The 44,472-nt window shown below is 33.9% G+C and carries 35 protein-coding genes (1 of these 35 only partly in view); 25 read left to right on the plus strand and 10 right to left on the minus strand.

Translation table 11 applies throughout. From position 1 onward, the window contains the following. The 7 genes from gdhA to BLV91_RS02030 form a co-directional block, all read left to right on the plus strand. Positions 1-83, plus strand: the end of a protein-coding gene (gene gdhA, locus BLV91_RS02000) for an NADP-specific glutamate dehydrogenase (protein ID WP_091429001.1). The gene continues 1,261 nt to the left of window position 1, outside the view; only the last 83 of its 1,344 coding nucleotides appear in the window; its start codon lies off the left edge, out of view; the stop codon is at positions 81-83. A 124-nt stretch (positions 84-207) separates the two neighbouring features. After that, complete coding sequence (gene porZ / locus BLV91_RS02005) at positions 208-2,496, plus strand: type IX secretion system anionic LPS delivery protein PorZ (protein ID WP_091429002.1); 2,289 nt, start codon at positions 208-210, stop codon at positions 2,494-2,496. Between the two features lie 41 nt (positions 2,497-2,537). Then, complete coding sequence (locus BLV91_RS02010) at positions 2,538-3,551, plus strand: acyltransferase family protein (RefSeq protein WP_091429004.1); 1,014 nt, start codon at positions 2,538-2,540, stop codon at positions 3,549-3,551. A gap of 1 nt (position 3,552) precedes the next feature. Beyond that, on the plus strand, positions 3,553-4,266 hold the full coding sequence (recO, locus tag BLV91_RS02015) for a DNA repair protein RecO (protein ID WP_091429139.1): 714 nt from the start codon (positions 3,553-3,555) through the stop codon (positions 4,264-4,266). 232 nt (positions 4,267-4,498) lie between these two features. After that, positions 4,499-7,957 (plus strand): isoleucine--tRNA ligase, encoded by a 3,459-nt coding sequence (gene ileS / locus BLV91_RS02020; RefSeq protein WP_091429005.1) that lies wholly within the window; start codon positions 4,499-4,501, stop codon positions 7,955-7,957. A 7-nt stretch (positions 7,958-7,964) separates the two neighbouring features. Continuing rightward, complete coding sequence (locus BLV91_RS02025) at positions 7,965-8,345, plus strand: TraR/DksA family transcriptional regulator (RefSeq protein WP_091429007.1); 381 nt, start codon at positions 7,965-7,967, stop codon at positions 8,343-8,345. Positions 8,346-8,433: 88 nt separating this feature from the next. Next, on the plus strand, positions 8,434-9,033 hold the full coding sequence (locus tag BLV91_RS02030) for a lipoprotein signal peptidase (RefSeq protein ID WP_091429011.1): 600 nt from the start codon (positions 8,434-8,436) through the stop codon (positions 9,031-9,033). Positions 9,034-9,090: 57 nt separating this feature from the next. Here the strand turns inward: BLV91_RS02030 and BLV91_RS02035 are convergent, their stop codons facing one another. The 3 genes from BLV91_RS02035 to BLV91_RS02045 form a co-directional block, all read right to left on the minus strand. Further along, a complete protein-coding gene (locus BLV91_RS02035) occupies positions 9,091-9,285 on the minus strand; it encodes a hypothetical protein (RefSeq protein WP_091429014.1) in 195 nt (64 codons plus the stop codon). Positions 9,286-9,312: 27 nt separating this feature from the next. Beyond that, positions 9,313-9,885 (minus strand): 5-formyltetrahydrofolate cyclo-ligase, encoded by a 573-nt coding sequence (locus BLV91_RS02040; RefSeq protein WP_091429016.1) that lies wholly within the window; start codon positions 9,883-9,885, stop codon positions 9,313-9,315. A gap of 160 nt (positions 9,886-10,045) precedes the next feature. Beyond that, the gene (locus BLV91_RS02045) at positions 10,046-11,014 is read right to left on the minus strand and encodes a succinylglutamate desuccinylase/aspartoacylase family protein (protein WP_091429019.1); all 969 of its coding nucleotides are present in this window, start codon (positions 11,012-11,014) and stop codon (positions 10,046-10,048) included. Positions 11,015-11,140: 126 nt separating this feature from the next. Between BLV91_RS02045 and uvrC the strand changes: the two genes are divergently transcribed. The 12 genes from uvrC (at position 11,141) to BLV91_RS02105 (ending at position 31,179) form a co-directional block, all read left to right on the plus strand. Further along, a complete protein-coding gene (gene uvrC / locus BLV91_RS02050; protein WP_091429022.1) occupies positions 11,141-12,940 on the plus strand; it encodes an excinuclease ABC subunit UvrC in 1,800 nt (599 codons plus the stop codon). Between the two features lie 53 nt (positions 12,941-12,993). Then, a complete protein-coding gene (locus BLV91_RS02055) occupies positions 12,994-15,198 on the plus strand; it encodes a patatin-like phospholipase family protein (RefSeq protein WP_245709587.1) in 2,205 nt (734 codons plus the stop codon). 181 nt (positions 15,199-15,379) lie between these two features. Further along, a complete protein-coding gene (locus BLV91_RS02060) occupies positions 15,380-16,537 on the plus strand; it encodes a homogentisate 1,2-dioxygenase (RefSeq protein ID WP_091429024.1) in 1,158 nt (385 codons plus the stop codon). Between the two features lie 153 nt (positions 16,538-16,690). Beyond that, entirely contained in the window at positions 16,691-17,851 is a 1,161-nt protein-coding gene (hppD, locus tag BLV91_RS02065) for a 4-hydroxyphenylpyruvate dioxygenase (RefSeq protein WP_091429026.1), read from the plus strand. Positions 17,852-18,141: 290 nt separating this feature from the next. Further along, positions 18,142-18,912 carry a DUF3108 domain-containing protein gene (locus tag BLV91_RS02070; RefSeq protein ID WP_091429028.1) on the plus strand — a complete coding sequence of 257 codons (771 nt, stop codon included), beginning with the start codon at positions 18,142-18,144 and terminating at the stop codon, positions 18,910-18,912. Beyond that, positions 18,912-19,847: a tryptophan 2,3-dioxygenase family protein gene (locus BLV91_RS02075; RefSeq protein WP_091429030.1), complete on the plus strand. Its 936-nt coding sequence runs from the start codon at positions 18,912-18,914 to the stop codon at positions 19,845-19,847. The genes BLV91_RS02070 and BLV91_RS02075 overlap by 1 nt, the downstream gene beginning before the upstream one ends. Positions 19,848-19,872: 25 nt before the next feature. After that, the gene (locus tag BLV91_RS02080) at positions 19,873-21,105 is read left to right on the plus strand and encodes a M23 family metallopeptidase (protein ID WP_175513931.1); all 1,233 of its coding nucleotides are present in this window, start codon (positions 19,873-19,875) and stop codon (positions 21,103-21,105) included. 217 nt (positions 21,106-21,322) lie between these two features. Beyond that, positions 21,323-22,966, plus strand: coding sequence for a glucose-6-phosphate isomerase (pgi, locus tag BLV91_RS02085; protein ID WP_091429035.1), 1,644 nt, complete (start codon positions 21,323-21,325; stop codon positions 22,964-22,966). 310 nt (positions 22,967-23,276) lie between these two features. Then, positions 23,277-26,585: a TonB-dependent receptor gene (locus tag BLV91_RS02090; RefSeq protein ID WP_091429037.1), complete on the plus strand. Its 3,309-nt coding sequence runs from the start codon at positions 23,277-23,279 to the stop codon at positions 26,583-26,585. 917 nt (positions 26,586-27,502) lie between these two features. Further along, a complete protein-coding gene (locus tag BLV91_RS02095) occupies positions 27,503-30,073 on the plus strand; it encodes a TonB-dependent receptor (protein WP_091429038.1) in 2,571 nt (856 codons plus the stop codon). Positions 30,074-30,174: 101 nt separating this feature from the next. Further along, positions 30,175-30,597 carry a hypothetical protein gene (locus tag BLV91_RS02100; RefSeq protein ID WP_091429041.1) on the plus strand — a complete coding sequence of 141 codons (423 nt, stop codon included), beginning with the start codon at positions 30,175-30,177 and terminating at the stop codon, positions 30,595-30,597. 84 nt (positions 30,598-30,681) lie between these two features. Further along, a complete protein-coding gene (locus tag BLV91_RS02105) occupies positions 30,682-31,179 on the plus strand; it encodes a septal ring lytic transglycosylase RlpA family protein (protein WP_091429044.1) in 498 nt (165 codons plus the stop codon). Positions 31,180-31,182: 3 nt separating this feature from the next. On the opposite strand, the gene BLV91_RS02110 is transcribed toward BLV91_RS02105, so the two are convergent. Further along, a complete protein-coding gene (locus BLV91_RS02110) occupies positions 31,183-31,650 on the minus strand; it encodes a CYTH domain-containing protein (protein ID WP_091429046.1) in 468 nt (155 codons plus the stop codon). Positions 31,651-31,826: 176 nt separating this feature from the next. Here BLV91_RS02110 and dinB point away from each other — a divergent pair, with 176 nt between their 5' ends. After that, the gene (dinB, locus tag BLV91_RS02115; protein ID WP_091429047.1) at positions 31,827-32,909 is read left to right on the plus strand and encodes a DNA polymerase IV; all 1,083 of its coding nucleotides are present in this window, start codon (positions 31,827-31,829) and stop codon (positions 32,907-32,909) included. A 97-nt stretch (positions 32,910-33,006) separates the two neighbouring features. After that, a complete protein-coding gene (locus BLV91_RS02120) occupies positions 33,007-33,525 on the plus strand; it encodes a PAS domain-containing protein (protein WP_091429049.1) in 519 nt (172 codons plus the stop codon). A 54-nt stretch (positions 33,526-33,579) separates the two neighbouring features. Here BLV91_RS02120 and BLV91_RS02125 read toward each other — a convergent pair whose 3' ends face one another. The 6 genes from BLV91_RS02125 to BLV91_RS02150 all read right to left on the minus strand — a co-directional run bounded on the left by BLV91_RS02125 (position 33,580) and on the right by BLV91_RS02150 (position 38,924). After that, the gene (locus BLV91_RS02125) at positions 33,580-34,353 is read right to left on the minus strand and encodes a Bax inhibitor-1/YccA family protein (RefSeq protein ID WP_091429053.1); all 774 of its coding nucleotides are present in this window, start codon (positions 34,351-34,353) and stop codon (positions 33,580-33,582) included. 113 nt (positions 34,354-34,466) lie between these two features. Continuing rightward, positions 34,467-35,897, minus strand: a complete 1,431-nt coding sequence (gene pyk / locus BLV91_RS02130; protein WP_091429054.1) for a pyruvate kinase — start codon at positions 35,895-35,897, stop codon at positions 34,467-34,469. A 5-nt stretch (positions 35,898-35,902) separates the two neighbouring features. Next, complete coding sequence (locus tag BLV91_RS02135; RefSeq protein ID WP_091429056.1) at positions 35,903-36,391, minus strand: IPExxxVDY family protein; 489 nt, start codon at positions 36,389-36,391, stop codon at positions 35,903-35,905. Between the two features lie 113 nt (positions 36,392-36,504). Then, positions 36,505-37,245 (minus strand): ribonuclease III family protein, encoded by a 741-nt coding sequence (locus BLV91_RS02140; RefSeq protein ID WP_091429059.1) that lies wholly within the window; start codon positions 37,243-37,245, stop codon positions 36,505-36,507. Between the two features lie 5 nt (positions 37,246-37,250). Continuing rightward, positions 37,251-38,504: a beta-ketoacyl-ACP synthase II gene (fabF, locus tag BLV91_RS02145; protein ID WP_091429062.1), complete on the minus strand. Its 1,254-nt coding sequence runs from the start codon at positions 38,502-38,504 to the stop codon at positions 37,251-37,253. A gap of 183 nt (positions 38,505-38,687) precedes the next feature. Then, positions 38,688-38,924, minus strand: coding sequence for an acyl carrier protein (locus tag BLV91_RS02150; protein WP_007137004.1), 237 nt, complete (start codon positions 38,922-38,924; stop codon positions 38,688-38,690). Positions 38,925-39,099: 175 nt separating this feature from the next. Between BLV91_RS02150 and purN the strand changes: the two genes are divergently transcribed. The 4 genes from purN to BLV91_RS02170 all read left to right on the plus strand — a co-directional run bounded on the left by purN (position 39,100) and on the right by BLV91_RS02170 (position 43,211). Further along, positions 39,100-39,672, plus strand: a complete 573-nt coding sequence (purN, locus tag BLV91_RS02155) for a phosphoribosylglycinamide formyltransferase (RefSeq protein ID WP_091429064.1) — start codon at positions 39,100-39,102, stop codon at positions 39,670-39,672. After that, positions 39,672-40,160, plus strand: a complete 489-nt coding sequence (gene rnhA / locus BLV91_RS02160) for a ribonuclease HI (protein WP_091429067.1) — start codon at positions 39,672-39,674, stop codon at positions 40,158-40,160. The genes purN and rnhA overlap by 1 nt, the downstream gene beginning before the upstream one ends. A 106-nt stretch (positions 40,161-40,266) precedes the next feature. After that, positions 40,267-41,190: a PfkB family carbohydrate kinase gene (locus tag BLV91_RS02165; RefSeq protein WP_091429069.1), complete on the plus strand. Its 924-nt coding sequence runs from the start codon at positions 40,267-40,269 to the stop codon at positions 41,188-41,190. Between the two features lie 122 nt (positions 41,191-41,312). Next, complete coding sequence (locus tag BLV91_RS02170; RefSeq protein ID WP_091429072.1) at positions 41,313-43,211, plus strand: amidophosphoribosyltransferase; 1,899 nt, start codon at positions 41,313-41,315, stop codon at positions 43,209-43,211. Positions 43,212-44,472 lie beyond the last annotated feature (1,261 nt).

Below are 44,472 nucleotides of genomic sequence, written 5' to 3' on the forward strand. Positions count from 1 at the left end.
GATATGTTGACTACGTAAAAGGTGCAAACATCGCTGGATTTGTAAAAGTAGCTGATGCTATGCTAGCTCAAGGAGTAGTATAAATCTTTTTTAAATACTTAAAAAGCCTTCTGCCGAAGTTTCGGACAGAAGGCTTTTTTTTTGGTCAGAACAAAAATCGGATACTTTTGTTTGTGCTATATTTGTAAACTAATAGTCATAGTTATAATGAAAAAAAGACTTTTAAGTTTATTACTTCTACTAGTCATTCAAATGACTTTTGCCCAAACTAATTTGTCTTGGCAGGGTTATTTTTCATACAATGAAATTAAGGATGTCTCAGTATCAACATCCGGAATTTTTGCAGCGTCAGAAAACGCCTTGTTTTCTGTAAATAAAATCAGCAACCAAATAAAGACGACAAATACAGTAGATGGTCTTTCAGGTCAAACCATAAGCTCACTTTATTATAGCGCTAAGTTTAATAAGTCGGTTGTTGGTTATGAAAATGGATTAATCATTGTTATCAATGAGGCTGACGGAAGTATGTTGAATGTTGTTGATATTATCAACAAACAACTTCCTGCAAACATGAAAAAGATAAATCATTTCATGGAATATGATGGCATTGTATATGTTTCCTGTGATTTTGGTATCGTACAATTCAATTTAGCTACAATGCTATTTGGAGACACTTATTTCATAGGAGATAATGGTGCGGAAATTAGCATTAGACAGACGGCAGTTTACAATGGTTTCATTTATGCAGCAACAATTAATGGGATTCGAAGAGCGGCGATTACAAGCGCAAATTTGAATGACTTTAATCAATGGACGCAAGTGATTGCTGGAAGTTGGGCTAGTATAGAATCTTTTGATACAGAATTAATTGCTATTACCGATTCGGGGAATATACATAGATACAATGCGAATACGAACTCCTTGGTCAGTTTTGTGGTTCTTTCGCAACCAGCTTTGGATATGAGAGCTAATGATACTTATTTGATTATCACAAGTCCAAATAGTGTTTATGTTTACAATAAACAGATGACCTTAGTCCGTCAAATTAATACTAATCAAATTCCGGAAAGTAATCCTTTATTTAGTTGTGCTGCAAGTGTAGCAGGTGTAATATACATTGGAACAAAGGAAAACGGATTGATTGCAACTACAATAGTTGGTGTTTCTGATTTTCAAATAATACTGCCTTCAGGCCCTAGTCGAAATAATATTTTTGCAATCGAAGCTACTTCAAGTTCACTTTGGTCAGTTTATGGAGATTATACAGTTGATTATAATCCGTATCCATTAGATAATTATGGGATTAGCAAGTTTAGTGCAACAGGCTGGTTAAATATTCCCTATGAATCAGTTCTGGAGGCGAAATCTTTGGTGAGAATTATCGTGAATCCTAACAATGAGAATGAAGTTTATGTAGGCTCTTCCTACTCAGGTTTGTTGAAAATAGAAAATGATGTGCCGTCGGTTTTATATAACCAAACAAATAGTGGATTAGACCAGATTTCATTCCTGCCAAATTATTTTAATGATGTGCGAGTTAACGGCGCTGTCTTTGACAAATCAGGAAATTTGTGGGTCAATAATAGTTTGGTTGACAACGGTATAAAAGTTTTAAAAAGAGATGGCTCGTGGCAAGCTTTTTCGACAAAAACAATACTAGCTGATATCGAAAAATCTAGTTTTGGGAGAATGTCAGTCGATAAAAACGGAACAAAATGGATAGCCACGAGTAGGGATGGTATTATCGGTTTTAATGAAAGCAGTAATGTGCTCAAGAAAATTACATTTGGACCTGAAGCTGGGAATCTCCCTATTGCAGATGCAAGAGTAGCCGCGGTAGATAATAGGAATCAACTTTGGATTGGAACCACAAAAGGACTTCGTGTTTTGTCGAATGTGGGTAATTTCCAAACCGAAAACCAATTAACAACAAGTTCCATTATTATATTAGAAGATAACCTTGCTCAAGAATTGTTGTACGAGCAATTTATTACTGATATTGTTGTTGATGGAGCTAATAATAAATGGATTGGTACTGCAGACTCTGGGTTGTTTTTGGTTTCTCCAAACGGACAGGAAACACTATATCATTTTACAATAAACAATTCCCCTTTGCCTAGTAATGTCATCAATGATATTGCCATAAATAGTGCGACAGGAGAGGTTTTTATTGCCACTGACAAAGGCTTAGTTTCTTTTAAGGGCGTTGCTACAGAAGCCAATGAGGATTTAAGTAAAGCTTATGTGTATCCAAATCCAGTTCGACCAGAATATGAAGGAACCGTGAAAATTGCAGGTTTGATAGATAGAGCCAACGTAAAAATCACTGACATTGAAGGGAATTTAGTTTACGAAGCCACTTCCGAAGGAGGAACGCTTGAATGGGATACTTATGCTTTTGGGAAATACAAAGTAGCTTCTGGCGTCTATATGATTTTTATTTCGGCAAATGACGGAGTGGAGACCAAAGTAAAAAAGCTAATGATAATCAGATAATTTTTAGAGCTGTTAAGAATAGCTGCTCAATATTTTTATAAATGAATAACAACAAAAATTGCTTTGATTTTTTAAGGATGTTTTTTGCTATAGATATTCTGTTAGCGCATCTTGGTGAACTTTCTCAAAATAAAAACCTTCATTTTTTATTAGACTATACAAATGCAATAATAGGTATAAAAGGATTTTTTGTTATCAGCGGTTTTTTAGTCGCCAAAAGCTATATCAATACGCCGTCCTTAAGAAAATACTTTGTCAAAAGAGTAAAAAGGATCGTTCCAGCCTACATTTTTGTATTGTTACTTTCAGTTTTGATTTTGGCCTTTTTTGGCAAGTATAGTGTTATAGATTATTTTACAGATATAAACGTTTATAAATATTTAGGGTGGAATTCTGTCTTTTTGAATTTTATGCATCCTTGCCTGCCTGGTATTTTTGAAAACAATCTAATTTGTGCTGTTAATGGGGCGTTATGGACTTTAAAAGTAGAGGAAGGCTTTTATATTGCACTGCCTTTTATTTTTTATTTCATTAAAAAAGTTAAAAAGCCGTTTGTTGTTCTGATAACACTCTATTTCTTATCGCTGCTGTATTGGTTTTTAATGGATGATTATTTTAATATGCCTTTGTTAGCTAAGCAATTGCCGGGCTATTTAGCGTATTTTGTGGTAGGAATATTTTTATATTTGAATTTAAAATTTGTGTTAGACAATAACAAAACCTTGTTACTATTAGCGATTTCAACATTGTTAATCTCAAATTACTTAGACTTAAATTTAAGCGTTTTTTATCCGGCAGTATTTGGGACATTGGTTATAGCTGCGGCTTATAGCTTTCCTTTTCTAAATAATTTGGGGAAGTTTGGTGATTTCACCTACGGGCTATATATTTATCATTTTCCAATCATTCAGCTTTTTAGGCAGTATAATTTATTTGAAAGATACAATCCTTTCCTAATGGCAATTTATGTAATTTTGATAACCTTTTTATTTGCCGCTTTTTCGTGGTTCTATATTGAGAAAAGGTTCTTGGATCGATTCAAAACCCACAATTAAAATGCAAGTCAAAACAAAAGCCATCGTTATTTCGTCAATAAAATTTCAAGAGAAAAGCTTGATTGTGAAATGTTTCACCCAGTCTCATGGGTTGAAATCTTACTTTGTAAGGGACGCTTTCTCAGGTAGAAAATCGAATCAAAAAATCGCGTATTTTCAGCCACTGACAATTCTTGAAATTGAGGCTGTCCATAAGAATAAAGGAACCTTAGAAAACTTCAAAGAAATAAAGATTAGCACACCGTTTCAGACTATTCATTCGGATATTTATAAGAGCACAATTGTAATGTTTGTATCGGAAATTCTACATCATTCAATACATGAGGAGGAAGAAAACGAATCACTTTTTAGCTTTCTAGAAACGGCCTTGTTGTGGTTAGATCATCATGATGAAATAGCTAATTTTCATCTAATTTTATTGCTTGAAACCACAAAATATCTTGGATTTTATCCTGATATTTCCGACATAGAGATGCGTTTTTTCGAAATGACCGAAGGTGTTTTTTCGCCTTTTCACGCCATAAGTTCGCTAACAGAGCATGAAACGAATTTGTTTAGAAAGCTCATCAGTTTAAAATTGGATAATGACCAAAAAATCTTTCATGTCATTGAAAGGCAAATAGTGCTTAAAATTCTGATTGACTACTACAGTTTTCATCTTGACGGTTTCAAAAAGCCAAAATCCCTAGATGTTTTAAAGGAAGTTTTTTCTTGAAAAATGGAGTTTAGTTTCCTGAAAAGGTTAATGAAAACATAAGCGAATACTGATATTTTCAGCTTAATAGATACTTTTATTATTCAGTTCAATAAATGTGCAAATCGAATTATTTGTACTTTTAAATTACTTGAAACGCAGTAGTTAACAAAAATCTACGTCAATTCATGAAATCCGTGTTTAATTATTGAAAATTCCTTACTTTCGCACTTCGATTAAAGAAAAGGATAAAATGAGCACAAAATTTACTGAATACAAAGGACTTGACTTGCCAACTGTGGCGTCAGAAGTACTTGATTTTTGGAAGAAAGAAAATATATTTGAAAAAAGCATAACAACTCGTGAAGGTAATCCACCGTACGTGTTTTTCGAGGGGCCACCTTCGGCAAATGGTTTACCGGGAATTCACCATGTTATGGCACGCGCCATTAAAGATATTTTTTGCAGATATAAAACACAAAAAGGATTCCAAGTTAAGCGTAAAGCAGGTTGGGATACTCATGGTTTACCTGTAGAATTAGGAACAGAGGCAGCGTTAGGGATTACAAAAGAAGACATAGGGAAGGAAATTTCCGTTGAAGACTATAACGAAGCGTGTAAAAAAACCGTGATGCGTTATACGGACGTATGGAATGATTTAACCGAAAAAATGGGATATTGGGTAGATATGGAAGATCCGTATGTGACTTACAAACCTAAATATATGGAAACTGTTTGGTGGCTATTGAAACAAATCTATAATAAAGATTTGATGTATAAAGGTTATACCATTCAACCGTATTCTCCAAAAGCAGGAACAGGATTATCTTCGCATGAAGTGAATCAACCAGGAAGTTACCGCGATGTAACTGACACAACGGTTGTGGCTCAATTCAAAGTTTTGGAATCGTCAAGAGAACTTTTGTGTTCAAAGTTCTATGATTATATCAGTTCAAAAAATCTACAGCATTATAAATTATCAGTTTTAGATCTTGATGAGATTTATTTCTTGGCTTGGACAACAACGCCATGGACTTTGCCATCTAATACAGCTTTGACTGTGGGACCAAAAATTGAGTATGTTTTAGTAAAAACGTTCAATCAATATACATTTTCTCTAACAAATGTTATTTTAGCTAAGAATTTAGTTGGAAAACAATTCGGGAAAGGGTTTTATGAAAGTAAAGACCTTAGTGATTTTGAAAATTACAAAGAAGGGGATAAAAAAATTCCATACCAGATCCTTGCAGAATGCAAAGGAGCTGATTTAGTTGGAATTCGTTATGAACAGTTAATGCCTTTTGCCTTGCCTTATCAAAACCCAGAGAATGCTTTTAGAGTAATTTCGGGAGATTTTGTGACCATTGAGGATGGAACAGGAATTGTACACACTGCACCAACTTTTGGGGCAGATGATGCTAAAGTAGCAAAAGAAGCTTCTCCAGAAGTACCACCTTTATTGGTTTTAGACGAAAATGAAGTTCCAGTTCCATTAGTGGATTTACAAGGAAAATTCACTTCACATATGGGTGAGTATGCTGGGAAATATGTAAAAAACGAATATTATAATGACGGTGAAGCACCGGAACGTTCTATAGATGTTGAAATTGCTATTCAATTAAAAGAAGAAAATAAAGCATTTAAAGTAGAGAAATATGTGCACAGTTATCCACATTGTTGGAGAACAGACAAGCCTATTTTATACTATCCTCTAGATTCCTGGTTCATTAAAATCACGGAAGTTAGAGACAGAATGTTTGAGTTGAATGAAACCATCAACTGGAAACCAAAATCGACAGGAGAAGGACGTTTTGGAAACTGGATAAAAAATGCCAACGATTGGAATTTATCCCGTTCAAGATATTGGGGAATTCCATTGCCAATATGGAGAAATGAAGAAGGAACCGAAGAAATTTTGATAGGTTCGATAGAAGAATTATACAATGAAATCGAAAAGTCGATTCAGGCTGGATTCCAAAAAGAAAATCCTTTTAAAGGTTTTGAAATTGGAAATATGGCTGAAGAAAACTACGATTTAGTTGATTTACATAAAAATGTAGTCGATGCGATTACCTTAGTTTCTGCTTCAGGGAAACCAATGAAAAGGGAAGCTGATTTGATTGATGTTTGGTTTGATTCAGGTTCAATGCCTTATGCACAATGGCATTATCCTTTTGAAAATAAAGACAAAATTGACGAGAATAAAGATTTTCCAGCTGATTTTATTGCTGAAGGAGTAGATCAAACGCGTGGTTGGTTTTATACCCTGCATGCTATAGCCACTTTAGTTTTTGATAAAGTAGCCTATAAAAATGTAGTTTCAAACGGTTTGGTTTTGGATAAAAATGGACAAAAAATGTCCAAGCGTCTAGGAAATGCGGCAGATCCTTTTGACACACTAGGAGAATATGGTCCGGATGCAACAAGATGGTATATGATATCGAATGCCAATCCTTGGGACAATTTGAAATTTGACTTAGAAGGAATTGCTGAGGTGCGTCGTAAGTTCTTTGGGACTTTATACAATACGTATTCGTTCTTTAGTTTGTATGCTAATATCGATGGATTCAAATACGAGGAAGCTGAAATTCCAGTAAACGAAAGACCTGAAATTGACCAATGGATTATTTCAGAATTGAATACTTTGATAAAAGACGTCGATGGTTTCTATGCAGACTATGAGCCTACAAAAGCAGCTCGTGCGATATCTGAATTCGTTCAAGAAAATTTAAGCAACTGGTATGTTCGTTTGTGCAGAAGACGTTTCTGGAAAGGGGAATATGCACAAGATAAAATTGCGGCTTATCAGACCTTATATACCTGTTTATTGACAGTAAGTAAGTTGGGTGCTCCTATCGCTCCGTTCTTTATGGACAAGCTTTACAGAGATTTAACTTTAGCAACACAGTCGGAAAATTATGACAGTGTACATTTGGCAAAGTTTCCGATTTCGGTTGACAACTATGTTAATAAAATGTTAGAGAGCAAAATGCAGAAGGCACAGACCATTTCTTCATTAGTATTATCACTCCGTAAAAAGGAAATGATTAAGGTGCGTCAACCATTACAAAAGGTAATGATTCCAGTACTTGACGAGAATCAAAGGCTTGAAATTGAGGCAGTTTCTGACTTGATTAAGGCTGAGGTAAATGTTAAGGAAATCTTACTTTTAGACGATGCCTCTGGAGTTTTGGTGAAGCAAATAAAGCCTAATTTTAAAGCGCTAGGACCCCGTTTTGGAAAAGACATGGGTCTGGTTTCTAAAGAGATACAGGGTTTTTCTGCAGAAAAAATCAGTCAATTGGAGAGTGCTGGAGCTATAGACGTTATTATTGGTGGAAAAAGCATAACTTTAACATTAGAAGATGTGGAGATTTCATCCCAAGATATAGAAGGATGGTTGGTTGCTAATTCTAACGGAATAACCGTAGCTCTTGATATTGTCATTTCTCCGGAATTGAAAAAAGAAGGTATAGCAAGAGAGTTAGTAAACAGGATTCAAAATATCAGAAAGGATTCGGGATTTGAAGTGACGGATAAAATAAAGGTTCATTTGCAGAAAAATGATACTTTAGAAGAGGCAGTAAAAACAAATGTAGAATATATTAAATCAGAAACATTAACAGAGGAATTGGTTTTTGAAGAAGATATAGAAAATGGCACAGAAATTGAGTTTGACGAAATAAAAACAAAAATAAAAATTACTAAATAATTAGGATATGGTAGATGCACCAACAAGATACTCTGACGCTGATTTGGCAGAGTTCAAAGAGATAATTCTAAATAAAATACATAAAGCGCAAGCTGATTTAGACTTGATAAAGAGCGCCTACATGAATGATTTGAATAACGGTACTGATGATACATCGCCTACATTTAAAGCATTTGAGGAAGGAAGTGAAAGTATGTCTAAAGAAGCGAACTCGCAACTGGCTATTCGCCAGGAAAAATTCATTCGTGATTTGAAGAATGCATTATTCCGTGTTGAGAATAAAACTTATGGTTTGTGTAAAGTAACTGGTAAACTAATTAGTAAAGAAAGATTGAAAATCGTTCCTCATGCTACCATGAGTATTGAAGCAAAAAATCAACAACGATAATATCTTCCGTTATATAAATATTTAACGCTCCATTGGGAGCGTTTTTTTTGATAAAATTATTACTTTTGCGCCACTTAAAATTTTAAAAATGTCATTACGAAAAGCGTATCTACTTATCTTCATTATATTAATAGTTGATCAGGTTTCAAAAATATTTGTAAAAACTAATTTTATATTAGGGGAAGAAGTTGAAGTTTTTAGATGGTTTAAAATCCTTTTTATAGAAAATGAAGGAATGGCCTGGGGTACTGAAATACCAGGTACCTATGGTAAGTTGTTCTTGACTGTTTTTAGATTGGTTGCAGTGGGTGGAATTGGATATTGGTTATGGGATTCTGTGAAAAGAAAACATAGTTCTAATTATTTAATTGTTGCAATAGCATTAATTCTTGCCGGTGCATTTGGAAACATTATTGACTCTGTTTTTTATGGAGTTATTTTTGACGACAGCCATTCGCAATTAGCTACGCTATTTACTGATCAGCCTTACGGCAAATATTTTCACGGTAAGGTTGTTGATATGTTTTACTTTCCGTTTTGGCACGGCACTTTACCAAGTTGGTTACCAATTTGGGGAGGAAAAGATTTTACATTTTTTAATGCCATCTTTAATGTTGCTGATATGGCCATTTCGACTGGAGTAGGAATATTGATCTTTTTTAACAAAAAAGCTTTTCACAAGAGTTAAACTCTGAATTTCGATAAAAAAAAGGACCAATTCAAATTTTTGAATTGGTCCTTTTTTTTATTTATTTTGTCCTGGAGCATACTTTTTAGCACTTTTCCCGCCATATATTTTTTTAGCTTGGCCAGGTGGGAGTTTTTTAGCTTTATATGTTGATTTACTGGTTCCGGTGGTTATGCTACAGTTTGATAATGAAACTGTAAACAGAAGAACTAAAATTGCCATTACAGCTCTTGGGCATTTAATTTTTTTCATGTTTTAAATATATTATTGAATGCAAAATTAAGCTTTTTGAAACTGATAAATAGCGGTAGGACTTACGCAATAATCTAATTGTACATCTGCTTTGTGAGCGTCAGTTATTTTATTTTCTGCTTCAAAAAAGGAGAGTCCAATTTTGATTACGTCTGGTTTACATTCAGAAAGAAATTTATCATAAAACCCTTTGCCATACCCTACACGATGTCCTTGTTTGTCAAAAGCCAAAAGCGGGACAAAAACCACGTCAATTTTATTGGAAGGAACTTCAATTCCGTCAACTGGTTCGGGAATATTGTATTCGTTTTTCTTGATTTTGGTATTATCCGTTAATAGAAAATGAGTCATATTACGTGTTTCAAAATCAGATTTAGATATGATAATTTCTTTATCCTTTCCTGAAAGCAAATGCAAGATCAGTTCCGTGTCTACTTCTTTATGTTCAATAATAGGCAAGAAAATATGGAAATAGGTCTTCTCCCAAATGGGTAAAGTCAATAGTTTATTGGCAATAGCCATACTCATTTCCTCTAATTCATTTTCAGTAAGTTGTGTTCTTAATTCTTTATACTTCGAGCGTAATTCCTTTTTTTGCATAAGTGCTGCCTTTTAAATCAGCTATAAAAGTACTCAAATGATCTACTTCTACAGGGACTATAATCACAATTTTGTACCATTTATTTTGTGGAGTGGTGGGAATAGTTTTTATATCTAAAAATACGGATTCAAATCAGATGAAATACACTGATAGTGGTGGTTACTTTTCTAAAGTTTTAGATATATGGTAAATAGCGTCACCTTGATAAACGATAGGAGAAAGATTTGCATTGATGATATAACCGTCATTTGGTGCCTTTATTTTTCGTTCGAATTTGCCAAAAGGGTCTGTGATGATTGCCAGAATAGTTCCTTTTTTTACAAAGCTACCAATCGTATTTTGATCATGTAATAAGCCAGAGCACTTGGCTCTTATCCAGCCTGACTTTTCAATATAAATTGTTTTTGATGCTTGTTCTTTAACAAGATGCTTTGGGTCCAACATTTCAAGGTGTGCCAAGACTCGCTTTACACCGTCGACACCTGCGTCAGCAATTGATTCGTTGATATCAAGCGATTTTCCGCCTTCAAAAAGCAACATTTTCACATTTAATTTCTGACTCGAATTCCTGAATGATCCTGCGATATTTTTAGAAAACAGGGTGAAAGGTGCATTAAAAACATCAGCTAATTCTTTTAACTCAGGACTGTTTGGAGCAAGTCGGATTTGCGGAGCGTTGAATCGACTGGCACCTCCTGCATGAAAATCGACTGCGTAATCCACTAGCGGCATGATTTCAGTAAGGATATGGTAAGCAAATCTGCTGGCTAATGATCCTTTTTTGCTTCCGGGGAAAACGCGGTTTAAGTCCCTGCCATCAGGAAATTGGCGTGACATATTTATAAAACCAAACATATTGATTATAGGAATGCATATAATAGTTCCTCTTTTTGGCTTGTTGATTTTTTTTGTGATTAGCTGACGTACAATCTCCACTCCATTTATTTCGTCTCCATGGATCCCCGCTGAAAATAGAACCGTAGGGCCATCAATTTTAGAGCGCTGAATAATGATTGGAATTTTAAGTTTCGCCGTGTTGTGTAATTTGGCGATTTCCATATCAATGGTTTTGCTTTGGCCGGGTAAGATAACTTCTCCTAGAATAGTTATGGGTGTTGTGTTTTTCATGGGTAATAAAAAGGCTAAATGTAGAAATTATTATTTGTAATTCGTAAATTTGGGATCAAATTCAAAGTATAAAAATCACCACACATCACTAAATGCAGCTATCTGCTTTTGTGAAATACAGATAAAATGCAAAACCCAACTCTTGAGCTTCAAATACAGACTTTACCAGACGGTCCTGGTGTATATCAATATTATGATAAAGAAGGGAAAATACTTTATGTAGGTAAAGCCAAAAATTTAAAAAAGAGAGTTTCTTCCTATTTCAACAAGATTCATGATACTGCCAAAACTAATGTTCTAGTCAAGAAAATTGTTACCATTAAGCATATCGTGGTGCCTACTGAGACTGATGCACTTTTATTAGAAAACAACTTGATAAAAACGCTACAGCCTCGATACAATGTATTGTTGCGCGATGACAAGAGTTACCCTTGGTTGTGTATTAAGAAAGAACCTTTTTCACGCATTTTTGCCACAAGAAGAATGGTTAAAGATGGCTCAGAGTATTTTGGTCCGTACACTAGTTTCAAGACAGTAAATACTATTTTAGAATTGATAAAAGAGTTGTATCCGCTTCGTACCTGCAATTATGACTTAAGTAAATCAAATATAGAAAGCGGAAAATTTAAAGTTTGTCTCGAATATCATATAGGAAACTGCAAAGGTCCATGTGAGGGTTTTGAAACATTAGAAAATTATCAAAAACAAGTTGACGCTATTCGCGAAATCCTCAAAGGGAATTTTAAAGAAAGCATGAAAGACTTTAAGAAAGTGATGACTGAGCTTGCTCAAAACATGCATTTTGAAGAAGCCCAAAAAATAAAAGAGAAAATTGAAGTGCTTGAGAATTACCAATCACGCTCGACAATCATAAATCCAAAAATCACCAATATTGATGTATTCTCCATCGTTTCTGATGAAAGCGCCGCGTACGTAAACTTCTTGCAAATTTCCCACGGATCGATTATTCGTTCGCATACGATGGAAATTAAGAAAAAGCTGGAAGAAACAGATGAAGAGTTATTAGAGTTAGCAATAATAGAATTGAGAGAAAGATTTCAATTGTTGTCTCGGGAAATTCTTGTTCCGTTTTTGGTAGATTTAGGTGAAAATATAAAAGTTACTGTACCGCAGTTAGGCGACAAGAAGCAAATTTTAGATCTTTCTATTCGTAATGCTAAATTTTACAGGATTGAACAATTGAAACAATTACAAATTGTTGATCCAGACAGGCATACTAAAAGAATTATGGCGCAAATGCAGAAAGATTTGCGATTGCCTTTCGAACCAAGGCATATCGAGTGTTTTGACAACTCAAATATTCAAGGTACAAATCCTGTGGCGGCTTGTGTGGTTTTTAAGGATGGAAAACCAAGTAAGAAAGACTATCGTCATTTTAACATAAAAACAGTTGAAGGTCCAGATGATTTTGCATCTATGACTGAGGTTGTTTATCGCCGGTACAAAAGACTTTTGGATGAAAATCAACCTTTGCCACAATTGATAATTATAGATGGAGGGAAAGGACAATTGTCTGCGGCTCTTAAAAGTATTGATGAATTAGGGCTTAGAGGGAAAATAGCCATCATTGGTATCGCAAAAAGACTGGAGGAGTTGTTTTATCCAGGCGATTCGATTCCGTTATACTTAGACAAGAAGTCAGAAACGCTAAAGGTAATTCAACAATTACGAAATGAAGCGCATCGCTTCGGGATAACGCACCATAGAGATCAAAGAAGTAAAGCAGCGCTAAATTCATCAATAGAATCTATTCCTGGAATAGGCGAAAAAACAATGCTGGCATTAATTAGACACTTCAAAAGTGTAAAAAGAATAAAATTGGCAACAGAAAAAGAAATTTCTGATGTTATAGGATTATCAAAAGCCAAAAAAATTGTCGACTTTTACAATTCCATAAAGGAATGAATTTGAGATAAGTAATGAAAAGTAGCAAGTAATAAAAAACACAAAGGTCCTTTATGAAAAAATATATTCTTCTAATTTTAATATTTTTTAGTTGCATAGCGGTGTTTTCACAACAGCAAAAAAGACCAAAGGTAGGTTTAGTGCTAAGTGGTGGTGGAGCAAAAGGATTTGCACATATAGGAGTTTTAAAAGTGCTGGAAGAAGCGGGTGTAAAGATTGACTACATAGGAGGAACTAGTATGGGTGCTGTTGTAGGTGGGCTTTATGCTGTAGGCTATAATGCTTCTCAAATTGATTCTATTTTTCAGGTTACCAATTTTGATGAATTGATCAATGACTTCATTCCAAGATCCTCAAAGAATTTTTACGAGAAAGGTAACGATGAGTTGTATGCGCTTGTTTTGCCGTTCAACAAATTTAGTATTGGAATACCTGAAGCACTTTCAAAAGGAATGTATAATTTCAATTTATTAAGCAGGATTACAAGGAATGTAAGGCATATAAGAGACTTCAGCAAATTGTCTACTCCATTTTTATGTATTGGTACTGATATTGAATCAGGTAAACAAGTGATCTTAAATAAGGGTAATTTGGCGCAGGCCTTACTTGCCAGTTCAGCATTTCCTTCGTTATTTTCTCCAGTAGAGATTGATGGTAAACTCTTAGTTGATGGTGGAGTTACTAACAACTATCCTATTGATGAGGTGAGAAAGTTAGGGGCGGATATCATTATTGGAGTTGATGTGCAAGATGACTTACGGGATAGAACTACGCTTAATGATGCTACTAAAATACTAGTTCAAATAACCAACCTTCATTCTATAGAAAAAATGAAAAATAATGTCCTTAAAACGGATATTTATATAAAGCCTGACATTACAGATTATGGAGTAATATCATTTGACAAAGGGAAAGAGATTATACAAAAAGGGGAAGAAGCCACATTTGCTGTTTTTGAGAAAATAAAAGAGTTGGGGCGTAATGATTCAATTCAATACAGGAAACCTAAATTAAAAACCCAAACGGACAGTTTACAAATTGATGATATAAATATTACGGAATTAGATAATTTCACAAAAGACTATGTGCTTGGGAAATTGAGATTTAAGCCTGGAACTACAATTAGTTATAAACAGTTGGAAACAGGAATTAACAACATTAATGCGACAAACAATTTTAGCGTAATAAATTATTCATTAGACCCAAAAGGGGAATTGGACGACCTGAATCTTAATTTGAAAGAAAATGCAACCAAGACATATTTGAAATTTGGATTGCATTATGACGGTCTATTTAAAAGTGCTGTATTGCTTAACTTAACTCGTAAAAGGACTTTGTTTAAAAATGATATCGCATCGCTAGACTTTGTGCTGGGGGATAATTTCAGGTATAACTTTGATTACTATATTGAAAATGGATACAATTTAAGTTTTGGTTTTAAATCTTCTTTCAATCAATTTAATAGGAATGTGGCTAGAGATATAAGTAGCTTGGATTTTGAGTCGTTAGGTGTAAACTCGATAAATGTTGATTTTTCAGATGTTACAAATCAGCTTTATTTCCAATCTTTATTTGTGCAGAAATTTTTAATTGGTGGAGGGGTGGAGTATAAAAAATTAAAAATTACTTCAGAAACTTTGGCTAATATGGATCCTATAATAGATAATAGTGACTACCTCAGTGTTTTTGGATATATGAAATACGACTCCTTTGATGATAAATATTTTCCTAAAAAAGGATGGTATGGTTCTGGAGATATTCAGTCCTATTTGGTTTCGTCAGATTATACAAAGGAATTTAATACCTTTTCTATAGTAAAAGGAGATTTTGGAATTGCGGCAACCCTATTTAAAAATGCAACGGTTAAAATTCAAACAGAGGCTGGTTTTTCTTTTGGTAACGAAAGTGTTACATTCTTTAATTTTATTTTAGGTGGATACGGCTACAACCAAATCAACAATTTCAGACATTTTTATGGCTATGATTTTTTGAGTATTGCGGCTAATAGTTATATTAAGTCAACTGTGACAATGGATTATGAGTTTTTAAAAAATAATCATATTAATTTTGCTGCAAATTATGCAAATTTAGGTGACAGAATTTTTGAATCTGTTGATTGGATTTCAATACCTAAATACTCGGGCTATGCTATTGGATATGGTCTTGAAACGGTAGTAGGTCCTATTGAAATTAAACATACTTGGTCACCTGAAACTAAAAAAGGGTATACTTGGTTCAGTGTTGGATTTTCGTTCTAAATTCAAACTTTATCAATAAAAATTCCGATATTTGTTATAATGAAAGCGAAATGGACAGGTTTATTAGAGTATCTACAATTCTTAATCAAGAGAAATCCTGAATAAGGCACTATTTTTTGATTTAGAATGACGAATTGCAAAGCCTTGCCGCTTTATTAGTTACACTTTAAACAAAATAATCATGCCATTATACCATAAATTAGGGGAATTCCCTCAAAAAAGACACACGCAGTTTGTAAAACCAAATGGTGGTTTTTACTACGAACAATTATTTGGTACCGAAGGTTTTCATGGAAATTCTTCCTTATTATATCATGTCCATAGGCCAACTCAGGTAAAAGAAATTAATAAATCATATTCAGTAGAGCCTAAAATAGCTATTGGTAAAAACATAAAATCCTTACTACTTAAAGGATTTGAGTTAAAACCCGCCGATGATTTTCTGGAAAGTCGTAAAGCAATGTTGGTCAATAAAGACTGTACAATTGGGCTTGCAGCACCTAAAAAATCACTAACGGAATATTTCTATAAAAATGCCGATGCTGATGAGATGATTTTCATTCATAAGGGAAAAGGGAAATTGCGTACCATGATGGGAAATATTCCTTTTGAATACGGGGATTACCTAATCATTCCAAGAGGAATTATATACCAAATTCAGTTTGACACCGAAGACAATCGCTTGTTTTACGTCGAGTCTTTCGCTCCCTTTTATACGCCTAAACGCTATAAAAACGAAAGTGGTCAGCACTTAGAGCATTCGCCATTTTGTGAACGCGACTTTATCTTACCAACTGAATTAGAAACTCACGATGAAAAAGGCGACTTTTTAATCAAAATCAAGAAAGAAGGAATGATGCACGAAGTAGTCTATGCTACGCATCCCTTTGACGTTATTGGTTGGGATGGATACAATTTTCCGTACGGATTCAGTATTCATAACTTCGAGCCTATAACTGGTCGCGTTCACCAACCGCCACCAGTGCATCAAACATTCGAAACTTCAAGTTTTGTAGTTTGTTCGTTCGTCCCTAGATTGTACGATTACCACCCAAAAGCAATTCCAGCACCTTACAATCACAGCAACATTGACAGTGATGAGGTCTTGTATTACGTTGATGGAGACTTTATGAGTCGCAACAATATTGAACAAGGTCATATTACTTTGCATCCAAAAGGTATTCCTCACGGTCCGGCGCCAGGAGCTATGGAACGTAGTATTGGTCACACAGCAACAGAAGAATTAGCCGTTATGGTTGATACTTTTCGTCCACTTATGGTAACCGAAGAAGCTATGGGTCTAGATGATGGTCAATATTATAAGTCTTGGGTAGAGTAGTTTAAGGAGCTATTTCCTGCTGTACGCTATATCTTTATGTTTTTAAAGAAAAAACATAAAGGATGCCGCTACCATCAGGGCTAAAAATCAATTTTCAAAAAATCAATTCGGTTGCATCTAATAAACGATTGACCGATTAAACAAATAAACATCATGGCAAAAGAAGTAAAATCAGTAGAATACGGTCTAGAAAAAATATTTGAAGGAGCGCAAGATTTCCTTCCATTATTAGGAACCGATTATGTAGAATTCTACGTAGGAAACGCAAAACAATCAGCACATTATTATAAAACAGCTTTTGGTTATCAATCTTTGGCTTATGCCGGACTAGAAACTGGAGTTAAAGACAGGACGTCTTATGTGTTAAAACAAGATAAGATTCGCATCGTGCTTACAACACCATTAACACAAGATTCTCCAATACACGAGCATTTGAGAAAACATGGTGACGGAGTAAAAGTAGCTGCCTTATGGGTTGAAGATGCTACAAGTGCTTATGAAGAAACAATGAAACGTGGTGCACGTTCTTTTATGGAGCCTACAGTCGAGAAAGACGAGCATGGTGAAGTAGTGCGTTCTGGAATTTACACTTATGGAGAAACGGTACATATATTTGTAGAGCGTAAAAACTACAATGGTGTATTCTTACCAGGATACAAGGAATGGAAGTCTGATTACAACCCAGAACCAACAGGTTTAAAATACATTGACCACATGGTAGGAAATGTAGGTTGGAACGAAATGAATACATGGGTGAAGTTCTATGAAGAAGTAATGGGGTTTGTAAACTTCCTTTCTTTTGATGACAAACAAATTAATACAGAGTATTCTGCCTTGATGAGTAAAGTGATGTCTAATGGTAACGGAAGAATTAAATTCCCTATCAACGAACCAGCCGAAGGAAAGAAAAAATCACAAATCGAAGAATATTTAGATTTCTACGGAGGTCCAGGAATACAGCACATTGCTATTGCTACTGATGATATTATCAAGACGGTAAGTCAGTTAAAAGCAAGAGGTGTTGAATTTTTGTCAGCGCCACCACATACATACTATGAAGCAATTCCGGAACGTTTGGGAGAACACATGGGTATGATGAAAGAAGATATCAATGAAATTGAAAGATTAGCTATAATGGTTGATGCCGATGAAGATGGGTATTTATTGCAAATTTTCACTAAACCAGTACAGGATAGACCAACTTTATTTTTTGAAATTATTCAAAGAATGGGAGCCAAAGGTTTCGGAGCAGGTAATTTTAAAGCATTGTTTGAATCTATAGAGAGAGAGCAAGCATTGCGAGGAACGCTGTAAAAACGTGATTTTTTTACATTATGTGAAAAAATATCCGACGAACAACCTGTTATTTTATCAATGTTGTGTTAAACTTTTTTTTTAGTTTAAATATGTTGATTTGTTGACTACCTTTGCACTCGCAAAATGGAAGGGGTGGTTTCCTTCCGAATTGATATAAATTTCATAATTTATAGTTTTTTGGTTAGTTAATAGCATAAAAACTCAGTCATTATTTGACTGAGTTTTTTTGTTTTAATATATTTGGAACAAAATTTGCAACTCCACTCAATAAATAGATAAAGTTAGTTATGAAAAAGATAATACTACTCTTGTTATTGATAATAACCGTAAGTTTTGATGCTCCTAAAGAAGACGCATATGATGTGGGCGAATGGTTTAAGTTCCGCATCCATTATGGCTTTGTAAATGCGGGTTATGCAACTTTGGAGGTTAAAGACGCTGTAATAAATAATAAAAAAACATTTCATGTTGTCGGGAAAGGCTACACTACAGGAATGTCTCGATTTTTCTTCAAAGTAGATGATTTATATGAAAGCTATATAGATAAGGAAACGGGGAATCCATACCAATTTGTAAGAAAGATTAATGAAGGTGGTTATACAAAAAACCAGCAAGGTTTCTTTAACCAGTCATCCAATAGAGTTACTGTAAAAGATTATAAACATGGGAACGAAAAAACCTTTGTTACTCCTAAAAACACACAAGATATTCTATCAGCCTTTTATTATTTAAGGAATTATCCTAGTATAGATAAAATTAATCCAGGGGAAACAATCGCAATCGACATGTTTTTTGACGATGAAACCACAAAATTTAAGTTAAAGTTCATAGGTCGTGAAGATATTACAACTAAATTTGGCACCGTGTCTTGTATGGTCTTTAAACCGTACGTTCAATCAGGTCGTGTTTTTAAGGAACAAGAGAGTTTAACTGTTTGGATATCAGATGACGATAATAGATTGCCAGTTAGAATAAAAGCCGAATTAGCGGTAGGATCAATAAAAGCGGACTTGGATGCGTTTAAAGGATTGAATAATCCATTTAAAATAAAAAAGTAATGAAAATTAATGAGAATACAGAAGCTATTTTAAATGAAATCGAGCTTAAATATGAAGCTATAAATCAAAAAACCGATACTCATTTAGAAGGTTTGCTTTGGTCAAAACCAATTACATATTGGGATTATATCCAAACAGATGCTTTGTTAAGTTTGCAAACGCAAAGAACAACGCTGCCCGATGAAATGGTTTTTATCATGTATCATCAAGTGAATGAACTCATTTTTAAGATGATTCTGTGGGAGATGCAGCAAATATGTTATTGTGAAGATGTAAAGACAGACTTTTTTACTGAAAGGTTAATGAGAGTGAGTCGATATTTTGATATGTTAACTACTTCTTTTGGAATCATGGAAGAAGGTATGGAGGTAGATCAATACATGAAGTTTAGAAATACTTTGACTCCTGCCAGTGGTTTTCAAAGTGCGCAATATAGATTGATCGAATTTTCTTCAACAGATTTGATTAATTTGATTGATAACCGTTTTAGAGCTAAGATTGACAGAGATACTCCATTCCAACATGCTTTTGAACATTTGTATTGGCAAGCAGCAGGAAAAGACTATAAAACAGGTGAGAAATCATACCTTTTAGAGGAATTTGAACGCAAATATAAAGCTACTTTCCTAGCGCATATGAAGGAATATAATTCCATTAATATTTGGCAAAAATTTAAACAACTTCCTACAGACGATCAGAACAATCCAGAATTAGTAAAGGCAATGCGTCATTTTGACCATACTGTAAATATTACTTGGGTAATGCAGCATTTAAACGTAGCTATTAAGTATATCGATCACAGCGGAAAAGGGGATGGAGAAGCAACAGGTGGAAGTGATTGGAAAAAATACATGCACCCAAGATACCAACGAAGGATATTTTTTCCGGAATTATGGAGTGCTGAGGAATTAGCAAATTGGGGTGTAGAAAATTAAGTTGAATTCAGAAAAATAACACAGTTTGAAGAAGGTATTAATGGTTATCATAGTATTGACAACAATGCTAGCTTGTAATAAATCTAATAATAAACCCAAAAGCACAATAAAGGTCAAACCCAAGAAGGAAATTGCGGAAAATTCTGATTTTGGATTTAATTTTTCTGAATACAATGTAGTTCAGGATACGGTAAAAAGAGGCGATACTTTTGGAACAATTATAGAAGATCAAAATATTGGAGACCGTAAAGTTTATGATATTGTACAAAGTATAAAAGATACCTTTAATGTTAGGATTATTAGACCTAATCGAGCGTATACGATGCTGCGGTCAAAGGATAAAAAAAATAAATTACAGCTTTTTGTCTATCAACCAGATGCTTTAAGTTACTATATTTTTGATTTACGCGATTCAGTAGTTGTTGCTCATAAGAAAACAAGACCTATTACTATAAGAAGAAGAACAATAGGTGGTGTTCTTAAAGGGTCCTTGTCTGAAACTTTAGGGGATGCAGGCGTAGAGGCTGCTCTAGCTAATAGAATTACAAAAATATATGCTTGGTCAATTGACTTTTTTAAACTTAAAAAAGGAGACCGCTTCGGAATCACTTTTACCGAAAGATTCATAAATGATTCAATTTATGACGGTGTAGATAATCTTGAAGCTTCCTTTTTTGAATACAAAGGAAAAATCATCTATGCCTTTCCTTTTGCTCCAAACCCTGCTTCTGAGAAAATTCAATATTACGACGAAGATGGTAAGACATTGAAAAACTTCTTCCTTAAAACTCCAATTAAATTTAGTAGGATTTCGTCGAGATTTACAATGAATCGATATCATCCGGTACAACATAGATGGAAAGCGCACAAAGGAACAGATTATGCGGCACCTAGAGGAACGCCAATTACTACTACCGCTTCAGGTACAGTAGAAAGAACAGGTTATACAGCAGGAAATGGGAACTATGTAAAAGTGAAACACAATGGTACTTATTCTACACAGTATCTGCACATGTCAAAAATCTTAGTTCGACGTGGTCAACATGTTAATCAAGGTGATGTTATAGGTAGAGTGGGTAGTACTGGGTTAGCAACAGGGCCTCATGTTTGTTATCGTTTTTGGAAAAACGGTAAGCAAGTTGATGCATTAAAACTGAATTTACCAAACGGAGAGCCAATGGAAGGTAAAAATAAAGCACGTTTTTTAAAGACAATTGAACCGTTAAAATTTGAACTAGACAGCGTTGGGAATTTATAATTCAATATAAAAATGCGCTAAAGAGATATTTTTAGAAGTTAATATGTGAAGAGGAACAATTATTTAAATTAAATAATTGTTCCTCTTTTTGTTTTGTTGGGAAATGGATATCCTTTTGAATTTTGATTAAATTGTTATAAAAAGTGAAACGCTTTATCAATTAAAACTTAATTCAGTATTTTTGCTAGTATAAAATAAAACTTGAACCCCACTATAAATGGCTTTAAATACTACAAACCCGACGGAAACTCCATCTTGGAAAAAATTACAGAAGCACTTTGACGAAATGCAAAATGCATCAATGTTGGAAATGTTTCAAACGGATGCTGCAAGAACTGAAAAGTTTAACTTGAAATGGAATGACTTTTTAATTGATTATTCAAAGAATATTATTAATAAAGATACGATGGCTCTTTTGCTTGAATTGGCAAATGAAATGGGGCTTGAAAAAGCGATAGCGAATTACTTTGAAGGTGATGTAATTAACCAGACAGAAAATAGAGCGGTACTTCATACTGCATTGAGAGCTAAAGAGTCTGATGTTGTCAAAGTAGATGGTGTTAATGTAGTTCCTGAAATATATGATGTAAGGAGTAAGGTAAAAGCATTTACAGATCAAGTTGTTTCAGGAGAAAGAAAAGGATATGGCGGAAAAGCTTTTACAGATATTGTTAATATTGGTATTGGAGGATCTGATTTAGGACCTGCAATGGTAGTTGAGGCTTTACAATATTATTCAAATCACCTTAATGTTCATTTTGTTTCGAATGTTGATGGTGATCATGTTAATGAAATCATTAAAAAATTAAACCCTGAGACTACTCTTTTTGTAATCGTTTCTAAAACCTTTACAACCCAAGAAACATTAACAAACTCTGAGACCATTAAAAAATGGTTTTTGAAGTCGGCAAGCCAAGAGGATGTAGCAAAGCATTTTGTTGCGGTTTCTACCAATATGCAAAAAGTAACTGAATTTGGAATTAATCCAGAAAATGTTTTCCCAATGTGGGACTGGGTTGGTGGACGATTTTCTTTATGGAGCGCTGTGGGGCTTACTATTAGTCTAGCGGTTGGATTTGATAATTTTGATAATTTGTTAGGCGGTGCAAATGAAATGGATGACCATTTTAAAACGGCCGATTTTGATAAAAACATGCCAGTAGTTTTAGCTTTATTAAGTGTTTGGTATAATAATTTCTTTGGTGCTGAAAGCGAAGCCTTAATCCCCTACACTCAATATTTGCAGAAATTGGCACCTTATTTACAGCAAGGAACAATGGAAAGTAATGGTAAAAGTGTGGGTAGAGATGGGAAGCCAGTAAACTATCAAACCGGAACTATAATTTGGGGAGAACCAGGTACCAATGCACAGCATGCTTTTTTTCAGTTAATTCATCAAGGAACTAAGTTAATTCCTTCTGACTTTATTGGGTATGTTAAGCCATTATATGGTGATGTTGATCACCACGATAAATTGATGTCTAACTTTTTTGCGCAAACGGAAGCTTTAATGCACGGAAAAACTGCAGGCCAAGTTCAGGCGGAATTTGACAAACAAGGACTTGCGGCGGATAAAGCTGAATTTCTTCTTCCTTTCAAGGTTTTTAACGGTAATAAACCGACTAACACTATTCTTATTGAAAAGTTGACGCCAAAGTCGTTAGGTTCTTTGATTGCATTATATGAGCACAAGATTTTCGTACAAGGAGTAATCTGGAATATTTTTAGCTTCGATCAATGGGGAGTAGAGCTTGGGAAACAATTAGCAAATTCTATATTAGAGGAGATAAATACGGAAAAAGTAAAAAATCACGATACTTCAACTGAATTTTTGTTAAAATATTATTTGAAAAATAAATAGAGTTTATTTTTATATTTTTTTTTGTAAAACCCTGATTATTTATATAATCAGGGTTTTTTATTTCAATTCAAGAAGCCGATATGATGTTAATATCAGCTTTTTGCTGACGTTTTTGAGTGTTAAATTCGTAGCGAAAAGTGTATTATTGCAGTATAAAAAACAGTTTTTAACATAATCAATACGAAAATTGTCAAGTAATTCAGTACCTACATTAAAGAATGTTTTTTTAACAATAAGTTAACTTTATAATCTGAAAATTTTATAATTTAGCCGAAATTTTAAATAACTAAATCAATACACAAAAACAAAAATGAAAAAAATTATTCTTATTTTGATTATTTTTTTATCAGCGATTGGTCATGCGCAGGTTACTAGTTCTGCAATGTCTGGTTCTGTTAAATCAAATGCTGGAGATTTGCTTCCAGGGGCCACAGTTGAGGTTGTTCATAAGCCAACTGGGACAAAGTATTTTTCATCTACGGATGGTAATGGTGGGTACGCTGTGCAGGGAATCCGTCCTGGAGGTCCTTATACAGTGAAGGTTACTTATATTGGTTTCAAAACAACGGAGATTACCGAAATTAATGCGCCGTTAGGAAACAATATTACAGTGAACGTTGTTTTAGCAGAAGAATCTAATACTTTAAAAGAAGTAGTGGTTGTTTCTACAAAATCAAATGGAGCTTTCAATAGAGGTAGAACAGGAGCGTCGCAACAATTTTCAAATAGAGAATTAACTGCAATTCCAGTTACTGGTTCAAGATCTATTAACTCAGTTACTAAGTACAATGCTAATGCAGGTTCTGGGGGCTCTTTTGGTGGTCAAGATTCAAGATTGAACAATTTTACAATTGATGGATCTGTGTTTAATAATGGTTTTGGTTTAGGTTCTGATGCACAAGCTGGAGGTAGAACTGGTTCTACTGCAATCTCTCTTGATGCAATCGAGCAATTACAAGTGAATATTGCTCCTTATGACGTACGTCAATCAGGATTTTTAGGATCTGGAATTAATGCAGTTACAAAAAGTGGAACTAATGAAATAGAAGGTTCTGTTTATAATTCATTTAGAAGTAATAAAAAGAGTTTTATAGGAACTAAAGCTGGAGATCAAGTTATAGTACCTGGAAAGTTTGAAGAAAAAATCTGGGGAGCAAGAATTGGAGCTCCAATCATTAAAGATAAATTGTTCTTTTTTGGAAATTTTGAAACAGTAACAAATACAAGCCCTGCTACTACATGGACATCTACAGGTTCTCCTAGTCCAAGCGCGCAAGTATCAGCACCTACTTATACTCAAATGGAAACACTTTCAACTTTCTTGAAAGATAAGTTTGGATATGAAACAGGACCATGGGAAAACTATGATGCTGAAAATGTTTCCAAAAAATTTCTTGCTAGAATTGACTGGAATATTAATAACAACAACCAGCTTACTGCTCGTTATGTTTTCCATGATTCAAATGCAGATAACTTAGTATCAAATTCAACGTCAGCAGGTAATGGAAATAGAAGAACTAGTCCTCTTGCTATGTCATTCCAAAATAGTGGATATGTTGTTTTAGATAATACAAGATCAGTTGTATTGGAATTAAACAGTAAATTGAGTAATTCTTGGCATAACAATTTTGTTGGAGGTTATGATAAGCAAATTGAAGATAGAGCATTGATAGGTGGAGGAGTTTTCCCAACAATAGATATCAAAGAAGGTTCAAATACTTTTATCTCTGCAGGTTTGGATCCTTTTACCAACGGGAATAAACTTTCATATTCAACATTACACTTTACAGATAATTTAACTAAAACTGTAGGGAAACATACTTTATTGGCTGGTGTTAACTTTGAGCATTTTAAATCAAGTAACTTGTTTTTCCCAGCTTCTAATGGAGTTTATATTTTTAATTCATTGTCTGATTTTTACGCTGCAGCAAATCAATCTTCTGCAAATGGTGGAGCTCCTTCAACGACAGCGCTTCCGTTTCGTACGCAATTTAGATATTCTGCCTTACCAAATGCAGAAGAGCCTTTACAAATTTATAAGTCTGATAAACTAGATTTATATGCTCAAGATGAGATTAAATTTAACGATAGATTTAAGGTGACTGTTGGTCTTCGTGCTTCTAGAGTTTCATTTGCAAATACAGCTCTAGAAAATGCAGCTGTAACAGCAATGACCTTTGGAGATGGAGAGAAATTTAACACAGGAGTGATGCCTGATACTCAATATTTATTAGAGCCTAGAGTTGGTTTTAATTTAGATGTTACTGGTGATAACTCTACACTTCTTCGTGGAGGTAGTGGTGTATTTACAGGTAGAGCGCCAGGTGTGTTTTTATCTAATGCTATTGGAAATAACGGAGTGCTTACTGGTTATGTTGACGTGAGTGGAGCTGCATTAGCTTCAGGTGGATATGGTTTTACAGCTAATCCAAATGATTATTTCATTCCTGCTACGCCTACTTTGCCTACTACCTTTGATTTAGCATTGACTGATACTAAATTCAAATTTCCTCAAGTTTGGAAAACAAATATTGCTGTTGATCAAAAGCTTCCTTTCGGTTTTAGGGGTACGCTTGAAGGAATATATCAATCAAATATCAATGCTATTCATTATTACAATGCTAATTTTGATGCTCCAGTTGGAAACTTCAGCGGACCAGATCAAAGACCAATGTATGCTCGTACTGATAATGGTGTTCGTATAAATGATAATGTATCAAATGCAATTGTGCTTACAAATACTAACAAAGGATATTTCTATTCTTCTACAGTTAAATTAGAGTATCCTTACAAGAAAGGTCTTTGGGGGTCTTTCTCTTATACTTATTCAAGTGCTAATGATTTACTTTCAGCTGGTTCTATCGCTTCTGGTTCTTGGACTGGTGCTAGATCTGTTAATGGAAACAATGATTTACCATTATCTTTATCAAGTAACAATACGCCACATAGATTAGTGGGGGTTTTAGGATATAAAATTGAGTATGGTAAAAATCCAGGTGCTGCGACTTCTATTAACTTAGGATATATTGGAGAACAAGCAGGTGCATATTCTTACTCTTACGGAGGAGATATGAATGGAGATAGAATTTCAAATAATGATTTAATCTATGTTCCTAATAATGCAAATGAAATCCGTTTTCAATCTTTATCTGTTACAAACGTAGTGAATGGAGCAAATGTTGTAACGGTTTATACTGAAGCGCAACAACAACAAGCGTATGATGCTTTTATCAATCAAGATTCTTACCTTTCTACTAGAAGAGGTCAATATGTTGAAAGAAATGGTGCTACTTTACCAATGTTAAATAGATTGGATTTATCTGTTACTCAAGACTTCTTTATGAAGATTTCTGGTAAAAAGAATAGTTTTCAGTTTAGAGCTGATATCTTGAACTTTACGAATTTACTGAATAAAGACTGGGGTGTTACGCAAAGAGTTACTAATGTGAATTTGCTAAGCTATAGAACAACTACTGCTAATGTACCGTATTATCAGTTGGCAACACAAACTGATGCAGCTGGAACAAGAGCTTTAATTAAAGATACTTTTCAAAAAAATGCTTCAACATTTGATGTTTGGCAAGCACAATTTACACTTAGATATATTTTTGGGAAATAATACCTGAAGAAAATATTTAAAATTCAGAACCACGCTCTCGAGCGTGGTTTTTTTATATCTATAAATGAGTGAAAATGGCTTTGTATTTATTTAAGATGGTGATTTAGCCTAGTCTTATTTTGCGTTTATTTATGTGGTTTTACAGCTTTAAAAGCAAATTAGTTGTCGTTGCTAATAGTTGGTTTGAAGCTTCCGCTTATTTTGTCTTTTCTTAGATAAAGTAGTTATCGAAAGTATCGATGATGTGGGTTTTGTGTCTAAATAGAAAAGACTTTTTTCTTTTTAGAATTAGCTGATTTAGTTAATGGTTATGCTCTGACGTATAGATTGCTATTGTTTTGTAATGTCATTTTTAAAGCGACAATAATCAAGTAAGATTAATTGAGTTTTGAAGAAATATTTATTCAAAAATTGGACTGACTTTTCTGAATTTAAAGGCAGTAGTTTATTGGGTAATTTTAGAAGAAAGCAGCTAAAACTGGAACTTTGATTTGGAATAAAATAGGCTGTTGTGTAAAGGATAAAAATGTGAGAAGAAATTCGACTGAGTTAAGTTTTTTATAAAGTAGATTGGCCGTTTTTTTGGCTGAAATTTATGTTTTGGATCTATTAAATGCTCATTTTGGTCTTTTTTTGAACTTAATTTCACCTAATTTGGCCTATAAAAATGTTTTAATTTTAACAAAAACGACATTTTTACATATTTTATAGTTCGTTTTTTTAATTGCTATTTGTTGATGAATTGTTAGTATTTTTTAAAAAATAATGAATTATTTTTTGTTTTTTGGGTAAAATTGAAGTTTTTTTGATTTTAATTAAAGAAAACGAGGTGAAAAGATTTTTTATTCTTAACATTGCGTTAACAGTTTTCGGTAAAATTGTCATAATTTTGCCAAAAATAATAAACTAAACAAAAAATGAAGACATTTAAAAATTGGTTGCTCTCTGGATTACTTTTTTTAGTAGTTGGAACTGCATTTTCTCAAGGGAAAATTACAGGAACTATTACTGATGGACAAGGTTCATTACCTGGTGCAAATGTAGCTATTAAAGGTACTAAAATTGGAGCCTCTGCAGATTTTGACGGTAAATTTTCAATTAATTCTACAGTTAGTACTGGAGAATTAGTTCTTTCTTTTATAGGTTTCGAACCTAAAACTATTAAATTTTCAGTTGCACAAGGTGGGACGCAAAATTTAGGGAATATCGTATTGATATCTAATTCTAATGAATTAAGTGAGATTGTTGTTGTTGGTAGAGGAATTATTGATTTAGCAAAAGATAGAAAAACTGCGATTGCTGTTTCTACTATTAAAGCTGAAGAAATTCAAGCTAAAATTGGAGCGTCTGATGTTGTTCAGTCTCTTGTAAATACACCTTCTGTATATGTTGCTGGTCAAGCTGGTGGATATGGGGATTCAAGAATAAGTGTACGTGGTTTTGCTCAAGACAATACTGCTTTCTTATTAAATGGTCAGCCTATTAATGGAATGGAAGACGGAAAAATGTACTGGTCTAACTGGTCAGGAATGGCTGATATTGCAAGTATTATCCAAATTCAAAGAGGATTAGGTTCTTCTAAATTAGCAATATCTTCTGTAGGGGGAACTGTGAATTTTGTAACAAAGGCTACTGATAAAAAACAAGGTGGTTTTGCTTCATTTGGTCAAGCAAATGACAACTATTTTAAATCTACAATTGCTTATAACACTGGAATGAGTAAAAGCGGATGGGGAACAAGTGTATTGTTTTCACATTGGCAAGGTGATGGTTACAATGATGGAACTAAAGGTCAAGGGCAAAACTACTTTATCTCTGTAGGGTATAAAGCAAATGACAGACATAGCTTTAACTTTATTTTGACTGGTGCTCCACAAACACATGATCAAAACTACGGTAAAAGATTAAGTGATTTTGAAAAATATGGTAGAAAATACAACAATAACTGGGGAACTCTAAACGGAGAATATCTTTCAGCAGTTGGAAATTATTACCATAAACCAGTCGCTAATTTAAACTGGGATTTTGATATTAGTGATAAATCAAGTTTGTCTACTGTTCTTTATGCTTCATGGGGAAGAGGTGGAAGTGTAGGTACTGTTGGTTCAATTAAAAGAACAGCTACTGATAATGTTGATTTTGATGCTACTGTAGCAGCAAATCTAGCAAGTACAACAGGAGCTTCAACAGGTGCATTACGTAATTCAGTTAATAACCACGCTTGGTATGGTATGGTAACTAATTTTAAAACTGAATTAACTGAGAATATCGACTTCAATATGGGTCTTGATTTAAGAACCTATACTGGAACTCACTTTAGACAACTTACAAATTTATTAGGTGCTGATTACTACTTAGATAAATACAATGTAAATATTCCTAATAATAAAATATACGAGACTAACACAAATAATCCTTGGGCAGTTTTATCAAATACTGCATCTGTTGAAAACAGATATTCTTGGGATTATGATGAGACGATTAATTATGGTGGTTTCTTTTCTCAAATAGAATATGCTAAAGACAACTTTTCAGCATTTTTTCAAGGAGCAGTTTCAAACCAATCTCACGTAAGATTTGATAGATATGCTTACCTTCCTGCAGATGCAGAATCAGAAAAAGTAAACAATGTAGGATATAACGTTAAGGCTGGTGGTAGCTATAAATTAGGTCAAAACAGTTCATTTTATGTTAATACTGGATATTATTCTCGTCAACCATACCATGATAATATATATTTGAATTTTGGAAATGAAGTAAACCCATTAACTAAAAACGAAAAAGTTATTGGTTTAGAAGCGGGTTATAGCTTTAAATCACAATTTTTAAGCGGTAGTATTAATGCTTACAGAACTTCTTGGAAAGATAGAGTTACTACAAGTTCTAATGAAGTTGATAATGACTTACAATACACAACTAATGAGGGAGTAGAGCAACTTCACTCAGGTTTGGAACTTGATTTTGTTGCTAAACCATTCTCAAGATTAGACATTAGCGGATTTGCTTCTGTTGGAGATTACCATTATGTTGGTGATGCAGTAAAAACTGTAAGAGACTCAGATAGAAATATACTTAGCAGTTCTAGAGTAGATGTTGATGGTGGTAAAGTAGGAGATGCTGCGCAGGTTACTATCGGATTAGGATTTAAATATGAAATAGCGACTCGTTTTTCTATTGATGCTGATTGGAGAAATTATGAAAAATTATATGCAAATGTAGGTTCAGTTAAGAATAATGTGGAATTGCCAAGTTATGATTTAGTTGATACTGGACTTTCATACAAAATGTTAACAGGGAAAGATAAAAACAGATCAGTTGTTTTTAGAGTAAATGTTAACAATTTATTTGACGAAATCTATGTGTCTGAATTGACTACAAATATTGCTGCTAATCCTGGAGATGTAGTTATTAATGGTCTTAATGCTAATAATAAAGGGTATTACGGTTTTGGAAGAACTTGGAATGCATCTATGCGTTTTAACTTCTAAAAATTAATTATAAAGTTTTTAAAAACCCTTCGATTCAACTGAATTGAAGGGTTTTTTTATACCTTTTTTTGTTTATATTTGCTTTAAAAAATAATTACTCTATGTACGAATTGATTAAAAATTTACATTCTGGTTGGGCATATTTAGCTCTTTTGTTATTGGTTGTTGCAGTTATTAACTCAGTTATAGGCTTAGTTGGTAAAAAAGAATTTACTGCCAAAGATAGAAAAATAGCGATTTTAGGATTAATAGGAACACATACTCAGTTGCTGATTGGCTTGATATTGTATTTTGTTTCTCCCCTTGGTTTTTCTTCTCTTGGGCAAATGTCTGATAAAGCACTAAGATTAACTTCAATGGAGCACCCATTGATAAATATAATAGCAATTACTCTTATCACGATTGGTTGGTCAAAACATAAAAAATTGACAACATCTGAATCAAAATTCAAAACTTTTTCCATCTTTTATAGCTTGGGATTAGTGCTTATTTTAAGTAGAATTCCATGGTCAATGTGGTTTTAAAATGCGTAAAAGTCCTAGAAATAGGACTTTTTTTTATCTAGGTATGGTTTTTGTTTAAATAGATTTCTAACTAAAAAGTTAATAATGAGAAAATCAATAACAGCCCTTTGTTTATTTGCCATAGTTGCATTGGTGAGTAGTCAAAGCCAAATTATAAATAATCAGAAAACTCCAATTCAAAAAACAGCAGTACCCAAGGACACTGTCAAAAAGACAAAGGTCATAGTACTTCAGCCAGAAATTAAAAAAGACACAATAGAAGAAAAAATGGGGAAACTTGTTCCCTATAAAAAAGGGGCGCATGCCTCTTATTACGCTGATAAATTCCATGGAAGAAGAACAGCTAGTGGTGCGTTATTTGACATGAATAAATATACTGCCGCACATAAAAAATTCCCTTTCGGAACCAAATTAAGAGTTACCAATGAAGCAAATGGAGAGTCGGTAATTGTCGAAGTTACTGATAGAGGACCATTTGTTAGATCAAGAGATATTGACCTTTCTAAAAGAGCATTTATGGAAATTGCAAAGAACAAAGGTGTGGGAGTAATGACGGTAAGTATTGAGGTGTTTACAAAGTAATTCTTACCATTTTTTGTACGGATTTGTACATAAATTTGAATTAAAGTAGCGTTTGTCATTTGTTACCTCTTGTCCAAGCCAGTTTGGTTGTTCAAAAGTTTCTGTTTCTGATTGAAGCTCTATTTCAGCGATAATTAAGCCTTCATTTTCCCCGTAAAACTCGTCGACTTCATAGGTATGTTTGCCTATTTTTACTTCGTATCTAGTTTTGTCGATTACCCCTTTTTCGCATAATAGCAATAAGCTTTTGGCTTCATCAGCTGGAATTTCTTTTTCCCATTCAAAACGCGACATGCCGGTTTCGTTTGTGATTCCCTTTATGGTCAAGTATCCTTTATCGGCCTTTATGCGTACTCGTACGGTACGTTCTGGGACTGAACTTAAATAGCCTTGGGCAATACGGTTTTGTTTAAACGCTGCTGCTTTGAATGTGTCGTTCTTAACTAAAAATTTTCTTTCTATTTCTATCATTTTGTACCAAATTTATTTTTTGGAGCTTTTTCCAGCTCTCCGCTATATCTTTATGTTTTTAAAGAAAAAACACAAAGGATACCGCTTCTATCTGGGCTAGCTGGGTTTTCCAAATGTATCAAAAATTTTAACTCTAGTACGTCTCATTATATATAAAAGGGGTTTAAATTTGTTGCATGCTTAATAGTCTTGAAAATCGCAAAATCATACACATTGACATGGATGCTTTTTATGCTTCTGTGGAGCAAATGGATAATCCTGCTTTACGCGGGAAGCCCGTTGCAGTAGGCGGTTCAGAAAACAGAGGAGTTGTTGCAGCAGCAAGCTATGAGGCTAGAAAATTTGGAGTTCGTAGTGCTATAAGTGGAGTGATGGCTAAAAAGTACTGTCCGGAGCTTATTTTTGTCAAACCAAGGTTTGATAGATATAAAGAGATTTCAAACAAGATTCAGAAAATTTTTCAGGAGTATACAGATTTGGTAGAGCCACTTTCCCTTGACGAGGCTTATCTCGATGTTACCCATAACAAGAAAGGAAATCCAAGTGCTGGTTTATTGGCAGAAGAAATTAGAACTCGCATTTTTAACGAAGTCGGTTTGACGGCCTCAGCAGGAATTTCAATTAATAAATTTGTTGCTAAAATTGCCAGTGATTACAACAAGCCAAATGGCCAGAAAACAGTTAATCCAGACGAAGTGATTGCTTTTTTGGAGGTGTTGCCCATTCGTAAATTTTATGGAGTGGGGAAGGTTACTACTGAAAAGATGTACCAATTAGGCATTTTTACAGGCTTAGATTTAAAAAGTAAGTCACTAGATTTTTTAGAGAAACATTTTGGAAAATCTGGAAATTTCTACTTTAATGTAGTTCGCGGAATCCATAATAGTGAAGTAAAAGCAGATCGAATTACTAAGTCAGTAGCTGCTGAACATACTTTTGATAGCAATCTTTCCTCTGAAATTTTCATGTTAGAAAAATTAGAATGCATTGCGATTTCACTAGAAAAGCGCTTGAATAAACACAAGGTCGCTGGTAAGACAATTACTTTAAAGATCAAATACAGTGATTTTACCCAGCAAACCCGCAGTAAAACAGTTCCATATTTTATTTCAGATAAAGGCCTCGTTTTAGAAATAGTAAAAGAGCTGTTGTATCAAGAGCGATTGAAAGATTCCGTACGACTATTGGGAATTTCGTTAAGTAACCTAAATACCGAGGAGAAAAAAATCGTCGTTGTGCAATTAAAATTTGATTTTTAATTTGATAGAATCATCGTTCAACAAAGGTTAAACCTATAAAATTCTTTCTTTCATTTGGGAAAAAAAATTACATTTGAATTATCTAATTCAAAAAGAAATGAGCAATCTAAAATGTTATGAAGAAGCTATTGTGAAGTATCACAAGGATTTGCGAATTAAAGCTGTTCCTATTCTTTCCTTAGATTTTCATTATCAATTTGTAGAGGAATTAAAGCATTCGTTTACGGACTTGGATAATCTTAAAGAAATGGCATTAAAAAATAAGTGGCAACGTTCCGTAGATTGGAATATTGATTCACCAATAAAAGAGGAAGTAATAATAGTTACAGATGCCAAGTTGACTATCGTTTTTGCTTCGCAAAATATGATAAAAATGAATGGTTATTCGGCGAAAGAAGTTTTAGGTAATAATCCCAAAATGTTTCAAGGTGAGTTAACTGATAGAATTATTTCTAGTGAGATAAATGCTGCAATTCAGTCCCAACAAGCTTTTGAGAAAACGATTATAAATTATAAAAAGAATGGAGATGTTTACGCTTGTCTAATAAAGGCCTATCCTGTTTTTAATATAAAAGGACAACTCAGTCATTATATTGCTTTTGAGAAAGCAGCATAAAAAAACCTTTCCATTTGGAAAGGTTTTTTTAGTATTTTAAAAGTGGTGTTGCATTTAGTTTTTACTATTCAGTTTTGACAATAAGCGTAAAAACTCAATGTACAACCAAACTAAAGTAATCATTAATCCCATAGCGCCATACCATTCCATATATTTTGGCATTTTTTGCTCAGCTCCTTTTTCTATTCTGTCAAAATCTAAGAATAAATTTAAAGCGGCAATTATAATTACAAATACACTAATTCCTATACTCATCATAGAATTACCGTAGTGAACTGGCTGGAAGCTGGTAAACATAGAAACTACCCATGAAATTAGGTAATAAGTGGCGATGGCAAGTGTAGCTGCAACAACGACTGATTTAAATTGCTCAGTTACTTTAATAATTTTGTATTTATACAATCCTAAGCAAACGATAAAAGTGACAAAAGTTGCTCCAACTGCTTGAATTACTATTCCAGGGTACATCGTTTCGAAAATGGCTGAAATTCCACCTATAAATAGACCTTCAAATAAGGCATATCCTGGAGCTAGATAAGGAGATAAATGTGGCTTAAAAGCAGAAATAACCACTAAAATCAAACCTACAATAGCGCCTCCAATTGCGGGAACTAAAGGGTTCATGCCGTTAAAAGTCATCCACCAAATAACCATGGCAGATGCAGTAAGCAATAAAAACAAAAGTATAGTTTTACTGATCGTACCTGACAAGGTCATTTCTTGGTTATAATCTATAATAGTCGCCTGATGCACTTGCTCTTTTTTAGAAGCAGTTGTAGCAGAAAAAGACTTATTATTTAAAAAAGGATTTTGCGATTTGAAATTCATAGATAATGAAATTTAGATTTTTTCAAAGGTAAATTAAAAATAAATGTAGGACAAAAAAATCCGTCTTGTTTAATTACTAAACAAGACGGATTGTGTTTTTGATCAGTTGTGACCTATTCTATTTCTGAAACTCTCATGGTATTTACCATTCCTTTTTCTTTGATTGGCATAGCTGCTAAGTTGATTAAGAAATCACCTTTTGCTACATATCCTCTTTCTTTAACGATTTCATTTATGTCGGTTACCGTATCATCAGTACTTACTACTTTGTCATAGTAATATGATTTTACTCCCCACAATAAACTTAATTGTGTCATGATTCTTTTATTAGATGTAAAAACTAATATATAAGCTGATGGTCTCCAAGCAGAAATTTGGAAAGCAGTATAACCACTATTAGTTAATGTACAAATCGCTTTTGCGTTAATTGCATTTGCCATTAATGCAGCATGGCGACAAATTGTTTTAGTGATAAAACGTTTTGTTTTTATTTGTGGAGTGTTTTGTGGTACTGTGATCAGTGGAGAATCTTCAACCGCTTTAATGATTTGTGTCATTTTTTCGATTACTTGTACAGGGTAGTTACCTGTAGCTGTTTCACCAGAAAGCATTACTGCATCTGCACCATCCATTACTGAGTTAGCAACATCGTTTACTTCAGCTCTTGTAGGAGTTAAACTAGTAATCATTGTCTCCATCATTTGAGTAGCTACAATCACAGGAATTCGAGCCATTTTGGCTTTACGAATCAATTCTTTTTGAACAAGTGGCACTTCATGTGCAGGAAGTTCAACACCTAGATCACCACGGGCAACCATTAATGCATCACAATAAGCAACAATCTTGTCAATATTCTCTAGTGCTTCAGGCATTTCGATTTTTGCTACAATCGGAATTTTATGTTCTGAATGTTCAGCAATCAAATCTTGTAAGTCTTTTAAATCTTGTGGTGTTTTTACAAAAGAAAGTGCAATCCAGTCTACTTTTTGTTCGATTGCAAAAATAGCATCGGCAATATCCTTTTCTGTCATTGCAGGAAGTGATATTTTTGTATTTGGTAGATTAACTCCTTTTTTAGATTTCAATTCACCACCTTGTATAACTCTGGCAATAACTTCTGTTTTCTTGTCTGTTTCAACAATTTCAAAAATTAGTTTACCATCATCTAATAAAATTCTTTCTCCAGGATTAACATCATTTGGAAAGTTTTTATATTTCATGAATACTTTTTGAGCAGTACCAAGTATATCTTCTGCAGTTGTAAACGTAATTAAGTCTCCGTCATTTACTACTACACCTTCCCCCATAACTCCTACGCGAAGTTTTGGTCCTTGTAAATCTCCAAGTATTGCTGTAGTGTATCCAAATTCGTCATTTAGTCCACGAATAATATTGATTTTTTCTTTAACGTCAGAATAATCTGCATGAGAAAAGTTAACCCTAAACACATTTACTCCAGCATCAATCATATCTTTGATGATCTCTCTAGTACTACATGCAGGTCCAAGTGTGGCTACAATTTTTGTTTTTTTGTTTGGAATCATTTGTATTAAAAAATTAAATTGTTTTTTGATTTTATTTGATTCGTATCTACGGTGTATACTGCAGATATGTTATCAATGGTATTTAATATTGTCTTTATTTTTGACACATCTAAAGCGTCATCGGTATTTTCAATTTTTAAAAAATAATCTGCTTTTTTAAATTCTGGTAGCAAGAAAACTTTTGTTGAAATTTCCATGGCTACATTTGAAAATAAATTTTGGAGCGTGTCTTTGTTGTGTTGGGACACTTCATTTTTATTTTGGATCAAATTCCAAGAAATTGCGTTTTCTAGGTCGTAATAATAAAATCTGGAAAAATTTGTTTCTCCTTCTTTTATATTGATTTGAACTTCCTCCTTACTTTTGCTCAAATTTATTGGCAGTTTTTGATTGATGAAATAAGCCAATCGAAAATCTTCTAATGAAGTATGGATCGCAATAAGATTGTAATCTATTTCGTCAAATTCGCCAAGATCCAATTTGTGAATTGCCATTTCATGATAAAGTAAGGTGTAAATATACCAATTCTATCGAAGTAAAAGAGAAGAAAATGTAATGATTTCGTTAATTTATGAACGAAAACGTTGTAGTTTTCAAGGATTTGACATTATTTCTTGTCCATTTTTTCTTGAAATGCAAAATAAGCACGTTGGGATGCTTTTTCTTCCGCTTTCTTTTTTGAAGTCGCTCTTGCTTTTGCTATTACTTTGCCATCGATGCTCAATTTCACCCCAAATAAGCGTTGACCGTCGATTGCGTTGTCTTCAAAAATGTCGTAATGAAATATCTTTTTTTCTTTCTGGCACCATTCGATAACCAAACTTTTATAGCTGATTACCTTTCCTTCTAAGCGGGAAATGTCAACGTAAGGAATGATGACTCTTTTTTGTATGAATTTTTCACAATAAATATAACTCCTGTCAAGGTAAATTGCACCTATCAAAGATTCGAAAATATTACCGTGAATGTTTTCGCCAAAATGTTGTACAGGAACTTTGCTCTCAATAAATCGGATTAAATTTAGATCTTTTCCTAATTCATTTAAGTGTTCTCTGCTGACAATTTTTGAACGCATTTTCGTTAGATAGCCTTCGTCTCCACGTGGAGCTTCTCGAAAGAGGTATGCCGCAATTACAGAGCTCAACATAGCGTCACCTAGAAACTCTAAGCGTTCATAATTGATAATGGTTCCATCCGGATCAACGCGGCTAGAAGAGCGATGTGTAAATGCTTTTCTGTAATGTTCTAAGTTTTTTGGGGCAAACCCTAAAATTGTTTGGATAGCGTCAAAAAAAATCCCGTCTTCTGGAGAACGGGATTTTGTAAATATTTTTCTTAATCTATTCATTTAAATTAGAATTCTAATTTTTTAACCAAAACACAAGCGTTGTGTCCACCAAAACCAAAAGTATTGCTCATTACCACTTTCATGTCTCTCTTTTGAGCAACATTGAATGTGAAGTTTAATTTTGAATCAATATTTTCGTCATCTGTAAAATGATTGATGGTAGGAGGAACAATTCCGTATTTCATCGATAGAATAGCGGATATAGTTTCAACTGCTCCAGCTGCACCAAGTAAGTGACCGGTCATTGATTTTGTAGAGTTCAAGTTCATGGTATAAGCGTGCTCACCAAAAACATGTTCAATCGCTTTAGATTCCGCTAAATCCCCAAGAGGAGTAGAAGTTCCGTGCATATTGACACCATCAACATCAGTTGGTTTTAAACCTGCGTCTCTCAAACAGTTCAGCATTACGTTTTTTGCACCTAATCCCTCAGGATGAGGAGCCGTTATGTGATAGGCATCAGCTGACATACCGCCACCACCAATTTCACAGTATATTTTAGCACCACGTGCAACTGCATGCTCGTATTCTTCAAGAATTAATGCACCTGCACCTTCACCTAGTACAAACCCATCTCTGTCTTTATCCATTGGTCTTGAAGCTGTTTTTGGATCATCATTTCTTGTTGATAGCGCGTGCATAGCATTAAATCCACCCATACCTGCAATAGTTACCGCAGCTTCTGAGCCTCCGGTTACCATTACATCTGCGTGTCCTAATCGAATGTAATTGAATGCGTCTATGATTGCATTTGTAGAAGAAGCACAAGCCGATACGGTGGCGAAGTTGGGACCTCTAAAGCCATATTTAATAGAAATATGACCACAAGCAATATCTGAAATCATTTTTGGAATAAAGAAAGGATTGAATTTTGGAGTACCATCACCAGCAGAATAATTCAACATTTCTATTTGAAAAGTTTCTAAACCACCAATTCCTGATCCCCAGATAACTCCAGCTCTGTCTTTATCTAGTTTTTCAAAATTGAAACCAGCATCATTGATCGCTTCTTCAGATGAAACCATGGCATATTGTGCATAACGGTCCATTTTTCTAGCTTCTTTTCTGTCCAAGAAATCTTCGGCGTTAAAGTTTTTCAATTCGCAAGCAAATTGAGTTTTGAACTTTGAAGCGTCAAAATAAGTTATTGGAGCAGCTCCACTTACGCCGCTGATAAGAGCGTTCCAATATTCCTGAATATTATTTCCAATAGGAGTAAGAGCACCTAAACCCGTAACAACAACTCGTCTTAATACCATAACTTCTTTATTTTGTTATCTTTAAACAAATAAAACCCATGCTTTCTTTGCCGTATTTTTATTACAAAAGAGCCATGGGTATTACAATAAATATCTCTTTGATTGAATTTCAATCTTGAATTTAGTTTTTTTTAAAAAAATAATAACACCCGCATGCATTGATGCAAGCGGGTGCTTAATTTATTATTTTTTAGCTTCTTCGATGTAAGAAATAGCTTGACCAACAGTAGCAATGTTCTCTGCTTGATCGTCTGGAATTTGAATGTCAAATTCTTTTTCGAATTCCATAATAAGCTCAACAGTGTCTAATGAATCAGCCCCTAAATCATTAGTGAAGCTTGCTTCTGTTACAACTTCGTTTTCGTCAACGCCTAATTTGTCTACGATAATCGCTTTTACTCTTGATGCAATGTCTGACATAATCTTTAATTTTAGAATTTAATTGATGGCAAAAATAAAAAACTTTATTTTAAAACAACGAATAAGTTGATAAATGTGATGTCTAATTTATAAAATAAATTTCAACAAAGACTTCGCAATGTTATTTATTTTAAATTTTTATGCCTTTTTTTGCGTAATATAAATTGGATAAATCATGAAAAAAATAGTCGTTTTTGCTTCCGGATCGGGTACAAATGCTGAAAATATCATAAAGCATTTTGCTTCAAATGAAATGGTAACTGTCGAGGCTGTTTTTACAAACAATCCAAATGCTAAAGTTATTGACCGAGCCAAAAATAATGGCGTGCCAACTGAGATTTTTTCTAAAATAGAATTAAATGAAAGTAAAGTATTACAAAAAATCAACCTAATTCAACCAGATTTAATTGTTCTCGCGGGCTTTTTATTGAAATTTCCTGAAAATATTATTGCCGCCTATCCCAATAAAATAATAAATATTCATCCAGCCTTATTGCCTAAATATGGCGGTAAAGGGATGTATGGTATGAATGTGCATAGAGCAATTGTGGATAATAAGGAAGTAGAAACTGGGATTACCATTCATTATGTAAATGAAGATTATGACGAGGGGGGAATAATATTTCAAAAGAAAGTTACGGTTTTAGGAACAGATACGGCAGAAGTAGTAGCTGAAAAAATACATGATCTAGAGCAAAGGTATTTTCCAGAAGTTGTTGAAAAATTGATAACTGAAAATTCAAAATAGTGAAAAGTTACGACGTACATATATATACAGACGGAGCTGCAAAAGGAAACCCAGGAAAAGGCGGCTATGGCGTAGTTATGGAAACTGTAGTTGATGGTAAGACCTATAAAAAAGAGTTTTACGAAGGATTTCGCCTTACTACTAATAATAGAATGGAATTATTGGCAGTGATTGTAGGCTTAGAGAAACTAAAAAATCCAAATACGAGGGTCTTAGTAGTTTCAGATTCTAAATACGTGGTAGATTCAGTTGAAAAAAAATGGGTTTTGGGATGGGAAAAAAAAGGGTTTGCTGATCGTAAAAACTCTGATTTGTGGAAACGTTTTTTAATTATTTATCGAAAGCATAAAGTGGACTTTAAATGGATAAAAGGGCATAATAATCATGTGCAAAATGAAAGATGTGACGAATTAGCGGTTATGGCTTCTATGCAAAAACAACTTTCTGTTGATGAATTTTATGAAAAAGAGGTTAGTAAGTTGCTGTAAGCGGTTTATTTACGGGCTTAGAAATTGGCAAAACTTTACAATTGCTAGTCTTTGCAATTTTATACTTTATAAACTATCTTTGCACCTTAATTCGAATCTCAAATAAATGAATAAATTATTGATTGTTGGAACAGTTGCTTTCGACGCCATTGAAACTCCTTTTGGCAAAACAGATAAAATTTTAGGTGGTGCTGGAACATACATCGGATTGTCCGCCTCTTTTTTTAATTTACAATCGGCTATAGTTTCTGTAGTTGGAGATGATTTTCCACAAGAACATTTAGATTTGTTGACGGAAAGAAATATAGATATTTCTGGTTTAGAAGTGGTTAAGGGTGGGAAAACGTTCTTTTGGAGCGGCCGATATCATAACGACTTAAATACTAGAGATACCCTTGATACGCAATTGAATGTTTTGGCTGATTTCCAACCAAAAGTTCCTGAAAATTATAAAGACGCTGATGTAGTGATGTTAGGAAACTTACATCCATTAGTACAAAGCAGTGTTATTGACCAAATGACAACTAAGCCAAAATTAATTGTTTTAGATACAATGAATTTTTGGATGGATTGTGCCTTGCCAGAATTGATGGAAGTAATAAAACGTGTTGACGTTATCACTATCAATGATGAAGAAGCGAGACAACTTTCAGGAGAATATTCGTTAGTGAAAGCTGCTGCCAAAATTCAAGCAATGGGACCCGAATATGTTGTAATTAAAAAAGGGGAACATGGTGCGCTTTTATTTCATAATAAGGAAGTGTTTTTTGCACCGGCATTACCATTAGAAGAAGTATTTGATCCAACAGGTGCTGGAGATACTTTTGCAGGTGGATTTGCAGGATTTATTACCCAAAGTGAAAATGTTTCATTTGAAAACATGAAAAATGCCATTATATACGGTTCAAATTTAGCCTCATTCTGTGTGGAGAAATTCGGTACAGAAAGAATGGTTGATTTAGATAAAGAAGAAGTTATGTTAAGATTGAAACAATTCAAATCTTTGACACAATTCGAAATAGCATTGTAATGCCTTGAAACCTCGGAAACGGGGTTTTTTTGATTTATAATTAGTAGGGAGTAAAAAGACCATTCCCTTTTTATTTGTAAGAATTTATTTTTAGAAACAACAACACAACAAATAACTACACAATGAGTGATGCGTTACAACATGAATGTGGGATAGCCTTAGTTAGACTTCTTAAACCGCTTGAATTTTACAAAGAGAAGTACGGAACTGCTTTCTACGGGATACAAAAAATGTATCTCCTTATGGAAAAGCAACACAATCGCGGACAAGATGGTGCTGGGTTTGCAAGTATAAAATTAGACATGGAGCCGGGAGAACGTTATATTAGTAGAGTGCGTTCTAATCACGCTCAACCTATTCAAGATGTTTTTGCGCAAATAAATGATAGAATAAATGAAGAAATGGCTTCTCATCCTGAGTATGCCGATGATGTGCCTCTTCAAAAAGAAAAGCTTCCTTATTTAGGAGAATTGTTTCTAGGACATGTTCGTTACGGTACTTTTGGAAAAAACAGTATCGAAAGCGTTCATCCTTTTTTACGTCAGAACAATTGGATGCACAGAAATTTAATTTTGGCAGGAAATTTCAATATGACTAACGTAAAAGAGCTTTTTCAAAGCTTAGTAGAGTTAGGGCAGCATCCAAAAGAAATGGCAGATACTGTTACCGTGATGGAAAAGATTGGACATTTCCTTGATGATGAAGTAACTGATTTGTATCAAGAATGCAAAAATAATGGTTTGACCAAAAGAGAGGCTTCTCCGGTAATTGCAGAAAAACTGGATGTGGCAAAAATTTTAACACGTGCTTCTAAAAATTTAGATGGAGGTTATGCTATGGCAGGACTTCTAGGTCATGGTGATGCTTTTGTTTTTAGAGACCCAGCAGGGATTCGTCCTGCTTACTTCTATCAAGATGATGAAGTTGTGGTGGTAGCTTCAGAAAGACCAGTGATTCAGACCGTATTTAATGTTCCTTTTGAAAAAGTACAGGAAATTGATCCAGGAAATGCATTGATAATTAAGAAGAACGGAAGCGTTTCAATGCAAGAAATTCTTACCCCAACAGTTAAAAAAGCATGTTCTTTTGAGAGAATTTATTTTTCTAGAGGAAGTGATGCTGAAATATATCAAGAGAGAAAAAATTTAGGAAGATTGATTCTGCCTGCTGTCTTGGGTGCTATTGATGAAGATACTGATAATACTGTTTTTTCATACATTCCTAATACTGCAGAGACCTCTTTCTACGGATTGGTTGAAGCAGCACAAGATTTTTTGAACCAAAGAAAAAACAATTACATTCTTAAAAACAGGAATAAATTAACCAAGGAATCTTTACAGGAACTTCTTGCAGTTAAAATACGAACTGAGAAAGTGGCTATTAAAGATGCTAAGCTTAGAACGTTTATTACTGAAGATAGTAGCCGTGACGATTTAGTAGCGCATGTTTATGATGTTACTTATGGTGTAATAAAACCAACAGATAATTTAGTAATCATTGATGATAGTATCGTAAGAGGGACTACCTTGAAGATGAGTATTATCAAAATGATGGACCGTTTGAATCCAAAAAGGATTGTTGTGGTTTCCTCAGCACCTCAAATACGCTACCCGGACTGTTATGGAATTGACATGGCTAAACTAGAAGGTTTAGTTGCGTTTAAAGCGGCATTAGAATTGTTGAAAGAAAGAAATTTGTATCATATTGTCGATGAAGTTTATGCTAAGTGTAAGACACAGGAAAACTTCAAAGATTCTGAAGTGGTAAATTATGTTACAGCAATTTATGAGCCTTTTCAACCTCAAGAGGTTTCTGATAAAATAGCTCAAATGTTGAGTTCTCCTGAAATAAATGCCGAAGTGAAAATTATATTTCAAACGGTAGAAGATTTGCATATTGCTTGTCCGAAAAATTTAGGGGATTGGTACTTTACAGGTGACTACCCAACGCCGGGTGGTAACAGAGTTGTGAACCGAGCATTTATGAATTTTTATGAAGGTAAAGATGCGAGAGCATATTAGAATCGTGAAATTGTGTAATTGAACGGGTTTATGTGTTATTCATCTAAGATATTTGGATAAAATATACATCTGCCATAAATTTGGGAAACCATAAAATTAGTAGGTTAAGTTTATGGTAGATTTGGGGCAAAAAAGGTGGAAGAGATTCCACCTTTTTTATTATACTCAATTTTAAAATTAAAAAAAAGACTTATGAGTTTGGATAATTTTCCAATTTCATGAGTCTTTTTTTTTATTGGTATAGTAGTGCAATCTATATGTTGTGACGCTTGATGATTTACAGCTGATAAATATAGAAGTGCTGTGTTTTGTTTTCTACAAAGGTCAATAGAAATCCTACCTATATATAGTAAGCTTCTTTTTTTTGTATATGGTGTCGCATATTTAATATTTTGCCAAATCTACTCTACCTTATATTAAGGAAGCGAAATTGGCGGCTAGACTTATTGTGATGGTAAATGTTTACAGTTTGTTTTTATGGTAAGCAAATGTTGGAAGTATTATGAATTAATCCACGATACGATGTTGCTTTTCTCGGTCCGAGAAGAAAAGGGAATGAATTCATGAGGTTTGATGGTTCGTTATGGTGGTTGAGTTTGATTTTTCATTCTATAATAAATAGACTTTGTGATTAAGGAGTAGATGGAAATTGAGTTATTTTGCTAATGAGGAAATTTTTTATTTGGGATTAATTTGGTTTTATGGGTCTTTGTTAGATCCCGTATGAGGATTTTGATTTTGTAGCATAGGTTTATAAGAGGCTGTCGTTGGTGAAAATATGTTATGAATTCTGAACTAGTAGCTTTAATAGTGTGGTTGAATTTGGATGTTATGAGTATATTGTTGAGCTGCGGCCGGAGAAGTTGTGGATTACGCAAAAAACTTTCGGTTTCAAAAGTCGGTGTTTCAGTGTCTTAAAGTCAAAGTTAAGAAAACATCAAAAAAAGGCGAATAAAAAGCTTGAATTAGTCAATAAAGGTGGTACTTTTGCACCCGCAACAACGAATAAGTTCTTTAATATATTGAGTAAGTGAAACACGGGAAACCGGGTTTATTTAGAAGAAAAGCAGAAACGAAAGTTTCTTAAAAAACTTTTAAAAAACACTTGCGAGATTAAAAAGAAGTTGTACTTTTGCACCCGCTTCGAGAAACACGCTAAGTGTTGCAACGAGACGATAAACAAGATAAGATACGTTCCTAGACATATTGAATTGACAGCCGTTTTGAAAGAGATTTCAAAACAAAAGAATAAAGAGTAATA

The organism is Flavobacterium degerlachei (assembly GCF_900106645.1).
Lineage (GTDB): Bacteria > Bacteroidota > Bacteroidia > Flavobacteriales > Flavobacteriaceae > Flavobacterium > Flavobacterium degerlachei.

Bases quoted from the DNA above. Each gene is read 5' to 3' on its own strand.
- BLV91_RS02165 (WP_091429069.1), top strand. From the start codon at position 40,267: ATGAATAAATTATTGATTGTTGGAACAGTTGCTTTCGACGCCATTGAA.
- BLV91_RS02090 (WP_091429037.1), top strand. From the start codon at position 23,277: ATGAAAAAAATTATTCTTATTTTGATTATTTTTTTATCAGCGATTGGT.
- BLV91_RS02150 (WP_007137004.1), bottom strand. From the start codon at position 38,924: ATGTCAGACATTGCATCAAGAGTAAAAGCGATTATCGTAGACAAATTA.
- hppD (WP_091429026.1), top strand. From the start codon at position 16,691: ATGGCAAAAGAAGTAAAATCAGTAGAATACGGTCTAGAAAAAATATTT.
- fabF (WP_091429062.1), bottom strand. From the start codon at position 38,504: ATGGTATTAAGACGAGTTGTTGTTACGGGTTTAGGTGCTCTTACTCCT.
- purN (WP_091429064.1), top strand. From the start codon at position 39,100: ATGAAAAAAATAGTCGTTTTTGCTTCCGGATCGGGTACAAATGCTGAA.
- BLV91_RS02075 (WP_091429030.1), top strand. From the start codon at position 18,912: ATGAAAATTAATGAGAATACAGAAGCTATTTTAAATGAAATCGAGCTT.
- BLV91_RS02060 (WP_091429024.1), top strand. From the start codon at position 15,380: ATGCCATTATACCATAAATTAGGGGAATTCCCTCAAAAAAGACACACG.
- pyk (WP_091429054.1), bottom strand. From the start codon at position 35,897: ATGATTCCAAACAAAAAAACAAAAATTGTAGCCACACTTGGACCTGCA.
- BLV91_RS02140 (WP_091429059.1), bottom strand. From the start codon at position 37,245: ATGAATAGATTAAGAAAAATATTTACAAAATCCCGTTCTCCAGAAGAC.
- porZ (WP_091429002.1), top strand. From the start codon at position 208: ATGAAAAAAAGACTTTTAAGTTTATTACTTCTACTAGTCATTCAAATG.
- BLV91_RS02100 (WP_091429041.1), top strand. From the start codon at position 30,175: ATGTACGAATTGATTAAAAATTTACATTCTGGTTGGGCATATTTAGCT.
- BLV91_RS02030 (WP_091429011.1), top strand. From the start codon at position 8,434: ATGTCATTACGAAAAGCGTATCTACTTATCTTCATTATATTAATAGTT.
- BLV91_RS02045 (WP_091429019.1), bottom strand. From the start codon at position 11,014: ATGAAAAACACAACACCCATAACTATTCTAGGAGAAGTTATCTTACCC.
- BLV91_RS02135 (WP_091429056.1), bottom strand. From the start codon at position 36,391: ATGGCAATTCACAAATTGGATCTTGGCGAATTTGACGAAATAGATTAC.
- BLV91_RS02170 (WP_091429072.1), top strand. From the start codon at position 41,313: ATGAGTGATGCGTTACAACATGAATGTGGGATAGCCTTAGTTAGACTT.
- BLV91_RS02010 (WP_091429004.1), top strand. From the start codon at position 2,538: ATGAATAACAACAAAAATTGCTTTGATTTTTTAAGGATGTTTTTTGCT.
- BLV91_RS02025 (WP_091429007.1), top strand. From the start codon at position 7,965: ATGGTAGATGCACCAACAAGATACTCTGACGCTGATTTGGCAGAGTTC.
- ileS (WP_091429005.1), top strand. From the start codon at position 4,499: ATGAGCACAAAATTTACTGAATACAAAGGACTTGACTTGCCAACTGTG.
- uvrC (WP_091429022.1), top strand. From the start codon at position 11,141: ATGCAAAACCCAACTCTTGAGCTTCAAATACAGACTTTACCAGACGGT.
- BLV91_RS02070 (WP_091429028.1), top strand. From the start codon at position 18,142: ATGAAAAAGATAATACTACTCTTGTTATTGATAATAACCGTAAGTTTT.
- BLV91_RS02125 (WP_091429053.1), bottom strand. From the start codon at position 34,353: ATGAATTTCAAATCGCAAAATCCTTTTTTAAATAATAAGTCTTTTTCT.
- BLV91_RS02120 (WP_091429049.1), top strand. From the start codon at position 33,007: ATGAGCAATCTAAAATGTTATGAAGAAGCTATTGTGAAGTATCACAAG.
- recO (WP_091429139.1), top strand. From the start codon at position 3,553: ATGCAAGTCAAAACAAAAGCCATCGTTATTTCGTCAATAAAATTTCAA.
- BLV91_RS02035 (WP_091429014.1), bottom strand. From the start codon at position 9,285: ATGAAAAAAATTAAATGCCCAAGAGCTGTAATGGCAATTTTAGTTCTT.
- BLV91_RS02040 (WP_091429016.1), bottom strand. From the start codon at position 9,885: ATGCAAAAAAAGGAATTACGCTCGAAGTATAAAGAATTAAGAACACAA.
- BLV91_RS02110 (WP_091429046.1), bottom strand. From the start codon at position 31,650: ATGATAGAAATAGAAAGAAAATTTTTAGTTAAGAACGACACATTCAAA.
- BLV91_RS02095 (WP_091429038.1), top strand. From the start codon at position 27,503: ATGAAGACATTTAAAAATTGGTTGCTCTCTGGATTACTTTTTTTAGTA.
- dinB (WP_091429047.1), top strand. From the start codon at position 31,827: ATGCTTAATAGTCTTGAAAATCGCAAAATCATACACATTGACATGGAT.
- pgi (WP_091429035.1), top strand. From the start codon at position 21,323: ATGGCTTTAAATACTACAAACCCGACGGAAACTCCATCTTGGAAAAAA.
- BLV91_RS02055 (WP_245709587.1), top strand. From the start codon at position 12,994: ATGAAAAAATATATTCTTCTAATTTTAATATTTTTTAGTTGCATAGCG.
- BLV91_RS02105 (WP_091429044.1), top strand. From the start codon at position 30,682: ATGAGAAAATCAATAACAGCCCTTTGTTTATTTGCCATAGTTGCATTG.